Here is a 56,329-nt window from a genome sequence, read left to right on the forward strand (position 1 = left end):
GTGGATGTAGAGCGCGGCGGGGCTCATCCCGGCACGGCCCGCGATGTCCCGGGTCGTGGTGGCGTGGTAGCCGCGCTCGGCGAACGCCTCCACCGCGGCGACGAGCAGCCGCCGCGCCGCGTCGGGCGTGACCTCGCCCCACGCCGACATCTCGCCGTCGGCCGTCTCCTCCGCCGTACTCATCGCACGCCCCTCTCCACCGTCAGAACCCCCACCATACCGCCCATCCTGAGCGAGCGCTTAGCCTGCCCGTTCAGCGGGGCCGGCGAGGAGTCGCGGCGGGTGGGTGCGGCGGAACCGGCCGCGAGGAAGGACGCCCCGAACGCACCGGCGGCGCGGCCCGCTCACAGCTTCTCGAAGGGGTCGTGCTCCGCGAGGAGTTTTTCCAGGCGGGCCTGGTCGACGCGGCTGACGATCTGGCCGGCCTCCTGGCGGTCGCGGATGACCTTGGCGAGCGTGAAGGCGGAGGTGACGAGGTACAGGACGGCGATCGCGAGGAAGCCGCGCACCCAGGCGTCGGCGTTCAGGCGGAAGATGCCGACGGCCGTGGCGGCCATGGCCACGGCGAAGGAGGCGACGGCCTGGCCGTAGAAGGCGGCCGTGTTCTGCTGCTTGACCGGTGTGTCACTCATGGCCAGAGTCTCGGCCGTCCGTGACCCGGGCCACATCCGCTCAGGTACTCAGACGGTACTCAGAACGCCGACACCCCCGTCAATGCCCGCCCGATCACCAGCTTCTGGATCTGGCTCGTACCCTCGTAGAGGGTCATCACGCGGGCGTCCCGCAGCAGCTTGCCCGCCGGGTACTCGTCGATGTAGCCGTACCCCCCGAAGACCTGGAGGGCGTTGTTCGCGGCGCGTACGGCCGCCTCCGAGGCGAAGAGCTTGGCCTTGGAGGACTCGACGGCGAAGGGCTTCCCGCGGTCGATCAGGTCGGCGACCCGCCAGGTCAGCAGCCGGGCCGCGTCCACGTCGACGGCGATGTCACTGATCAGCTCCTGGACGAGCTGGTGCCCCGCGATCGGCTTGCCGAACTGCTCGCGCTCACCGGCGTACCGGACGGCCGCGTCCAGCGCGGCCTGGGCGATGCCCACGCACCCCGCCGCCACCGACATCCGCCCCTTGGCCAGCGCGGACATGGCGACGGAGAACCCCTTGCCCTCTTCACCGAGCATCGCGGAGGCGGGCACGCGGACGCCTTCGAGGACCAGTTCGGCGGTGGCCTGGCCGCGCAGGCCGAGCTTGCCGTGGATGGTCCGGCGGGTGAGGCCGGGAGTGTCCGTCGGCACGAGGAAGGCGGAGACGCCCTTGTGGCCGGGAGCATCCGTCGAGCGGGCGAACAGCAGCACCACATCGGCCCAGGTGCCGTTCGTGATGAACATCTTGGTGCCGTCGATGACGTAGTCGTCACCGTCCCGCACCGCACGCGTGGCGAGGCTGCCCGCGTCGGAGCCGGTGCCGGGCTCCGTGAGGCCGAAGCAGCCGACGTACTCGCCGGAGGTGAGCCCGGGAAGCCAGCGCCGCTTCTGCTCCTCGCTCCCCCACCCGGCGACCGTCTTGGCCACGAGCCCGAGGGAGACGGACACGATCCCGCGCACGGACGAGTCCCCCCGCCCCAGCTCCTCGGTGACCAGGCAGTACGCGAGATGGTCGCCGCCCGAGCCGCCGTACTCCTCGTCGATCGTGAGCCCGAGGAAGCCGACTTCTCCGAGCTTCTTGACGAGGGACCGGTCGACCTCCTCGGCGCGGTCCCAGGCGACGACATGAGGGGCGATCTCCCGGGTCACGAAGTCCCGCGCCAGCCGCTGGACGGCGGCCTGCTCCTCGCTGAGCCCCAGGTCGACCACGAGATCACCTCACTTGAGAAGGACACCTTTAAATTAGCACTGCTAGTTTACGTCGCGCAGCCCTACTATGTGCGCCATGGCCCGACCGCGCAAGCCCCTCCTCAGCACCGACCGGATCGTCGAGACGGCCCGCGCGCTCGTGGACGCGGAGGGCCTCGCCACGCTGTCCACGCGCCGGCTGGCGGCGGAACTCGGGGTCAGCGGCCCGTCCCTCTACAACCACTTCCGGACGAAGGACGAGATCCTGGAGGCGGTCGCCGACTCGGTGAGCGCCCAGGTCGACCTGTCGATGTTCGAGGACGGCCGGGCATGGCGGACCGCCCTGCACGACTGGGCCCTCTCCTACCGCACCGCCCTGCGCGACCACCCCAACATCGTCCCCGTCCTGGCCCAGGGCCCCGGCCGCCGCCCCGCAGGACTGCGCCTGGCCGACGCGGTCTACGGCGCGATGGTCGACGCGGGCTGGCCACCGGCGCAGGCGACGTCCATCGGCGCGCTGATGCGGTACTTCATCATGGGCTCCGCGCTCGGTTCGTTCGCCGGGGGATTCGTGGACGACGTGAGCGCGTACGACCCCGCGGACTATCCCCACCTCGGCCAGGCCCACCTGCTCGCGGAGCGGCAGGAGAAGATCGACGAGCGGGCTTTCGAGACGGGGCTGAGGGCCCTGCTGGACGGGCTTTCCCAGCAGTACGAGCAGGTCAGAGGCGTCGGGTAGCGATATTTCGGTGGGCGCCGAAGTGTCCCTGGGCCATGCTGAACCCATGACCGAGGACCCGCAGGCACCCCAGCTGGCGAGGCTCGCCGCCCTCATCGCCGACGAGACGCGTGCCGCCTGTCTCCTGGCCCTGCTCGACGGCCGGGCCTGGACGGCGGGCGAGCTGGCCCGCCACGCGGGGGTCGCCGCCTCGACCCTGAGCGAGCACCTGGGCAAGCTGGTCGCGGGCGGACTGCTCACGGAGGAGCGCCAGGGCCGCCACCGGTACGTGCGGCTGGCCGACGCGAGGGTGGCCCACCTGGTGGAGGACCTGGCGGCACAGATCGCTCCGGACACCGTCCAACGCCCGCGCACCCTGCGGGAATCGAGCGCCGGCTCGGCGATGGCCCGGGGACGCACGTGTTACGACCACCTGGCGGGCCGACTGGGCATCGCGGTGACGGACGCGCTGACGTCCCGTCGGCTGCTCACCCAGGACACGGGTTTCGCCCTCACGGACGCGGGCCTGGCATGGTTCGCGGCCACCGGCATCCCCCTCGACCGCAGGACCCGCCGCCCCCTGGCCCGACCCTGCCTGGACTGGACGGAACGCCGTCCGCATCTGGCGGGGGTGGCCGGAGCGGCCCTGTGCCGGCACGCCCTCGCCGAGGGCTGGTGCGTCCGCATCGGCTCGGAGCGGGCGGTGAAGGTGACGGCGGCCGGCGAGCGGGCGCTGGAGGAACTCCTGGGAATTCCTGGGCCGACGCTGCGATGAGCTCCTTCAGGGGCGCGGGGAACCGCGCGACCAGCACCCACACACAGACCCGCGGACGGCAACGCACCCGTCCGAAATCCACGAGCTTCCGAACCCCGCCCTCCCTAATCTCAGGAGCATGATGAACCCCCGCCGCACCGACCTCCTGGCCGCCGGCGCGGCCACCGTGACCGTCATCCTGTGGGCCTCAGCCTTCGTGTCGATCCGCAGCGCGGGCGAGGCCTATTCACCCGGCGCCCTGGCTCTCGGCCGCCTCCTCTCGGGCGCACTCGCCCTGGGCGTGATCTGCCTGATACGCCGGGAGGGCCTCCCCCCGCGCTCGGCGTGGCGCGGCATCGCGATCTCCGGCGTGCTGTGGTTCGGCTTCTACATGGTCGTCCTGAACTGGGGCGAACAGCAGGTGGACGCGGGCACTGCGGCCCTCGTCGTGAACATCGGCCCAATCCTGATCGCCCTGCTCGGCGTCCGGCTGCTCAAGGACGCGATGCCGCCGCGGCTGCTGGCCGGGATGGCGGTCTCCTTCGCGGGCGCGGTCACCGTGGGCCTGTCGATGTCGGACGACGGCGGCTCCTCGGTGCTCGGCGTGGTCCTGTGCCTGCTCGCGGCGATCGCCTACGCCGGCGGAGTGGTCGCACAGAAGCCGGCCCTGGGCTCGGCGACCCCGCTGCAGGTGACGACGTTCGGCTGCTTCACCGGCGCCGTCGTCTGTCTTCCGTTCGCGGGGCAGCTGGTCTCGGAGGCGGCCGACGCCCCCGCCTCGGCGACGCTCAACATGGTCTACCTGGGCGTGTTCCCGACCGCGCTGGCCTTCACCACCTGGGCCTACGCCCTGGCCCGTACGACCGCCAGCCGCATGGGCGCGACCACCTACGCGGTGCCCGCCCTGGTCGTCCTGATGTCGTGGCTGGCCCTCGGCGAGGTCCCGGGCCTGTTCACGCTCGCGGGAGGGGCGCTGTGCCTGGCCGGCGTGGCGGTGTCCCGCTCCCGCACGCGGACGGTCCCGCCCATGGCCGCGGCTCCGGTGACCGCACCGGAGCCGCGGCCCGAGAAGGCGTCGGACCCCGAGAGGGCCTCAGACTCCGCGTGACCGCGCCCTGCCCGCCAGCACCTTGATGCACAGCAACGCGATCACCGAGAGCGCGATGATGTACCCGGAGACCGCCATCGACGTCCCCGTGGCCTCCAGCAGCAGCACCATCAGGAAGGGCGCGAGCCCACCGCCGAGCACGGCGGCGATCTGGTAGCCGAGGGAGGCGCCCGTGTACCGCATCTCGGGCGTGAACAGCTCGGCGAACAGGGCGGCCTGGGGGCCGTACATGATGCTCAGGAAGCACCCGGCGACGAAGGTGCCGACAGCCAGCCACAGCAGCGACCCGGTGTCGATGAGCAGGAACATCGGTACGGCCCACAGGGCGATGCCGACCGCGCCGACGGCGTAGACGCGGATACGGCCGAGGCGGTCGGAGAGAGCGGCGGCGGCCGGGATCAGCACCAGCTGGGTCAGGCTGATGCAGAGCGAGACGGTGAGAACGGCACTGCGTTTCATGCCGAGTTCGCGGGTGGTGTAGTCGAGGACCCCGGTGATCAGGATGTAGAAGGTCGCGGTGTTCACGGCGAAGGACCCGCCCGCGAGCAGGACCGTGCCCAGGTGGTGGCGGAGGACCGTGCGCAGCGGGGAGTTCTGCTCCGTTTCCTCCTTCGCGGCCAACTCCTGCTCCGCCTGACGGAATTCGGGGGTCTCCTCGACCTTGGCGTGGATGTACCAGGCGAGCGCGAGGACGAACAGGCCGATGAGGAAGGGGATGCGCCAGCCCCAGGCCGCGAAGGCGGAGTCCGTGGTGAACGCCCCGGCCAGCAGGAAGACGGTGTTGGCCGTCACCACGCCGATGGGGACGCCGAGCTGGACGACGCTGCCGTAGAGGCCGCGCTTGCCCTCGGGGGCGTACTCGGTGGCCAGCAGCATCGCGCCGCCCCACTGCGCGCCGACCGCGACGCCCTGGACGACGCGGAGCAGGACGAGCAGGATCGGGGCGGCGACGCCGATCGTGGCGTACGTCGGCAGCAGGCCGATGCCGGTGGTGGCGAGGCCCATGAGGGTGAGCGCGAGGACCAGCATCGGCTTGCGGCCGCGCTTGTCGCCGAGTTGACCGGCGACGATGCCTCCGATCGGGCGGGCGAGGAAGCCGACCGCGAAGGTGGCGAAGGCGGCGAGGACGCCGGCGGTGGAGCTGCCCGCCGGGAAGTACAGGTCGCCGAGGACGAGGGCCGCGGCGATGCCGAAGACGAAGTAGTCGTACCACTCGACGGCGGAGGCGAGCGCGGCCGCGGTGGCGACGCGTCGGCGGTGGGGAGCCGCCGGCGCGGTGACGGAAGTGGGCTGAGCGGTAGGGGCCGTGTCCATGCAGTGCACACTCCGATGGGTGCGTGGGGACGTTGGCGGCTGAACATACTGACCGGACGGTATGGGGTCAACGGTTGTGCGGGAAGGTTGCCCGGAGCACCTGAGACGGGGCGCCGGGCAACCCCTGGTTCAGAACACCACCAAGGCCCTGCCGCCCTTGCCCGCCAGCATGTTCTCGAACGCGGCCGGGATGCCGTCCAGCGCGATCCGTTCCGTCACCAGGGCGCCGAGGTCGAGGCGGCCCGCCCGGACGTGCTCGGCGAGCACGGGCAGGTCCTCGGCGGGGTCGGAGTTGCCGTAGACACAGCCCGCGAGGGTGCGGCCCCAGTGGAAGATCTCCAGGGCGTTGAAGGTGACCTGCTGGTCCTTGCCGCCGATGCCGACGACGGTCGTACGGCCGCCGCGGCGGGTGGAGTCCCAGGCCGTGCGGATGGTCGAGGCGCGGCCCACGCACTCGACGACGACGTCGACGCCCTGCTTGCCGGTCAGCCCCCTGATCTCGCGGGCGGTGTTCTCGGAGGCGATCACGTAGTCCGTGGCTCCGGCCGCGCGCGCCAACTCCTCCTTCTCCGGGGAGACATCGACCGCGACGATCTTCGACGCCCCCGCGATCCGGGCTGCCTGGAGCGCGGCCAGGCCCACGCCTCCGACGCCGTACACCGCGACCGTCTCGCCCTGCCGGACCCGTGCCGAGTGGTGGACGGCGCCGTAGCCGGTGAGGACGGCACAGCCCAGCAGGGCCGCGTCCGTGAGCGGGATGCCGTCCGGGAGGGGCAGCAGACAGGACTGCGACACGACCGTCTCCTCGGCGAACGCGGCGACGTTCAGGCCGGGGTGGAGGTCGGTGCCGTCGGCGGTGCGGGCGTAGACCTCGGCGGCGCCGTTGAGGGCGTTGGCGCACAGCCAGACCTCGCCGAGCGTGCAGGCGTGGCACCTTCCGCAGGAGGGCGCCCAGTTGAGGACGACTCGGTCACCGGGCGCCACCCCGGTGACCCCCTCCCCCACGGCGACGACTGTGCCCGCGCCTTCGTGGCCGAGGACGGCCGGGACGGGGACGCGCATGGTGCCGTTGGACAGGGACAGGTCGGAGTGGCAGACCCCCGCGGCGGCGAGGCGGACCCGGACCTGGCCGGGGCCGGGGTCCGGGAGGTCGATGTCGGTGACCTCCAGCGGGGCGCCCACGGCGGGAAGGACGGCGGCACGAACCACGGGACGGCTCCTCAGAACTGGAGGGACTTGGTCTGGAGGTACTCGGCGAGACCGTGCGAGCCGAGCTCGCGGCCCACCCCGGACTGCTTGTAACCGCCGAACGGGGCAAGGGGGTTGAAGCGGCCGCCGTTGATGTCGACCTGCCCGGTGTCCATCCGGCGGGCGAAGGCCACCGCCTCCGGCTCGTCGCCGGCCCACACCGCGCCCGCGAGGCCGTAGACCGTGCCGTTGGCGATGCGCAGGGCGTCCTCCTCGTCCTCGTAGCGGAGGATGGACAGGACCGGGCCGAAGATCTCCTCCTGCGCGATCGTCATGTCGGGGGTCACGTCGGCGAAGACGGTCGGGGCGACGAAGTAGCCCTGCTCACGCGGGGATTCGGGGCCGCCGGCGACCAGGCGGGCTCCCTCGGCCACGCCCTTCTCGATGTAACCCCGCACGCGTGCCTGCTGCTTGGCGTTGACGACCGGGCCGATGCGCTCGCCGTACTTCGCGGCGGCGGTGGCGGCGAGCTCGACGGCGTCGTCGTACTGGTCGCTGTGTACGAGCATCCGGGTCCAGGCGCTGCACGTCTGGCCGGAGTTGGACATCACGTTGGCGACGCCGACGTTGACCGCCTTGGCGAGGTCGGCGCTCGGCAGGATGACGTTGGCGGACTTGCCGCCCAGCTCCAGCGCGACCTTCTTCAGCGCGGCACCGGCGGTCGCGCCGATCTGCCGGCCGACCGCGGAGGAGCCGGTGAAGGAGACCAGGTCGACGTCCGGGTGCTCGGCGAGCGCCTGCCCGGCGACCGGTCCGAGGCCGGTGACCAGGTTGAAGACACCGGCCGGGATGCCCGCCTCGTGGACCGCCTCGGCGAAGAGCTGGGCGACCAGGGGGGTGTCCTCGGCGGGCTTGAGCACGACCGTGCAGCCCGCGGCGAGGGCCGGGGCGACCTTGGCGACGATCTGGTGCAGCGGGTAGTTCCAGGGCGTGATCGCGGCGACCACGCCGACCGGCTCCTGGTGGACGGTGGAGTTGCCGACCTTCTCCTCGAAGGGGTGGGTGGCGGCGAGCTCGGCGTAGGAGGCGGCGACCGCGATGGGCACGGCGGCGTGGACGTTCTGCGAGAGCTTCAGCGGCGAGCCGAGCTCGGCGGTGACCGTCTCGGCGATCTCGTCCTTGCGGGCGGCCAGGACGTCCCGGAGGGCGGCCAGCCGGGCGGCCCGCTCGGCGGGGGCGGTCGCGGCCCAGGCCGGGAGGGCGGCGCGGGCGGCCCGTACGGCGAGGTCGACGTCCTCGGCGGTGCCGGCCGGAACCCGCGCGATGACCTGCTCGTCGGCCGGGTTCACGACCTCGATCACGTCCGGGCCGGTGGCCGGGCGCCACTCACCCTCGATGTACATGCCGTCGTGCGCCTTCATGGTGCGTCCTTCCGGGCTGGGCCGTGACGTGCGGTCGTCCTTGTCGTCCGGCTCATAAACTAGCGACGATAGTTTTCTCGCGCCAGAGCGGGACCGGACCGTCCGACGCCATCAGAAGTCGACACGGGCCCGCTCGTCCACCCGCCCTAGGGCCTCCCGCGCGAACGCCTTCTCGTACGCCGTCGGGCCGCTCCGTGCCGAAGGTGAGCTGAGGAGGGTCCTGCCTGGTGAGGTGCGTGTTCATGCACCCTGCCCAACGGGACGCCACCACCGAGCCCGGCTGCCGCCCCCTCGGTTCACTCCACCGGCCTCCCCGTCCTCACTCGTCCAGGTCCGGCAGGTGGTCCGGGGACGGGCAGATGCGCTCGCCGTGCTGGTCGAAGACGAAGAGGTGGGAGATGTCGACGAGGAGCGGGACCTGCATACCGCGGCGCAGGTCGATGTCCGGGGTGGTGCGGACCACGAGATCGCCGGGGAGACGGGGGTCGGCCGCGGGGGGTTCGGGGTCCGGTGGGTCCTCCAGGACCACCACCGGACCCGCGCGGCGGGAGACCGCGCGGTCCCTCAGGCGGTCCAGGACCGTGCCCTCGCGGCGGCGGCGCCGGGGTGGGCGGGATGCGGGGCGCGGGGCCTCCAGGTCGGGGACGAAGGCAGGGCTGGAACCGGTGTTGAAGTGGACGAGGACCTCGTGGCCCTGGAACTCCACGTGCTCCACCAGGCCGGTGATCGGCATCTCCCCGGGGCGGGCGGAGGTCCGTTTGGCGATGCGGATCGCCTCCGAGCGCAGGCCCACTATCACCTCGCGGCCCTGCTGCACGCGGAGCAACTGGTGGTCCAGGGAGAGGGGTTCGGGCAGCCGCAGGTACTGCTTGCCGAGGCTGATGGTCATCGCACCGTCCAGCGGGGCCCGGACCAGTCCGCGCAGGAGGTTGATGCGCGGGGTGCCGATGAAGGCGGCGACGAAGACGTTGCGGGGCAGCGCGTAGACCGAGCGCGGGCTGCCGACCTGCTGCAGGACTCCGCCGCGCAGGACTGCCACCCGGTCACCGAGCGACATGGCCTCCGCCTGGTCGTGGGTGACGTAGACCGTGGTGACGCCCAACTCCCGGGTGAGCGCGGCTATTTCGGCGCGCAGGTGGTTGCGGAGCTTGGCATCGAGGTTGGACAGCGGCTCGTCCATGAGGAAGGCGGAGGGGTGGCGGGAGATGGCCCGGCCCATCGCCACCCGCTGGCGTTCGCCGCCCGAGAGCTGGCCCGGGTAGCGGTCGAGGAGGTCCTCGATGCCCAGCATGCGGGCGGTGGCGTCCACGCGTGCGCGTGGGTCCTCGCCGGGCGCCTCGATGCGCAGCGGGAAGCCGATGTTCCCCCGGCTGGTCATGTTCGGGTAGAGGGCGAAGTTCTGGAACACCATCGCCATCCGCCGCTCGGCGGGCAGCAGGTCGTTGGCGTACTCGCCGTCGAGCCTGAGCTCGCCCTCGGTGATCTCCTCCAGCCCGGCGATCATCCTGAGCACAGTGGATTTTCCGCAGCCGGAGGGCCCGAGCAGGACGAGGAACTCGCCGGGCGCGATGTCCAGCGAGAGCCGGTCCACCACCCGGATTCCCCGGGTGTAGGTCTTGCTCACGTGGTGCAGAGATATGGCGCGTGTCATGACGGTGCCCCCGGGGGCTGGTTCAGGCGCTGGTGCTCCGCGGTCGAGAGACCCCGTGCGGGTCGTACGGGGCTGTGAGTCACGGAAGTTAACGGAATGCATGCGGCCGGGGGAAGAGACCGGGCGGGATCGGGCGCTCCGGTCCAGCCTGCGAGACGCCGGACGGCCGGATCGGCGCGCCCTCCCACTCTTCAGCGTGCCGTCACGCTCTTCGCCGGCCGCGGCTCGCGGGTCTGGGTGAGGTGGGCGAAGACGACGACGTTGCTGGTGTAGCCCGTCCGCCGGGTGAAGAGTCCGCCGCAGGTGATCACGCGGAGTTCCGGGCGCCGGGCCGAGCCGTAGACCTCCTTGTCGGGGAAGCCCGCCTTGTCGAAGACCTTCACCCGGTCCACCGTGTAGACGGCGGTACGGCCGTCCGCGCGTCCCGCCTCGATCTTCTTGCCGGGCTTCACCTGGGCGAGCGCGGCGAAGACGGCGGGGCCGGTCCGGGTGTCGCGGTGGCCCACGGCGATGGCCGTGCCGGACTCGCCGGGCGTGGCGCCGCCCTGGTACCAGCCGACGAGCTTCGGCTTGTCGACCGGCGGTGTCGCCAGCTCCCGGCTCTTGGCGAGCCGGAGGCCCGTGACCGGGGCGTCGATGCCCAGCGACGGGATGCGGAAGGTCGTCGGCCGGGACCGGGACAGTGGGCGGGGCGGGGGCGTGCGGGTGGGCGTGGGGCGGGCGGAGGGGGGCGGCTCACCGGCCGCCTCCGCCTCCGGGCCGGCGGCCGCCACGGTGTCCGGACCGCCGGGCCCGTCCGGCGCGGTCGGCTTGTCGTCACCCGTACACCGGACCCCCACCGTCACCAGGACGACCGTGAGCAGGGCCGTCCTGGTGAGGCGGTAGGCGCGGGTCCGGTACCAGGGCCTGCGTCTGCGCCTACGCGGCGCCATTGGGCCGACGGCGGTTCAGCCGGAAGTACGCGACACCGCCGACCGCCACCAGGCCGACGGCCCCCGCCGCGGTCACCGGGGCGAACGCGGCCGCGGTGTCGACGAGACCGCCGCCGCCCGCGTGCACGCCGCCCTTCGGGCCGCCGGAGTCGTTCTGACCCCAGCCCGCGCCGTCGCGCTGCTGGTCCTGGATCTGGTCGCCCGGCCGGCGCTCCGCGTCGCGCTTGCCGTCGTGGCAGTTGACGCGGAAGACCTTCTCCTTGGGGGCGCCCGCCACGATCCAGGTGAGCTTGTACTGCCCGTCCGCCACTCCCAGCGGGTCGGTGTGACCGGCGCCTCCGGCGAGCTGGATGGTGCCGGCGGTGGTGGCGGCGGTGGGCAGCGGAGGCTGGGGCGTGATGGTGTAGGCGATGGTGGTGAGGACGTCGAAGTTGACGGCATCCAGGTAGAACTTGCAGACCCGGGGATCGTCCTTGGAGACGCCGAAAGGCACGCCCACGTGGTGGATCCTGATGTCGCCGTTCTCGCCTGCGGCCGATGCGGTCGGCGTCGCCACCCACGAGGCGCCGGCCGCCGCGAGGGCGGTGAGGACGACCGAGGCGCCCGTGCGGACGCGGAAGGTACGTGGGAGTTTCAGGGTGGGCATGCGTGCTCCTCCGATTCAGACGATTTCCATACAAATCGCTCTTTCGGCAGCACTCTCCTTCATGCGCGCGACGGCCGGCCGCAGCGACGCCCGGCGCGCCGTCAGATATCGCTCGTGCGGCGCAATCCCGGGCGCTTCGGCCGTTTCCCCGCGGCCGGTTCGGTCCCTTCGGTCCGCCCCGGTGACCGCAGCGCCACCCCCGCCGACAGCAGCAGCAAGGTTCCGAGCATCACGAACGGTGCGGCCACCCCCGCCACGCCCGCGACCAGACCGGCCGTGGCCGGTGCGGCGACCTGGCCGAGGCGGTTCCCGGTCAGCCGCAGGGCGAGGGCGGTGGAGCGGGCGCCGTGGGGGGCCGCCTGGACGACCGTCGTCATGGACAGCGGCTGTCCGACGCCGAGGCAGAACCCGAGCAGGGCGAGGACGACGGCCAGCGCCCACACCGGGACCGGCAGCGCGATGCCCGCGCACAGCAGGGCCGCCAGCAGACACGTCACGGTGAGGAGCAGCGCGCGCCCCAGCAGCCGTAGCAGGGGAGTCAGTACCAGACGGCACGCGATCGTGGCTGCCGCGCGCAGGCTCAGCAGCAGGCCGATCACCGAGGGTGCGATGCCCCGGTGCTCGCCGACCACCGGAAGGTACGCGGTGAGGATGTCCGTGGCGGACAGCACGGACAGGCTCACGAAGATGCCCCCGGGCACGCCCCGGGTCCTGAGGATGCGTCCGACGGGGACCCGGTCGCCCTGCCCGGTACGGGAGTTGGCCGCCGCATCCCGATGCTCGATGCGCCACAGTGACGTGAACGCGACCGCCGCCCCGGCGCCCGAGACGAGCAGCGCGAGCGCACTCGTGCCCGCCATGTCGGAGCCGCCGATCATGGCGCCCGCCGCGACCGGGCCGACCAGCTGGCCGAGGGAGGCACCGATGGTGAAGTGGCCGAAGTTGCGGTCCTGTTCGTGCGGGGCGGACTGGCGGGCGACGAGGGACTGGGCGCCGATGACGAAGCAGAGGTGGCCGAGGCCCATCACCCCGCTCCAGACCGCCATGGTCGAGAGGGAGCCGGCGATCCCGCTCAGTGCGCACCCGCCGGAGATGAGCACGACTCCCACCGGCAGCAGCGGCGCGCACCGCCCGTGGTCCGTACGGCGGCCCAGCGGTACGGCGGCGAAGAGCGGCAGCAGCGCGTAGACACCGGCGATGACACCGATGGCCCGCTCGTCCGCACCCAGCGCGAGGGCCCGGTAGGAGACGGCGGGCCGGGCCATCGACACCGCCCCCTGCGCGAAGCTGAAGGCGATGACGAGGCGGAGCAGCCAGCCGCGGTTCCCACCGGGCGCCATGTGCGAATCCTCCGTGGAGAGAAGGTCAGATGATTCCGAAGACGATGCCCGCCCCGAGGATCAACAGGCAGGTGAGCGCGGCCCACTTGACCACGAACCTGGTGTGGTCGCCGAACTCCACCTTGGCCATGCCGACCAGGACGTACACGGCCGGGACGAGCGGGCTCGACATGTGCAGCGGCTGGCCGACGAGCGAGGCGCGGGCCATCTCCAGCGGGGTGACGCCGTGCGCCGCGCCGGCCTCGGCGAGGACCGGGAGGACACCGAAGTAGAAGCCGTCGTTGGACATGAAGTAGGTGAGCGGGAGGCTCAGGATGCCGGTGACCAGGGCCATGTGCGGGCCCATGCCCTCGGGGATGACGTCCACCATCCAGCGGGCCATGTGGTCGACCATGCCGGTGCCCTGGAGGACGCCGGTGAAGACCGCGGCGGCGAAGACCATGCCGGAGACGTTGAGGACGTTGTCGGCGTGGGCGGCGAGGCGGGCCTTCTGGTCGGGGATGTGCGGGAAGTTCACGGTGAGCGCGAGCGCGGCGCCGAGCAGGAACAGCACCGGGATCGGCAGCCACTCCATGATCATGGAGGTGAGGAGGGTGGCCGTGAGCAGCGCGTTGAACCAGTACAGCTTGGGGCGCAGGGTGGGGCGGTTCGGATCGAGGACCTGGAAGCGCTCCGCGTCGCCGGCCTCGTCGTCCTCGGCGTCCGTGCCGGAGCCGGACCCGCCGGTGGCCGCCGTGGCCTTGCCCGTACCGGAGGCACCGGAACCGGCGCCGACCAGGACGGTCTCGGTCTCCTCGACCTTCTCGTCCACCAGGACCTCGTTCAGTGTGAGCACGCCGAGCCGCTTGCGCTCGCGCATGCCGAGGACGTACGAGAGGACGAAGACGCCCAGGAGGCCGACGGCGAGGGCCGGGATCATCGGGACGAAGATGTCGCTGGCGTCGAGCTTCAGCGCGGTGGCCGCACGGGCCGTCGGGCCGCCCCAGGGCAGCGTGTTCATCACGCCGTTGGCCATGGCGGCGACGCCGGTCATCACGACCAGGCTCATCTTCAGGCGCTTGTACAGCGGGTACATCGCCGAGACGGTGATCATGAAGGTGGTCGAGCCGTCGCCGTCCAGCGAGACGATCGCGGCGAGGATCGCCGTACCGACGACGATCCGCATCGGGTCGGCCTTCGCGAACTTCAGGATCCCGCGCACGACCGGGTCGAAGAGGCCTACGTCGATCATCACGCCGAAGTAGACGATCGCGAACATGAGCATCGCCGCGGTGGGGGCGAGGCTGGTGACGCCGTCGATGACGTAGTCACCGAGCTTGGCGCCCTTCCCGACGAAGACACAGAACAGTGCCGGGATCAGCACGAGCGCCGCGATCGGCGACATCTTCTTCATCATGATCAGGACCAGGAAGGTCGCGATCATGGCGAAGCCGAGGATGGTCAGCATGAGTGGATACCTAACGTTCGCCCTTGAACTCCCACCGGAGTCGGCAGTGCGATGACGTTAGGTCCCGTCAAGCGGCGTTAACAAGACGTTGACATGCGAGCAATAAGCGCAAAACTGCTGGTCACAGCTTTGCACTGCTCACAGCGTCGCTACGGCGGCTGTTTTTCTGCTGGGGTCCGGGGGCCGCGCGGCGGTAGCCGCATATCGACTCAGCCCCCGGGGAAAAGCAGTACCGGTATGCCGTTGAGGACCGCGTTGCCCGAGAGCGGGTCGAGCAGGCTGCCGTCGAGGAGCTGGTTGACGTTGACGCCGGGGTCCTTGGCGGCGTGGCCGAGCCGGGTGCCGGGCCGGTCGTGACCCCAGCCGTGGGGCAGGCTGACCACGCCGGGGCGCATCGCGTCGGTGAGCTCGGCCTCGGTGACCACCTCTCCCCCGGCGCCCTTGACGCGCACCGCGGCGCCGTCCTTCAGGCCGAGCCGCTCGGCGTCCTCGGGGTGGATGTGCAGGGTGCAGCGGTTGGTGCCGCCGGTGAGGGCGGGGACGTTGTGCATCCAGCTGTTGTTGGAGCGCAGATGCCTTCGGCCGACGAGGACGAGCCCGTCGGCCTTGTGCCGCAGGGCCTCCCGCAGCCGGGGCAGGTCGTCCGCGAGCGGCGGCGGCAGCAGCTCGACCTTGCCGCTCCTGGTCTTCAACGGCTGCGGCAGCCGGGACTTCAGCGGTCCGAGGTCGATGCCGTGCGGATGCGCGAGCAGCTTCGCCAGGCTCAGCCCGTCCGGTCGTACGCCGAAGCCGTCGCCGTACGGGCCGAGGCGCAGCATCATGTCGAGCCGCCGCTCGGGGCCGGTGTCGCCGCCCAGTTCGGTGGCGAGGTCGCGGGGGTCGCGGCCGTGCACGGGAGAGTGGGGCTCCTTGACCGCCTTGCCGAGAGTCTGGCCGATGACCAGGTCGTCCACGGCGGACGGGTCGGCGCCGTGCATCCCGGTCACGGCGAGGATCAGCCGGGCGAGGATCTCCGTCTCCGCCATCCGGCCGGGCTCCAGCGGGACGGCGGGGCGGGTGTAGCGGACCTGGTTGCGCACGGCGAGGGTGTTGAAGGCGAAGTCGTGGTGCGGGCTCTGGGAGGGCGGGGGCGGCGGCAGCACGACGTGGGCGTGGCGCGAGGTCTCGTTCAGGTACGGGTCCACGCTGACCATGAAGTCGAGCGAGCCGAGGGCCTTGTCGAGCCGGTCGCCGTCGGGGGCGGACAGCACGGGGTTGGCGGCGACGGCGACGAGCGCCCGGATCGGCTCGCCCTCCGCGGTCGCGGTGTCGATCTCCTCCGCGAGTGCGGAGAGCGGCAACTCCCCCTTCGCTTCCGGGTGTCGGCTCACCCGGGAGTGCCAGCGCCCGAGGGCGAAGCCGTGGCTGGGGCCCGCCGGTCGGGGCGTCCGGTCGGTGGCCGCCTGCGGGAAGAGCGCGCCGCCGGGCCGGTCGAGGTTGCCGGTGAGGATGTTGAGCACGTCGACGAGCCAGCTCGCGAGGGTGCCGTGCGGGACCGTGCAGCTGCCGATGCGGCCGTATACGGCGGCAGTCGGGGCGGCGGCGAGTTCGCGGGCGAGGGTGCGGATGGCGGGGGCGTCGACGTCACAGGCGTCGGCGACGGAGTCCGGCGTGAAGTCCCGTACGGCTTCGCGGAGTTCGTCGAGTCCTTGGAGATGCGGTGTCAACTCCCCGGTGTCCACGAGCCCCTCCTCGAAGAGCACGTACGCCATCGCCGCGAGCAGCAACGCATCGGTACCCGGCCGGATGGCGATGTGCCGGTCGGCGAGCCGCGCGGTGCGGGTGCGGCGGGGGTCGATGACGGTGAGGGTGCCGCCGCGGGCCTTGAGCGCCTTGAGCTTGCCGGGGAAGTCGGGGGCGGTGCACAGACTCCCGTTGGACTCCAGGGGGTTGGCGCCGATGAGGAGCAGGTGGTCGGTGTGGTCGAGGTCGGGCACGGGGATGGCGTTGGCGTCGCCGAACAGCAGCCCGCTGGAGACGTGCTTGGGCATCTGGTCGACCGTGGACGCGGTGAAGACGCTGCGGGTGCCGAGGCCGGCGAGCAGGACCGGCGGGTAGAGGGCGCCGGCCATGGTGTGGACGTTGGGGTTGCCGAGGACGACACCGACGGAGTTCGCCCCGTGCCCCTCGACGACGGCCCGGATTCCGGCGGCGACCGCGTCGAACGCCTCCTCCCAGGTGGCCTCGCGCAGTTCCCCGTCGCGTCGCACGAGAGGCGTGCGCAGCCGGTCGGGGTCGCCGTCGACGGCGCCGAAGGAGGCCCCCTTCGGGCAGATGAACCCCTTGCTGAACACGTCGTCGCGGTCCCCGCGGGCGCCGGTGACCCGGGTGCCCTCGACGGTGAGCGTCAGACCACAGGTGGCCTCGCACAGGGGGCAGATACGCAGAGCGGTGCGGGACACGGGTCCTCCCGGGGCAGCGGTGCCTGTCCGGGCGAGCATACCGACCGGTAGGGATGGAGGGGAGTCCTTCACCGGCGAATTCCGGCGACGCGTCAGTCCAGGACCCTCGCCAGATAGGCCCGCAGCAGCTCCCGGGCCTCCTGGATGATCCGCTCGTCGCCTTCGGGCGCCATCCGGAAGGCCAGGTGGACCAGGGTGTCGGCGGTTTCCACGGCGACGAGGAAGGCGCGGCGCAGGTCGTCGTCCGGTTCACGGGAGAGGTAGCCGGAGAGGAGGTCGGTGAGGCGGTCGGCGACGCGGTGGTTGGGTTCGGCGTGACGGGCGCCGACGGGGATCTGGTTGCCGAAGTCGACGAGGGAGAAGCCGGGGGCGGTGCGCTTCATGGCGAGGTACTCGTCGAGGACGACGTCCATCGCGGTACGCCAGCCTCCTTCCTCGCCGGACTCCTTGAGGCGGTCGGTGACGCCGACCGTGAAACGCTCCAGGTTGCGCTGGGCCAGCGCGTCGGCCATCTGCCTCTTGTTGCCGAAGAAGCGGTACACGGAGCCGATGGGCACGCCGGCGCGCTGGGCGACCGCGCGGGTGCTCAGGGCGTCGTAGCCGACCTCGTCGAGCAGGTCGGCACAGGCGTCGAGGATTCTGGTCAGCCGTTCGGCACTGCGCCGCTGCACGGGGGCGCGGCGAAGCGAGGTCGCTTGGGGCACGGGCTTCATGATGCCTTTCCGCCGTCGTCCGGTGAACCCTGCCAGCTGGTACGGGGCCGGGAGCCTGTGGCACTCATCAGCCACCGCCGGTGCGTGCCGGGGGCCCGCCTTCCGAGATTGTGCCGCGGCGCTCGTGCCGGCCTGCGGGGCGGGGTCGCCACCGGTGCTCGCCGCGAGCCGCGCGTTCGAGACCGTGGCACCGGTGCTCGTGCCGACCTGCGGGCCCTGAATGCCGCCGCCCACCCTCACCGCGGGCTGCGCTCACAGGACACGGCCGCTCGTGCTCGTGGTGAGGGGCGAGCCCAAAGCTCCGCCGCCCATGCTCGCCGCCGACCCTGCATCCGTGACTGCGCCACCGGTGCGAGTGCCGGCCTGCGGGGCAGGGACGTCGCCGCCCGTGCGCGCCACGGACTGCGCTCACAGGACACCGCCGCTCGTGCTCGTGGTGAGAGGCAAGCCCAAGACGCCACCGACTGTGCTCGCCGTGAGCACCCCGTCCAAGACCGCGCCACGGGCGTCCGCGCCGGCCTGCGGGCCCGGGATGCCGCCACCCACCCTCACGGCGGGCCGCGCTCACCACACACCGCCACCCGCGCTCCTGGTGAGAGGCAAGCCCAAAACTCCACCACCCGGCGTCGCCGCGAGCCCCGCATCCGAGACCGCGCCACCGGTGCCCGCGCCGACCTGCGGACCCCGGATGCCGCCACCCACCCTCACCGCGGGCCGCGCCGCCGAGACACCCCCGCCGCACTCGCTCGCCCTGAGCCGCGAGCCCGTCGCACCAGTGGCCGTACTCGTGAAGGACGGCGAGCCCCACCCACCACCGGCCGTACTCGTGAAGGACGGCGAGCCCCACCCACCACCGGCCGTACTCGTGAAGGACCGCGAACTCGAAGCAACGTCCGCGCTCCCCACGGACGGCGCCCCCGACACACCGCCCCCCGGCGACCGCGCCTCCGACTCCGAACCGCCACCCCCCGTCGCCCGCGGCTCCGACGCCGTGACGTCTGCCGTGCTTTCCACCGGGGTGCCGTCGACGGCCCAGACGGTGCCGTCGTCGGCGTAGAGACGGGCGGTGAGCTTGTGGGTGCCCTGCGGGACGTACGCGGCCGGGAGGTGACAGGACGGGGCGCGCAGGGTGGTCACGGGACGGTCGTCCACGAAGAGGACGGCGACACCGCGGCCGGAGACCGCCTTCGCCTTCGTCGCCGCGGGCGAGAAGGTGAAGTTCTCGACGGTGAGGCGCACGGACCAGCTGTCGTCGGTGTCCGGCTGCACCACTATGCCGACGCCGGGGGCGTTCTCCTTGTCCACCTCCCGGTAGTGCCGCCCCTCGTGGTCGGTGTCGTCGAGGACCTTGCCCACCGGTGAGACCGACCGTCCGTCCTTCTGCTTCCGTGCCCCATCGGCGCCACAGCTCACGGATCCGGTCACCATCAGGACACAGACCGCGAGCAGGGCAAGGAGTCCCCGCGTCCACGACATGCCGGGGAGCGTAGAACACAGGTCCGACAACGCGAATCCCCCTGGGGTCTGGTTCTGGTCCTCCTCCCTGAGGAGGTCACGGGCGGGACATCGGTTCCGGGGAAAGCCCTCTTGCGCCGACCACACCGCAATCCTACGGTGTTCCATAGGAATCAGACCGCAAGGGAGCGATCATGAACGGGGACACAGCGATCACGCGCGCCGACGCACGCAAGACCGCCGAGGGCCTGGCCCACCTCTCCGGATTCGGCAACGAGCACGCCTCGGAGGCCGTCCCCGGCGCCCTCCCCGACGGCCGCAACGCCCCGCAGCGCGCCCCCCTCGGCCTGTACGCGGAACAGCTCAGCGGTACGGCGTTCACCGAGCCCCGCGCGCACAATCGCCGCTCCTGGCTGTACCGGATCCGCCCGTCCGCCGCGCACCCGCCGTTCACCCACACCCACAACGGCCGGATCCGTACGGCCCCCTTCACCGAGTCGGTCCCGGACCCGAACCGCCTGCGCTGGAACCCCCTCCCGGAGCCCGCCGAGGGCACCGACTTCCTCGCCGGCCTGTGGACCCTCGGCGGCAACGGCGACGTCACCCAGCGCACCGGCATGGCCGTGCACCTCTACCACGCCACCGACTCCATGGACCGCGTCTTCAGCGACGCCGACGGCGAGCTCCTGATCGTCCCGGAGCGCGGCGGACTGCTGCTGCACACGGAGTTCGGGCTGCTGCATGTGGAGCCGAGCCATGTGGCGCTGATCCCCCGTGGGGTGCGCTTCCGTGTGGAGCTGCTGGACACATCCGCCCGCGGTTATGTGTGCGAGAACTACGGGGCGCCGTTCCAGCTCCCCGACCTCGGCCCGATCGGCGCCAACGGCCTCGCCAACGCCCGCGACTTCCTCGCCCCCGTCGCCGCCTACGAGGACGTCGAGGGGCCGGTGGAGGTGGTCAACAAGTTCTGCGGCAACCTCTGGACGGCGACCTACGACCACTCCCCGCTCGACGTGGTCGCCTGGCACGGCAACCATGTGCCGTACGTCTACGACCTGCGCCGCTTCAACGTCATCGGCAGCATCTCCTACGACCACCCCGACCCGTCGATCTTCACCGTGCTGACGTCCCCGTCGGACACCCCGGGTCTGGCCGGAGTCGACTTCGTGGTCTTCGCGCCGCGCTGGCTGGTCGGCGAGGACACCTTCCGGCCGCCGTACTTCCACCGGAACGTGATGAGCGAGTACATGGGCCTGATCGAGGGGGCCTACGACGCGAAAGCGGAGGGTTTCGTGCCCGGCGGCGGCTCGCTGCACAACATGATGTCGGCGCACGGCCCCGACCGGGAGACGTTCGACCGGGCGAGCGCGGCCGAGCTGAAGCCGCAGAAGGTGGACGACGGGCTGGCGTTCATGTTCGAGACGCGCTGGCCGGTGACGCTCACCGCGCATGCGGCCCGGGCCGACCACCTCCAGTCGCACTACGACGACGTGTGGCGGGGCCTGGAACGTCACTTCCGCCCGTTGCACTGACCGAACCGCGGAAGGTACGGATAGCCCGTGACCTCCTTCGCCCCGGACTCGATCGTCCTGAACCGCAAGCTGCCGCTCTGGTACCAGGTGTCGCAGTCCCTGCGCGCCTCGATACTCGGCCGCTCACCCCAGGACCCGCTCCGTCTGCCCACCGAGGAACAGCTGGCGGGGCACTACGGCGTGAGCGTGCTGACCATGCGGCAGGCGCTGAAGGAGCTGGAGGACGAGGGGCTGATCACCCGTCACCGGCGCCGGGGCACCTTCATCGAGCCGGACGCCCGCCGGGGCAGCCCGGTCCGGCTGCTCGGCTCGGTGGACGCGATCGTGGCCCAGCAGTCCGGTATGACGACCGAACTGCTGGAGCACGGCAAGTCGCCGGTGCCGACCGAACTCGCCGAGTACTTCCCGGAGATGGACGAGGTGGCCGCGTACCACCGGCTGCGCAGCGACGAGAAGACCGGCGAGCCGACCAACCACGCCCGCAACTACGTCCGCCCCGAACTGGCCGCCCGTATCGACCCGTCCGACCTGGCGCGCTGGCCGATGACCAAGGTGCTGCGGGACGTCGTCGGGGCGGACATCGGCCGCATCACGGACACGGTGGAGGCGCGGCTCGCGGACCCGGAGACCGCCCGGCTGCTCCAGGTCCCGCTGCTCAGCCCGATCCTGCACTACACGGGGGTCACCTATGACACGGGCGGCCGGGTGCTCGACGCGGCGGTGATCCACTACCGGGGCGACCGGTTCTCCTTCACGGTGACCCTGGACGCCACGTGAGCCGACTGTCCCCGACTGCCTGTCGGCGGAAGGTCGTACGATGCCCAGCGTGACGCACGACGACGCTCCGCTGCTGGCGGACCTCATGCCGTGGTCCGTCGCACCGCCGCGGCTCGGCCGGGGGTGGCCGACGGGCCCCGACGCGGCAACCCTCAAAGCCCGCTGGGACGCCCTGCTGAAGGCCGAGGGCCCGGATCGGGAGGCGCTGTTCGAGCCCACCCGCTCCCGCACCCTGCGCTCGGCGGTCGGACAGCTGCCGGGGCGCACTGGCGGCACGGAGAGGCTCGCGCGCGCCACCGGCCCCTGCCCGGAGCCGGTACGGGTCCTGCACGCGCCCTTCGACGAACAGTGGCTGATCCCGGACCACCGGCTGATCGACGCGGCCCGTCCCGAGCTGTGGCGGGTGGCGGACGAGGGCCAGGTGTTCGTGGTGGAGACCCCCACGGAGGGTCGGGGCCCCCAGCTCCTGGCGACCTCGCTGCTCCCCCTGCTCCGCCCGGGCCGTGTCCGCCCGCTGTACCGCCGCCCGGGCGGCACCGAACCGAACCTGGCCCCGGGTCTCCTGGAGCACCTGCGCTCCCGGCTCGGGATCTCGGTGGAACCCCTGGACGTCCTCGCCTGGATCATGGCGGCGGTCCGCCCGGACCTGACCGTCCCGCTCACCGACGACCCCGAACTGTGGTCCCGTGGCGTCGAGTCGGGCCACCGCGTCCTGTGGCTGATGCGCCGCGACGGCGACCGCCCGAAGCTGCCCGGCGGCCGCCGCCCGTACGTCCGCGCCCCCCTGCCGTCCCGCCCCCTGACCCTGGACTACGACCGCGACGAGGAGGCCCTGCTGCTCGACGACGGCCGGGTCTCCCCGGTACCGCCCAAGGCCTGGGACTTCGAGGCGGGCGGGGTGCGGGTGCTGGAGCAGTGGTTCGCGGCGCGGGTCACGGAGCCGGAACCGGGCACCTTGTCCGCGATCCGCCCGGCGACCTGGCCGCAGACGTGGACGTCGGAACTCCTGGAGCTGATCACGGTGTTGGCGCTGCTGGCGGATCTCCAGCCCCTGGAGGACGAGTTGACCTCACAGAGCACGACGGCCGACCTGCGCGAGGCGGGGGTGTTGCCGGTGCCGGAGAGCGCGCGGAAGCCGGCGTCGGTCTTCGATCACCACGAGGAAGGCCCAGAAGGCCAGTTCGCGCTGCTGTAACCCTCTCAGGGGCGCGGGGAACTGCGCGACCAGCCACCACGGCGCCGCACCCGGCATGCAAACGCTCACCCCCGCGGCGCGAACCCGTCCAGCACCCGCCCCAGCATCCGCTCGAACACCGCGTCCAGATCGATCGGCCCCGCGTCCTCCGTGAACGACGCCGCCAGCCGCGGATACGCCCCGGACGCCACCTGACTTCCCAGGTACGCGATCCGGACCGCGTTCTCCTGCTCCTCGGACCACGGCAGCGACCGCACCCGCTCGGCCGTGGAGAGCTCGTTCGAGACGTACGTCGTCACGCACCCGTTGAGCATCGCGACCAGCTCGATCTTCGTGCCGTAGGGGGCGTCCAGCGGGTCCAGGCAGGCGAGGCAGTGCTCCAGGTAGCGCAGGGCGTTGGGGCTGAAGCCGTACACCCCTGACATCAGCCGCACCATCCAGGCGTGCCGGTGCATGAGCGCCTTGGTCTGGCGTGCGTTGCGCAGCATGTCGGCCCGCCAGTCCCCCGTCGGCTCGAACAGCTCGTGCTCCCCGCTGACCGCGTCCACCATCAGCTCGTACAGGTCCTCCTTACGGGGGACGTAGTTGTACAGCGACATCGTTCCGCAGCCCAGTTCGGTCGCGACATGCCGCATGGACACCGCGTCCAGACCGCCGGCATCGGCGAGCCGCACCGCCGCCGCCGCGATGTCCGCCCTGGTGAACGCGGGTCTCGGCCCACGTCCCGTCCGCTCAGGACGCGCCCAGATCACTTCGGGTACGGCCGCTCGGCCCGCCATCGATCATCACCTCGGCCACCATCCTAGTTACGTACAGCGTACGTAGTGCGCTATGGTCCTGCCATGACTTCTACGTACGCTGTACTTAGTGAAGGTCTGGAGAAGCGGTTCGGGGAGGTCCACGCCCTGCGCGGCCTCGATCTCGCCGTGGCGCCGGGCACGGTCTGCGGCATCCTCGGCCGCAACGGCGCGGGCAAGACCACGGCCGTACGGCTGCTGACCACACTGCTGCGGCCGGACGCCGGCTCCGCGCGGGTCGCCGGGCGCGACCTCGTCCGGGAGCCGGAGGCGGTGCGGCGCGCCATAGCCGTCACCGGGCAGTACGCGTCGGTCGACGGGGACCTCACCGGACGCCAGAACCTCCGGCTCTTCGCCCGGCTGCACCGGGTACGGGGGCCGGCCGAGCGGGCCGCCGAGCTGCTCGACCGCTTCGGGCTGGCGGAGGCCGCCGACCGGGCCGCGTCCACCTACTCGGGCGGGATGCGCCGCCGCCTGGACCTGGCGGCGAGCCTGATCCGCCGCCCCGAGATCCTGTTCCTCGACGAGCCGACGACCGGGCTCGACCCGGCCAGCCGCAACCTGATCTGGGACGCCGTGCGCGATCTGACGGCGGACGGTACGACCGTGCTGCTGACCACGCAGTACCTGGAGGAGGCCGACCAACTCGCCCACGACATCGCCCTGGTGGACCAGGGGCGGGTCGCACACACGGGCTCCCCGGCCCAGCTCAAGGCGTTGATCGGGGCGCACGTCGAGATCGTCGTAGCGGACGCGGACGTCCTGGTGAGGGCGGCCGGTGCGCTCGACCGACTCACCGGCGGGGAGCCGTCGTTCGACCACGAGCGGAACGCGGTCGGCGCGATCACCCGGGACACCACGCTCACCCTGCCCCGGCTGGTGCGCGAACTGGACGCGGCCGGCGTGCCGTTGCTCGACGCGAGCATCCGGCCGCCGACCCTCGACGACGTCTTCCTGCGACTCACCAAGGAGCTTGCGGTATGAGCACGTTGGCCTACGACGGCACCGCGATGCTGGGCCGTCAGCTGCGGCGGGTCCGGAACAACGCGGGGCTGCTGATCCTGACCCAGACCATGCCGATCACCATGCTGCTGTTCTTCGGCTACGTCTTCGGCAGCGCGCTGGCGATGCCGGGCGCGGAGTACCGGTCCTTCCTGGTGCCGGGGCTGCTGGTGGCGACCGCGGCGAACGGCATCATGACCGGGCTGTTCCAGGCGGCCCAGGACGTCCACCGGGGCGTGACGGACCGGCTGCGCACCCTGCCGATCAGCCGGGCGGCCGTGCCGCTGGGACAGTCGGTCGCGGACGTGGTGGTCACCGCGGCCGGCACGGTGCCGTTCCTGCTGGTGGGGCTGGCGGTGGGCTGGCGCGTCGAGGGGTCCGCGCTGTCGGCGGTCGGCGCCGTCGCGTTGTTGCTGCTGTTCCGGTTCGCGACCACCTGGATCGGTATCTTCCTCGGCATGCTCACCCGCAACGAGGAGGCCGCCGGTCAGCTGGGCGGCGCGACGTTCATCCTGCCGCTGCTGTCCAACGCGTACATCCCGACCGAGGGGCTGCCCGGGTGGCTGCGCACCCTCGCCGAGTGGAATCCGATCAGCGCGGTGACCACCGCCCTGCGGGACCTGTTCGGCAACACCCCGGTACCGGAGGGCGCGGCCTGGCCGGTCGCACATCCGATCGCCGGGTCACTGCTGTGGTGTGCGGTACTGCTCGCGGTCTTCGCGCCCCTCGCCGTGCGGAGGTACGCACACGGCGAGGGCTGAACGCCTCTTGCCGGGAGGGGAGTTCGGGCCCTGCCGGGCGCCCGGTCCGACCTCGGAGGCGTGCATGCCAAAGGTGTCGCGTACGGGAGGACTCACCTGGATCGTGCTGCACGCCGTGGGGATGACGGACGGGATCGCAGCACGATACCGGGCGGCGAGGGCTCAGTGCCCGCCGAACAGCGAACGGCGCAGTCGACGCAGCGGCGCGAACAGCGAGACACGGCGGACCCGCGCACCCCTGTCACTGCGCTCCTGCTTGGTGGTGTCACGCGCGGTCAGCTCCAGCATCAGCGACGTCGCCTCGGCCGTCTCCCGCTGGGGGACCGCAGGCCCCGACAGCACCGAGAGATGGCGGTCGAGGCGCGAACTGGTCGCGCTGCTCCCGCAGGTGATCGCAGGAACCCTCGCCCTGCGCACTGTTATCTGTTCCATGTCACTCCCCACCCGTACGAGTCCACCCGGCCCGGGCAGGGTAACCCTATCGCCCCGTCGGAGCACACGTGTATCGGCGTCACAGGATTCACCTTCCCCGCAAGGGCGTTGACGACCCCTCCATGATTACTCTCCGAATCCGACAGATTTCAGGGCGAGTTGGACAACCGGCTGCGTGGTGGGCTGTGGTGACCCTCCGTCGGGTTCGACCGTCACAGCCAGTGACGTCGCGGACTTGTCGAGTCCGCTCGCGACCAAAGGCGTGTCGGCGGCGAAGAGCCCGAGGGAGCGCGGTTGCCCGTTGGGGCGCATGGCCCACAGTTGGCGCACGCGGCCGCTCGGGGGCGCGCTGTACCCGCTCAGGGTGACGACCGCACGCCCCTCCGATGCGGAAGCGATCACTCCGATCGTCCGGCCCTGTGCGTCCTGGCCCCGGGTCGCGAGCGCGTCCGCGGCCTGCAGAACGTGGGCGATCTCACTGGCCTGGGCCTTCTGCGCGTCCAGTTCGTCCTGGGTCCGGTTGGCCTGGACGGCGAACAGCGAGGCGACGGCGAGCGCGGCGGCGGCGGTGGCCGTCGCGAAGGGCACGAACAGGGGACGCCGCCGCTGCCTGGGCAGTGGCTGGGTTCCCCATACATGGGCGGGCAACTGCGACTTGCGGGCGCGTCCCGGTCCGCGCTGCCGTGCGGGCCCCCGGTGCCGGTCGGACTCGCGCTGCCGCACCGGCTCCCACTGCCGGTCGGACCCGTGGTGCGGGGCCGGCTCCCGAAGCGAGACGGGGTCCTGCGGAGTCGCGCGCACGGCGGCCAGTACCCGGTCGCGCATCGCGGGCGGCGCCGGGGCCGCCGCGGACCAGGCGAGCCGCACCGCGTCCTCGGACAGCGCCCGCACCTCGGCGGGACAGCTGTCGCAGCCTGCCAGATGCCGCTCGAAGCGAATCCGCTCGGCGGGCTCCAGCGCGTCGAGCGCGTAAGGAGCCGCCAGGGAATGGAGGTCCTCGCTGCGGAACCGGTCACTCAGACTCATGCGACACCTCCCAGGCACTCGCGCAGCCGGGTCAGCCCGTCGCGCATCCGCGTCTTCACCGTACCCAGCGGCAAGGAGAGCCGCTCGGCCACTTCACGGTACGTGTAGCCGTCGTAGTAGGCGAGGGTGACGGACTGTCGCTGGAGTTCGGTGAGCCGCTCCAGGCACCGGCGCACCCACTCGCGTTCGAGGCCCGCCTCGACCTCCTCGGTCACGTGGTCGAAGGCAGGGGGGTGGGCCCGGTTCGCCTCCCGCTGCTCGCGCTCTCCCGCCGCACGGGCGCTGCGCACCCGGTCGACGGCGCGGCGGTGCGCGAGGGTGAGGATCCAGGACATCGCGCTGCCCTTGGCGGGGTCGAACCGCGCGGCGGACCGCCAGAGTTCGAGCAGCACTTCCTGTGACACCTCTTCGGACTGCGCCTGGTCACGCACCACTCGGCGTACGAGCCCGAACACCGGTCCGGCCACGACCCCGTAGAGCTCCTCGAACGCCCTCTGGTCCCCGCCCGCCACGAGCACCAGAAGCTCGTCAGCCTCCAACTCGTCGCCCCCTCCCGCAAAGCCGCACCTGGGCCGTCCCGCCCCACGTGGTATTCGCAACGAACACACCTCCGGATGGGGTTACGGATGAGAAGGCCGAAAGTGCGGGTCGAGCAGCAGAAAAGAAGTTTTGAGATTCGACCAATCCGGCCCGCCCACCGCTCCGAATCACCGAGCGTCAGGCAAGTTGGACTGAGGACGGACGGCATGACACCTATCTCCAGGAGTGGCTCGCGACGCAGGAGCCTTGCGACCCTCGTATGTGGCGCGCTGGCCGCCGGCGGGCTCGCAGCCGCCGGTGTGGCCACGCTGGAACCGGGGGCGGCTTCCGCCTCCAGTCACCGGGAGGCCCCGCTGATCTCGGGCGACCCCCAGTACGACAACACCGACGTGTACGCGTTCGTCAGCCCCGACAAGCCGGACTCGACGACGATCGTCGCCAACTGGATCCCCTTCGAGGAGCCCGGGGGCGGGCCGAACTTCTACCAGTTCGCCGAGGACGCGCAGTACGACCTCCACATCGACAACAACGGTGACGGACAGGGCGATCTGCTGTACCGCTTCACGTTCAAGACGCACGTCAAGAACAAGAAGTCGTTCCTGTACAACACGGGCGTGGTCGACAGCCTCGACGACCCGGACCTGAACGTCACGCAGACGTACGACATCGAGCTCTTCCGGCTGAAGTACGGGAAGGTCGAGTACAAGACGAAGGTCGCCGACGACATCCCGGTGGCTCCGTCGAACGTCGGCAAGGCGTCCATGCCGAACTACGAGAAGCTGCGCGACCAGGCGGTCTACAAGCTTCCCGGTGACGCGACCGCCTTCGCCGGCCAGGCCGACGACCCGTTCTTCGCCGACCTGCGCGTCTTCGACCTGCTGTACGGCGGGAACCTCAGCGAGGTCGGCAACGACACGCTCAAGGGCTACAACGTCAACTCGATCGCCCTGCAGGTCCCGACGGAGATGATCGCCGAGTCCTCGCACCAGCCGGTCGTGGGTATCTGGTCGACGACCCAGCGCAGGAACGCGCAGGGCTACTACTCCCAGGTCTCGCGTCTCGGCAACCCGTTGGTCAACGAGGTCGTCAACCCGCTCAAGGACAAGGACAAGTTCAACGCGTCGCAGCCGTACTACGACGCGCAGTTCCTGAAGAACGTGACCAACCCCGAACTGCCGAAGCTCATCGAGGCGATCTACAAGATCCCCGCCCCGAAGGAGCCGCGCAACGACCTCGTGGACGTCTTCCTCAAGGGTGTGAAGGGGCTGAACCAGCCGCCCCACGTCCGCCCCGCGGAGGAACTGCGCCTCAACACGTCCATCAAGCCCACCGATTCTCCGAAGCGGCTCGGTGTGCTTGATGGCGACAACGCCGGATTCCCGAACGGTCGCCGGCTCACCGACGACGTGATCGACGCCTCGCTCCAGGTCGTCGAGGGCGAGCTGGTCGGGTCCAAGAACGACCTCGGTGACGCGGTCGACAAGAACGACAAGGACTTCGAGAAGTCGTTCCCGTACGTGGCGCTGCCCACGGAGGGTTCGCGGGGTCCGCTCGCCAAGGGCACGTCCGGTGGGAACGACGTCCGTAACCAGCTCGGGGACGCGCTGTCCCCGGCGGGGTCCTCCGGGTCGGACAACATGGGTCTGATCGCCGGGTCCGCGGGTGCGGGGGCCGCGGGTATCGCGCTCATCGGGGCGGCGCTGATGTGGTGGCGTCGAGTGCGGGGGCGTGCCTACTAAGGCAGACAGTGCCTACTGGGGTGCCTCGGTCCGTCGTCTGGCGGCCGCGGGTGTGGGGGGCTGGTCGCGCCCCGCGGCGGAGCCGCAGATCGACACAGCCCCGCGCCCCTGACAGCCCTCGTCTCACCCCCCTTTCACTGGCGCGGCCCGCACAACTCATCCCCCACGGTGCGGGCCGCGCCGCAGTACACGATCGATAACGAACGAATCAGGAGAGGGCATGTCCGGGTCTACGACCGACAGCGCACCCGAGGACGAGCAGAGCGGTTCGCCGGAGGCCGTGGAGCCCTCTGCTCAGGCCGATGACGAGAAGGCCGCCGCCGTGCGGCGGGTCTCCGAGGCCGGGCGGCGCTGGCGGGCCGCTCAACTCGCCGGGTGCGCGGCACTGTTGGCCGTCGCGCTGACGGGTGGGTCGATCGCCTTCGGGGCGCTGCGGGACGGCGGCGGCACCGCCACGGTCGCCAGTTCCTCGTCGGCGGTGTCGCCCGGACTCATGGCTGCCGGGGATCTCGACGCGAGCATCCGCGCGCTCCAGGCCCATCTCCGCAGTCAGCCCAAGGACTTCGGCGGCTGGGCCGGCCTCGGGCTCGCCTACGTCGAACAGGCGCGGACGAAGGGCGACCCGTCGCGGTACCGGCAGGCCGAGCAAGTGCTGCAGAAGTCCATGAAGTTGTCGCCGGACAACGAACAGGCAGTCACCGGTCTCGCCGCACTCGCCGCCGCCCGGCACGACTTCAAGGACGCCCTCGCCTACGCCGACAAGACCCTGAAGGAAAACCCCTACAGCGAGCGGGCCCTCTCCTCCCGGATCGACGCCCTCGTCGAACTCGGCCGCTACGACGACGCCTCGAAGGCCGCCGACCTGGCGGACGAACGGCGGCCCGGCATCCCGGTGTTCACCCGCTACGCCTACGTCCACGAACTCCGCGGTGACGTCCGTACCGCCCGCACCGTCCTGGAGCGGGCCCTGGCCACCGCGACCACCCCGGGCGACATCGCCTACGTGGCCTCGGCGCTGGGCCAACTCGCCTGGAACCAGGGCGACTACGACACGGCCCTGACCGACTACGCCCGCGCGCTGGCCGCCGACGACGCCTACCTCCCCGCTCTGGAGGGCAGGGCCCGCGCCCAGGCCGCGAGCGGGGACCGTGCCGCCGCGATCAAGGGCATGGAGGCCGTCGTGGCCCGCTACCCGCTGCCCGGGCCTCTCGTCGCCCTCGGGGAGCTGTACGAGGACCGCGGCGCCGACGGCGACAAGGCGAAGGCCCAGGACCAGTACGCGCTCGTGGACGCCTGGACGGCGCTCGCCCGCGCCAACGGCGTCAACGCCGATCTCGACACCGCGATGGCCGCCGCCGACCACGGTGACAAGGCCGCCGCGCTGAAGGCCGCCCGCGCCGAGTGGGCCCGCCGGCACACCGTGCACACCGCGGACGCCCTCGCCTGGGCCCTGCACGTGAACGGCCGTGACAAGGAGGCCCTGCCGTACGCCCGGCAGGCCACCGCCACCGGCTACCGCAACGCCTCCTTCCTCTACCACCGCGGGATCGTCGAACTCGCCGCGGGCGACCAGAAGGAAGGCCGGAGCCACCTCCGCTCCGCCCTGAAGCTCAACCCCGGTTTCTCCCCCCTCGGCGCCCGCGAGGCCCGCAAGGCTCTCAAGGAGGCGTCCAAGTGAAGCCCCGCCGTCTGTTCGCGTCCCTCACGGCCGTCCTGACGGCGGCTTGTGCGCTCGCGCTGCTCCCTTCCAGCAGCGCGAGCGCCCACCCCCTCGGCAACTTCACCGTCAACCGCTACGACGGTCTCGTCGCCACCCCCGGTCTGCTCCGCGTCGACCACGTCGAGGACCTCGCCGAGATCCCGGCCACCCAGGCCAAGCCGGACCTCGAGAAGCTCGGCATGACCGAGTGGGCCGCCCAGCGCTGCGAAAAGGCGGCGACGGGCGGCAAGGTCAGCGTCGACGGCCGTACGGTCGCCCTGAGCGTGCGGTCCAGCCACGCGCGTCTGCGTCCCGGTCAGGCCGGCCTGAACACCCTGCGCGTGGAGTGCCGGCTGACCGCCCCGATGCCCGAGGACGCCACCGTCACGCTCGGCTTCCACAGCGCGGGCACCGACTCCGGCCCCGGCTGGCGCGAGATCACCGCGCGCGGCGACCGCATGACGCTCACGAGGTCGGACGTCCCCACGAAGTCGGTCTCGGACGAACTGACCACGTATCCGCAGGAGTTGCTCTCCTCCCCCGCCGACACCGTGACCGCCTCCCTGCACGTGCGGCCCGGCGGTGCCGCCCTCGCCGAGGAACGCTCGAACGCCCCCGCCGCCTCCGTGCTGCCCCGTGGCGCCGACCGCTGGACGCGGGCCCTGGACTCATTGGTCGCCCGGCACGACCTCACCATCGGCTTCGCCGCGCTCGCCCTGCTCATCGCGGTCGTCCTCGGCGCGATGCACGCGCTGGCCCCGGGTCACGGCAAGACCCTGATGGCCGCGGTGGCCGCGGCCCGCGGCGGCAAGGCCCGAATGAAGGACGTCCTGCCGCTGGCCGCCTCCGTGACCGTCACCCACACCCTGGGCGTGGTCGCCCTGGGCCTCCTCGTCACGGCCGGTTCGGCGGCCGCTCCCTCCGTGATCGCCTGGCTGGGCATCGCGAGCGGGGTGATGGTGACCGCGGCGGGCGTCACCCTCCTGCGCCGGGCCCTGCGCACGCGCGCGCACCAGCACGGACACGACCACGCGCACGGCCACGCGCACGAGGCGGAAAAGCCCGAGGAACGCTCACTGGTCCTGGTCGCCGCCCACACGGAGGCGGCCCCGGCGACGGCGGAGACGCACGCGCCCGGGCACACCCACGACCACGCGCCCCACGCCGAAAAAGCCGAGAAACGCTCGCTGGCCCTGGTCGCCGCGCACGCGGAGACCGCCCCGGCGACGGAGGTGAAGCACGCGCACGGACACACGCCCGGACACAGCCACGATCACGGGCACAGTCACACCCACGATCACGGGCACAGCCACGATCACCCGCACCCGCACGACCACCCCCACGCCCTCGAACACTCGCACGGCGGCTTCACCCACACCCACGCCGTCGCCCCGACCGTGCGCGGCACGATCCTGCTCGGCTTCGCCGGCGGTCTCGTGCCCAGTCCCTCCGCCGTCGTCGTGCTCGTCGGAGCCGCCGCGCTGGGACAGGCATGGTTCGGTCTGCTGCTCGTCGTGGCGTACGGCGTCGGGCTCGCCCTGACCCTGACCGCGGCCGGATTCGCCGTCGTCAGGCTGGGAAGTGGAGTCACACGGCTGCTGGACAGGCGCCCCCGCCTGGCCGCGAGCCCGATGACCGCTCTGGTGCGCAGGACCGCGCCCCTGATGTCGGCGTTCGTCGTGGTGGCTCTCGGGGCAGGATTGGTGCTCAAGGGGGCGGCATCCGCACTCGGCTGAGCTACTTTTGTACAGAATTCACGTGCGACATCACGCGGAGTGGAGATTTCGCCCGGATGCGAATGGGGGACGCCCGTGTCCGAAGAACCGGGCAGTGAACGAGTGATCGCGGGCCGCTACCGCCTCCTGTCCCCGCTCGGCGAGGGCGGCATGGGGACCGTGTGGCGCGCCCGTGACGAGGTGCTGCACCGCGAGGTCGCCGTCAAGGAGGTGCGCGCGCCGCACGGACTGGCGACCCACGAGGTCGAGCGGTTGTACGCCCGCCTCGAGCGCGAGGCGTGGGCCGCGGCGCGGGTCGCCAACCGCAATGTGGTGACGGTGTACGACGTGGCCACCGAGGACGGCCGCCCGTGGATCGTCATGGAGCTGGTGCGCGGCATCTCGCTCGCCGAACTCCTGGACGCCGAGGGCCCCTTGAGCCCCCAGCGGGCTGCGCACATCGGCGCCGAGGTGCTCTCCGCGCTGCGGGCCGCGCACGAGGCCGGGGTGCTGCACCGGGACGTGAAGCCCGCCAACGTGCTGCTGTCGAACGACGGCCGCGTGGTGCTCACCGACTTCGGCATCGCCCAGGTCGAGGGCAGTTCGGCGCTGACGATGACGGGCGAGGTCATCGGCTCCCCCGAGTTCCTGGCCCCGGAGCGCGCGCTCGGCCGCACCCCGGGCCCGGAGTCCGACCTGTGGTCGCTGGGTGTGCTGCTGTACGCATCCGTCGAGGGCAACTCCCCCTTCCGGCAGAACACCCCGCTCAGCACCCTGCGCGCGATCGTGGACGAGGAGCTGCCGCCGCCGTACCGGGCCGGTCCGCTGGCCCCGGTGATCGAGGGGCTGCTGCGCAAGGATCCGGCGCAGCGGCTGCCGGCCGACCGGGCCGAGCAGGAGCTGCGGATCATCGGGGCGGGCGGCACGCCCCGGGCGGACGCGGTGCAGGCGGGGCCGTACGCCCCGACCGTCGCGGCTCCCTTCCCCCAGGAGCCGCCGACGGCCCCGTACCGGGCCGCGCCCACCCCGACCTCCACTCCTGTCACCACGCACTCAAGAGCACCGGAGCGCAACCGCCGCGCCGGTGTCGTCCTGGTCGTGGGCGTGCTGGCCGTCGCGCTGGCGATCGCGGGGCTGACGTACGCGCTGCTGAACCACGACAACGGCGACAAGGACGGGGAGACCGCCAAGGACACCACTCCGGCGGTGAGTTCGCCCGCGCAGACCGCGACGGACCAGACCGGTGAGGACACCCCCTCCCCGAGTCCGAGCAAGAGCACCACGAGCGCGCCTCCGCCGCAGTCGGTGGACGTGTCGCTGGCGGGCTCGAACACCGACTACACGGGCTCGTGTCCGCCGGACAGGTCCGCGGCGCCCACCTTCACGGTCAGGCTGACGGTCGGACGGCTCCCGGCGACGGTGACGTACCGCTGGGTCTCGAAGAACGGCTCGGTGAACGGCAACTGGAAGACGCTCTCCTTCCCGGCCGGGGGCGGAAGGACCCAGGAGGACAGGCGGTTCGTCACCACGCAGGACGACAGCGGGACGTTCCAGGACACCGTCAGCGTGGAGGTCCGCGACCCCGTCGAGGAGACGTCCAACCCGGTCCCCTTCTCGCTGACCTGCGTGGCGGAGACCCCGACCGGCACCGGCGAGGCCTCCCCCACTGCGTCCCCGTGAGAGGGGATCAGGCCGCGCTGTTCAGGGCCGGGAGATAGCCGCCGGACTGGCCGGCCGCGGTCGGGTGGTAGGACTCGCCGATGTTGAGCAGGTTGAGGCTGTGCAGCCAGGCGCTGCCGGAGCAGAGTTCGTGGCCGGTGAAGGCGGAGCGGACGTCGCCCCAGGCGAAGCCGTGGTTCGCGGCCCGCTTGGCGATCGCGGTGTCGAGGTAGTCGGCGGCGTCGTTGATGGCCTTCCGCTTGGTCTCGGAGAGGCCGAGGCAGGTGGTGCCGAGCTTGTAGAAGCGGGGGTAGCCGAGGACGACCACGTGGGCGTTGGGGGCCCGGCCGCTGATCTGCGAGTAGACGGTGTCCAGTTGGCCCGGGAGCGTCGAGTCGACGTACGCCTTCGCGGTGTTGATCCGGGAGAGGCAGGAGCTGTCGGACTGGAGCACACAGGTCGTCATGACGTCGGAGAAACCGGCGTCGTTGCCTCCGATGCTGATGGAGACGAGGGCGGTGGCGGAGCTGAGCGGGGTCAGCTGGTTCGCCAGAACATCACCCGTACGGGCGCCCGAGCATGCGGCGAACGTGAACGACGAGGGTGAGTGGGCGGCCGCCCAGAGGTAGGGGTAGGCCTTCGTGCTGCGCTTGCAGTCGCCGCTCGAACTGATGTAGCTGCCCGCGCCGACACCCGAGGAATAGGAGTCTCCCAGGGCCACATAAGGGCCCTGGGTGGCGTGCGCGGTGCCTGTCCCGGTGAGGACTGCGGCGAGGGCTAGGAGGAGCGAGCCGACGTACGCGGCAAATCGGGAACGTCTCATGGAACCTCCCTTTAGCAGGATCTCTGCCGTATCCGTCGTAGCAACGACACGCACCGACGGGAAGTGTCCATGCCAAAATCGGTGCGGTCGCCATGGACCGCGGCATTGCGCGCTCTTGACGGTCCCCCAGGCACTGCGCGACATTGAAGCCCGGCATCCGGCGCTTTCTGGGGGGAAACGTCGCCCATGCAGACCACACATACCGAAACGTCTTCGGGTACGTCGGGCAGAGACCTGACGCCCCTGCTCGCCGGCGCCGCGACCGCTGTGGCGGGATGCGGCGCACTGCTCGCGCTCATCGGCTCCGACTCACCGCTGCGCGCCCCGCTCACGCTCTTCTTCCTGCTCGCGGCACCCGCCGCCGGTATCGCCGCCGCGCTGCGCGGCTTCGATCCGTTCGCCCGCGTGCTGGCCTCACTGGCCGGCTCGGTCGTCCTCGACATGCTGGTGGCCCAGGGCATGCTGGCCACGCACCGCTGGTCGGCGCGCGGCGGCGTCCTGGCGGTGACCGTGATCAGTGTCCTCGTCCTCCTGCTGGTGCTGATGCGGCGGCGCCGCGCGGCGAAGGGGCAGGACCTCTGACGTGGACATCAGCGTGTACCGCCCCGGCGAGCTGAGCACGGCCGACCGGGTGGCGTGGACCGCCCTGCAGTCCAAGGCCCATCTCCAGGGCTCACCAGAGCTCGCGAACCCCTTCCTGTCCCCCGAGTTCGCGCTCGCGGTGGGCCGGTGCAGACGGGGCGTGCGGATCGCCGTCGTACGGGAGCGGGGCGAGCCCGCCGCGTTCCTCCCCTTCCAGCGGACCGCCGCGGGTGTCGGCCGGGCTGTCGGCCTGGGCATCTCGGACGCCCAGGGAGTGGTGCACCGGCCCGGATTCACCTGGGACGCGCGGGAGTTGCTGCGCGCCTGCGGGCTCGCCGTCTGGGAGTTCGATCATCTGGTGGAGGGCCAGGGGCCGTTCGAGGCGGAGGCCTCCGCCAGGTTCCCCTCTCCGGTCATGGACGTCGACCAGGGGTACGAGACGTATTTGGCCGGGCTGCGGGAGCGCTCCCCGAAGTTCACCCGCACCACACTCGCCAAGGAGCGCCGGCTGGCCCGCGCGGCGAGCGAGGTGCGCTACGTCCACGACGAGCGCGACCCGGCCGCCCTGCGCACCCTGATGGGCTGGAAGTCCGCCCAGTACCGCAGGACCGGCCGCAGCGACCGCTTCGCGCACGAGTGGATCGCCCGGCTGGTGGAGCAGCTGTTCCACACCCGCTCCGAGCCGTTCGCCGGGATCCTCTCGGTGCTGTACGCCGACGGGAAGCCGGTCGCCGCCCACTTCGGGCTGCGCACCGAACGCGTCCTGGCCTGCTGGTTCCCGGCGTACGACCCGCAGTACGCGAAGTATTCCCCGGGCCTGGTCCTGCATCTGCGCATGGCCGAGGCGGCCGCCGCCGACGGCGTCGCGTACCTCGATCTGGGCCGGGGTCAGAAGGAGTACAAGGACTCCCTGAAGACACGGGAACTGACCGTGTCGGAGGGGTGGGTGACCCGTCGTCACCCGGTCGCGGTCGGACACCGCGTCCGCCGGGTGCCGGTGCGGGCACTGCGCAACGCCGTGGTGGCGCGGCCGGAGCTGTTCGAACCCGCCGACAGAATGTTGAAGAAAGTGGGAAAGATCCGCTCCGGTGCGACTGTAACGGTCAAACCAACAAAAACGTGAGGCCTCGTTTCAGGTCTTGCCATACAGGTCCAAACGTCAATACCGTCATACATCACACCCGCACCGTCCCGTCATCGAGCGGCTCTAGGGGAGGGCTCAAGGACCGCGACGGGGGCGCGGGGCGCGGTAGGGGGGTGCCGTGCTCGGTGACCGCACTTTGTGACCGAGTCGTGCCGCGCGACCGGCTGTCGTTTCTCTGAACAAGCACAGCACGACGGCGGTCGGCCAGCTTTGCCAGCTCACCCGGCGCGTACGGAGATTCCTTCCGGCATGCCGTGAGTGAGAACCCCCCTTTCGAACCGGAGCAAAAAGCCGGACCGCCCAGGGGCGGGCGGTCCACCGGACGAGAGGGAACCAGACTCATGAGTTCAGTTCTGCGCCCGGCGGCTGCGGGCCAGGATGTGCCGACAGCCAGCCAGTACCGGCCCATCTCCACTCACCTGGCCATCACGCCACCGGTGAGTGTCGTCATACCCGCCATGAACGAGGCGGAGAACCTTCCGTACGTCTTCAAGACGCTGCCCGACTGGATCCACGAAGTGGTGCTGGTGGACGGCAACTCCACGGACGACACCGTCGCGGTGGCCCGCGAGCTGTGGCCCGAGGTGAAGGTCGTCAAGCAGCACGGCAAGGGCAAGGGGGACGCCCTGATCACCGGGTTCGAGGCCTGCACCGGTGACATCGTCGTCATGATCGACGCGGACGGCTCGGCCGACGGCAACGAGATCGTCTCCTACGTCTCCGCCCTCGTCTCGGGCGCGGACTTCGCCAAGGGGTCCCGCTTCGCCAACGGCGGCGGCACCGACGACATGACCTTCATCCGCAAGCTCGGCAACTGGGCGCTGTGCACCATCGTCAACCGCAAGTTCGGCGCCCGCTACACGGATCTCTGCTACGGGTACAACGCCTTCTGGCGGCACTGCCTCGACAAGATCGACCTCGACTGCACGGGCTTCGAGGTGGAGACCCTGATGAACATCCGGGTCGTCAAGGCGGGGCTCAAGGTGCAGGAGATTCCGAGCTACGAGTACCTCCGCATCCACGGCGCGAGCAATCTGCGGGCCGTCCGGGACGGGTTCCGGGTGCTCAACGTGATCCTCGGGGAGCGGTCCAACCGGCGTGCGCTGCGCCGCCGCGCCCATCGCTCGCCGATGCTCGACTCGGTCCGGGGAGAGGTGTCTTGAGCGATCCCGACATCTCCGTCGTGATCTGCGTGTACACCGAGGACCGCTGGGAGGACATCCTCGCGGCGGTCGCCTCGGTGCGGACGCAGTCGTACCCCGCCCTGGAGACGCTGCTGGTCGTCGACCACAATCCGGCGCTCCTGGACCGGCTGACCAAGGAGTACAAGGAGGTCGGGGAGGTCCGCGTGTTCGCCAACGCGGGCCCCCGTGGCCTGTCCGCGGGCCGCAACACCGGGATCGCCGCCTCGCGCGGCGAGGTGATCGCCTTCCTGGACGACGACGCGGTCGCCGAGCAGGACTGGCTGCGCCACTTCGCCTCGGGATACGCGGACCCGCACGTCATGGCGGTCGGCGGCCGTACGGTGCCGATCTGGGCGTCGGGACGCCGGCCCGCCTGGTTCCCGGAGGAGTTCGACTGGGTGGTCGGCTGCACCTACAAGGGCATCCCGTCCGGCCTGGTCCGGGTGCGCAACGTCCTCGGCGGCAACGCCTCCTTCCGCCGCAGCGCCTTCGACGCGGCGGGCGGCTTCGCCACCGGCATCGGGCGGGACGGCGACAAGCGCCCGCTGGGCTGCGAGGAGACGGAGCTGTGCATCCGGCTGAGCCGGGCCAGAGCGGACGCGGTCCTGCTGATCGACGACCGGGCGGTGATCCACCACCGGGTGCCCGAGGCGCGCGAGCACTTCGGGTACTTCCGCACGCGTGCGTACGCGGAGGGCCTGTCCAAGGCTCTGGTGGCCCGAAGTGTGGGTGCGGACAAGGGACTTGAGTCGGAGCGCCGGTACGCCACCAGGGTGTTGCCGTCCGGGGTGGTACGCGGGCTGCGGGACGCCGCGCTGTCCCGGCCGGGCGGCGCGGGCCGGGCGGGCGCGATCGTCGCCGGGGTGCTCACCGCGGCCGGCGGGTATGTGGTCGGCACCCTCCGGGCGCGGCGGGGCGGAGCCACGTTCTCGGTCGTGGAGATACAGGGGGAGAGAGATGGCTGAGCCGCCCGTACCGATCCTCATGTACCACGCGGTCGCCACCGACCCGAACGACGCCACCCGGGTGCTGTCGGTGTCCCCCGAGTCCTTCGCCCAGCAGATGGAGCTCGTCGGAGAGTTGGGACTCACGCCGGTCAAGACGGCTGATCTCGCGGCGCGTTGGCGCGACGGCCGGTCGCTGCCCGAACGGCCCGTCCTGATCACCTTCGACGACGGCTACGAGGGCGTCCACCGGCACGCCCTGCCCGTGCTCGCCAAGCACGGCTTCACGGCCACGGTGTTCGTCTCCACGGGCTGGATCCGGGGGCCGTACGACATGGGCGGCGGACTGGACACCATGCTGGACTGGGACCAGGTCCGCGAACTCGCCACGGCGGACGTCGAGATCGGCGGCCACACCCACACGCACCCGCAGCTCGACCAGCTCGACGACACCGCGCTGCGCCACGAGCTGATCCACTCCAGGGAGATCGTCACCGACGAACTCGGCACCGCGCCGGCTTCGCTCGCCTATCCGTACGGCTATTCCAGCCGCCGGGTCCGCGAGGCGGTGCGCGAGACGGGGTACGGCCAGGCGCTCGCCGTGAACAACGGCCTCGCACGGCGCCGCCAGGGGCCGTACGCGCTCACCCGCCTCACCGTGCGGCGCGGCACCACGGCCGAGGAGTTCGAGCGGCTCGTCCAGGGCCGGGCGATCGCCCGGGACTTCGCCAGGGACCGTGCCCTCACCAAGGGGTACGCGTTGGTCCGAAGAGCACGACAGGTCCGCCGGAAGGTCTCCCGTTCCCGTGTCTGACACGACGACCACGACCGAGCCCGAGTCGACCGCGGCGAAGGCGCCCGAGCAGTCGGGGCGCCGTCTTCGGCTGCCCGGACTGGGCAGGGGTGCGGGCGGCGGCAACCAGCTGTTCCGCAACGCCTACGCGCTGATGCTCAACACCGGTATCTCCGCGGTGCTGGGCCTCGGCTTCTGGCTGGCGGCCGCCCGCTACTACTCCGAGTCGGCGGTCGGCCAGGGTTCCGCCGCGATCGCCGCGATGAAACTCCTCGCGGGACTGACCGCGGTGACCCTGACCGGGGCGCTGGCCCGCTTCATACCGGTCGCGGGCCGGGCCACCGGGCGTCTCATCGCCCGCACGTACGCGGGCAGTTCGGTGCTCGTGGCCATCGCCGCGGTCGCCTTCCTGCTCACCCTGGACGCGTGGGGGCCGTCGTACCGCTTCCTGCACGGACCGGTGAACGGCCTCGGCTTCATCGCGGCAGTCGTCGCCTGGAATGTGCTCACGCTCCAGGACGGCGTGCTGACCGGGCTGCGCAGCGCGCTGTGGGTGCCGGTCGGCAACACCGTGTTCTCCGCGGTGAAGCTGGGGCTGCTGGTCGCGTTCGCGGTGGCGATCCCGACGGCCGGTGTCTTCGTGTCGTGGGTCGCTGCGATCGCGGTCTCCGTGCTGCCGCTGGGCTGGATGGTGTTCCGGCGCCTGGCACCGCGCCATGTGAAGGCGACCGAGGACCACGCGAAGCCGCCCTCCCTCAGGGAGATCGGGCGCTTCCTCGCGGGCGACTACACCGGCTCGCTGTTCTCGCTCGCCGTGGTCTATCTGGTCCCGGTGATCGTGGCCTCGCAGGTCAGCTCCCAGGACAACGCGTACTTCTACATCACCACGACGATCGGCGGCACCTGCAACCTGCTCGCCATCAACATGGGCGCCTCCCTGACCGTCGAGGGCTCGCACGACCCGGGGCGCCTGGCCGCCAACACCCGTGCCGCGCTGAAGCGGATGGCGCGGATCATGCTGCCGGTGGCCGGCATCCTGTTCTTCGGGGCGCCCTGGATCCTCGGTGTGTTCGGATCGGGCTACGCGGACGCGGCCACCCCGCTGCTGCGCTGGTTCGCCGTCGGCGCGGTGCTGCGGGTCGTCATGGAGACGTACTTCGCGGTGCTGCGCGCGCAGAGCCGCACCTCCGGACTCGCCTGGCTGCAGGGCCTGTTGTGTGTGCTGGTGCTCGGTCTGACGCTGCTGCTCCTGCCCCGCATGGGGCTGACCGGAGCGGGTGTCGCCGAGATCTCCTCGCTCGCGGTGATCGTCTCGATCGCGGCGCCCAAGCTGTACCGGACGATCCGGCTCGCACCGGCCCCCGAGCTGCCGGCGAGCGCGGCTCCCGACGGCGACCTCGCCGACCTCGGGGCGCGCGAGGTACCGGCCGCGGGCCGCACCCGCCGACCCGGCTGGGCGCTCGACCAGGACACCCTCGCGCTGGGTATCCACGTCGACTTCGACCACCAGGAACGCCGTCCCGACGTACGCCCGGGCCCCGGCACTCCGCCCACCGGCACCCCGGTGCCCGGTGTGCCGCGCGACCGGCCGACGTGGGCGCTGCAGAAGCTGCCCGAACTCGGGCTGCCCGTGGAAGAGCGGGAACCAGGGTCCGATTCCTCGGTGGGTCCGTCCGAGACCGAGGTGGACGCGCCGTTCGAGGTGTCCTTCGACGCGGGCAAGGAGGTCGACGTACCGGAGGAGCCCGCCGTACCGGAGGAGGTGCCACGGTCCGCGGAGCCGCCGCGGCCCCTCTCCTTGCGGGAACGACTGCAGCCCACCTGGCTCGGGGTGTTCCTCGGCTGCCTGCTGGGCGTCGCACTGCTCCTGTACTGGGTGCCGGCGCTCAGCCTGGGCGAGGCCGACCTGGACCGGATGGGCGGGCTCGGGCTGATCTCGGTCCTGCCGCTGCCCACACTGGCCGGGGCGGCCCTGCTGGTCGTGGTCTTCGCCTCGCTGCTCTGGCTGGGCCGCGAGCACAAGGCACTGCTGCTGGTCACGCTGGTGGCGACCGTGTTCTCGCTGCACGCGCTGCCGGGGGTGATCGAGGCGGAGCCGCGGTTCGCGACGGCCTGGCAGCACCTCGGGTTCATCGACTACATCGACCGGACCGGCTCCGCCGTGCCCGACCTGGATGCCCGCTGGAGCTGGCCGGGCTTCTTCGCGGCGGCCGCGTTCGTCGCGCAGGCCTGCGGGGTCACGGACTTCACCGAGATCATCCGCTGGTGGCCGACGGCGATCCAACTCGCCTACCTGGTACCGATGTTCCTGCTCGTGAGGCACATGCGGGCGAGCTGGCGGGCCAAGTGGACCGGCATCTGGATCTTCGTGCTCAGCGGCTGGGTCGGCCAGGACTACTTCTCCCCGCAGGGCTTCACCTATCTGCTGTACCTGGTGTTCGTGGCGATCTTGCTCGTCTGGTTCCGCGCCCCGCGCGTGATCTGGACGAAGAGGCGGCCCGGCGAGGCGGAGGTCGAGCCGACCAACCGCCGCCAACGCGCCCTTCTGCTCGCGGTGTTGATCGGGCTGTTCGCGACGAGCGTGCCCGCCCACCAACTCACCCCGTTCGTGATGCTCGGCGTGCTGGCGGTGCTCGTCCTGATCGGCCGCAGCGAACTGCGCGGTCTGCCCGTCCTGTTCGCCGTCATGGTCGCCGCCTGGATCGGCTGGATGGCCGAGCCGTACTGGTCGGGACACTTCGACGACCTGTTCGGCGGGGTCGGCGGCGTCGGCGGCAACGTCTCCTCGTCGGTCTCCGGCCGTATCGAGGGCGGCAGTTCGACCCACAAGCTGGTCCTGTACGTACGCGTGCTGCTGGCCGGCGGGGTCATGGCGCTGGCCTGCTACGGCTGGTGGCGCCGCCGCGACCACAAGTACCGGGAAGCCGCCCTGCTCGTCCTGACCTTCGTGCCGTTCCTCGGCTTCGGCATGCAGTCCTACGGCGGCGAGATGGCGCTGCGGGTCTTCATGTTCGCCCTGCCGGGCGCCGGCCTGCTCGCCGCGCTGGCGCTCTTCCCGCGTACCGGGGTCACCGCGAAGGAGCGCGAGAAGGACCGGGTCAGCCTCGCCCCGGTGGCCGCGCTCATGGCGGGTCTGCTGCTCGTCGGCGGCTTCCTGGTGGCCCGGTGGGGCAACGAGCCGTTCGAGCGGATCCAGCCCGGCGAGGTCGCCGCCATGGAATACGTGTACGCCCACGACGATCCGACGGTCCGGCTGCTGTGGCTGTCCAACGACACGTTGAACAACGTGACGCCGGCGATGCCGTGGGGCGCGCAGGACATGGAGAAGGTGTCGTACGTGCCGACGCTGGCGCCGACCGACCCGGTGCTGGTGTCCGGGCTGGTCAAGGCGCTGAAGGACGCGGGCCCGAACTCGTATCTGATGGTCAACGTCAGTCAGGTCACGTATCTGCGCCTCGACGTGGGCTATTCGGGGACGTGGGAGCCGCGGCTGCTCGACAACCTCGACAGCCGCAAGGAGCTCAAGCGGGTCCTCACCAACGACGACGTCATCATGTACGCCCTGCGGGACCAGCCCGCCGGGAAGGTCCCGAAGGCCGATCCGGGGCCGATCGGGCCGCAGATCACCTGGACACCCTGGTCGGTGGTGGGGGCGCTGGCCGCGCTGGCGCTGATCCTGCTGCTCTCGGCTCGTGAGGTGGTGCGGGTCGCGGTGCGGCCGGGGGTGCGGCAGCTGCGGTGGCTGCAGAGCAGCTTCTGGTTCGCGCTGCCGCTGCTCGCGGTGTTCCTGGCGGCGCTGGTGCAGCGGTTCCTGACGATGAAGTAGGCGCCGATAGGCTCGGGACGTGGACCTCAGCAGTCAGCGGCCGGACGAGGTGTTCGCCGGTGAGGTCCGGGGCGAGCTGTCGCCCCGGACGGCCCGGAGGCTGTGGCGGGGGTCGGCCGGGACGGTGCTCGCCGTCCTCGGCACCTCGGTGCTCGTCGCCGGCACGGACCACGGGCGGCGGCTGCCCTTCGCCGTGGCCCTGGTCCTGGCCCAGGTGTGGGCCCTGCGGTGGCAGGCACGGGCCCCGGCACGCGTACTGGCCGTGAACGCGGTGACGGGGCTCGCGGTGTGGGGGCTGCTGGCCGAAGTGACCTTGACGGGGGCATTGCTCGCGGCGCAGATCTCGTTGTGCGTGCTGTCGGCCATCAGGCCGCGACGGGTGTCGGCGTGGGCGCTCGCGGCGATGTGCCTGCCCGCACCACTGGCGTTCGGTGCGGGCGGGCCCGCGGGACTGGCGGTGTATCTGCTGACCGTGGCCCTGGCGTGGACCGCGGGTCAGTGGCGCCGGGCGCAGCGGGAGCGGACGCGGGCGGAGATGCGCCGGGCGGTGGTGGAGGAGCGGGCGCGGATCGCGCGCGAAGTGCACGACGTCGTGGCGCACACCCTGTCGGTGATGGTCGTCCAGGCGGGCGCCGCCGACGACGTGTTCACCGACCGGCCCGAACAGGCGCGTGCGGCACTGCGGGCCATCGAGACGGGTGCCCGCTCGGCACTCGGCGAACTGCGCCTGCTGCTGCGGGCGTTCCGCCCCGAGGCGGAGGTGGAGGCGGGTGAGCCCGGCGAGCGACGGGATCCGGGGCCCTCGCTCGCGCGCCTCGACGAGCTGGCCGACAGCGTGCGCGCTACCGGGATGACCGTGCACGTGCACCGCGAGGGCGTCACCGGCGGACTGCCGGCCGCGGTGGACCTGGCGGGGTACCGGATCGTCCAGGAGGCCCTCACCAACGCGCTGCGGCACGCGGCCGGCGCCGACGAGGTGCGGGTGCGCGTGATGGCCGAGGAGGACTGCGTGAGGGTCACGGTGACCGACAACGGGCGTGAGGTGCAGGGCGGTTCGGCGCCGGGGGCGGGACGGGGCCTGCTGGGGATGAAGGAGCGCGCACGGCTCGTGGGCGGCAGTCTGCGCGCCGGTCCGCTGGCCGGGGGCGGCTTCGAGGTGGCGGCACGGCTGCCGGTGGAGCGGGTGTCATGACCCTGCGGGTGGTGGTGGCCGACGACCAGGCCCTGGTGCGTACCGGGTTCCGCATGATCATCGATGCCCGGGACGGCCTGGAGGTGGTCGGTGAGGCCTGCGACGGCCTGGAGGCGGTGCGGCTGACGCGGGAACTGGCGCCCGACGTGGTGCTGATGGACGTACGCATGCCCGTCGTGGACGGTATCGAGGCGACCCGGCGGATCGCGGAGTCGGGCAGTGCCGCCCGGGTGCTCGTGCTCACCACGTGGGACGTGGACGCGCATGTGGTCGACGCCCTGCGGGCCGGGGCGAGCGGCTTCCTGCTGAAGGACATCCGTCCCGCCGAGCTCGTCGACGCGATCCGGGTCACCGCGCGCGGCGACGCGCTGCTGGCGCCGTCCGTGCTCGGCCGCGTCCTCGACCGTTTCCTGCGCACCACGCCCGACCCGGCGCCGCCGCCCTCCCTGACCGGCCTCTCCGGCCGTGAGCGGGAGGTGCTCACCCTGATCGGGCAGGCGTTGTCGAACGCGGAGATCGCCGGGCGGCTGCGGCTGTCGGAGGCCACTGTCAAGAACCACGTCACCGCGGTGCTGCGCAAACTCGGTCTGCGCGACCGCGTCCAGGCCGTCGTCGCCGCCTACGACCACGGCCTCGTGCGCCCGCGCCGCCCCTGACACCGTCCTCCTCCTCAGGGAGGAGACCGGGCGGCGGTCCTCCTGTGTTCCCAGTGCCGGACCCTTCGTGCGGCCGATCCGCGGCCCGGGCGGCCGACCCTACCGTCGAGATGTGATCGACGACCTGGCGTGCCTCATGTATCTGCTCGCCCACGACGACACGGCCGAAGGCCCCTTCGACCGTTCCCGCACGGAGCTGCTGGTCCGTGCCGCCGCTCTGGCCGACCTCGCGATGCGCGGCCGGCTCGCGGAGGCGGACGGCGAGGTCATCGTGTCCGGCACGGAACCGGCCGGCGATCCCGTCCTGGACGGCGTCCTGCGCGACGCGGCCGGCGGGCACGGCTGGAAGCACTTGGTGCGCCGCCATCGCAAGCGGACCCTGACCGAGGTGGAGGACCGACTCGCCGCGGCGGGGCTCCTCACCGTGAAGCCGCCGCGCACCCGCTTCGGCACCCGGCGGCTGACCGTGCCGGACCGCGCCCTGCCGGCCTCGCTGCACGCCCGCGTGTCCACGGCGCTGCACGGGAACGCTCCCGTGCTGGAGATTCCGGCCGCCGACGCCGTCCTGCTGGCGCTGGCCGCGACCGGCGGGGTCCGCTCGGTCGTGTCACGGCGGGACCGGAAGATCTTCCGGTCCCGTATCGACGCCTGCACGAGGACCCTCGGCGCCCTCGCGCCCGGCCTGGAGAAGGCCGTACGAAACCTGCCGACGACCATGATCGCCGCACAGGGCGGCATGGGCGGCGGCTGACCGAACGGGGAGACCATGACCACACACCGCGTCCTGACGACCCTCCTGGGCTGCGCCCTGACGGCCACGCTCACGACAGCCGTCTCGACCTCGACCTCGACCTCGCCTTCGCCTTCGCCTTCGACGACCGTGCACACCCGCGACGGGCTGGTGCGTGGGGCCGTCCACGACGGCTACCGCACCTTCGACGGCATCCCCTACGCGGTACCCCCGGTCGGCCGGCTGCGCTGGACCCCGCCCCACCGTCCGGCCCCCTGGTCCGGGGGACGGGACGCGACCCGGCCCGCGAGCGCCTGCCCGCAACCGGCCGGTGAGGTGCCCGGGGGCAGCACCGACGAGGACTGTCTCCACCTCGGCGTCACGACGCCCGACGGCGCCCGACCGGCCCGCCCGCGGCCGGTGATCGTATGGCTGCACGGCGGCGGCCTCACCACCGGAGCGGGCAGCTCGTACGACGCCCACCGCATGGCCACCCGTGGCGACGTCGTGGTCGTCACCGTCGACTACCGCCTCGGCGCCCTGGGCTTCCTCGCACACGACGGGCTGCCCGGCTCCGGCACCTTCGGCCTGGCCGACCAGCAGGCGGCACTGCGCTGGGTCCGCTCCGAGATCGGCGCCTTCGGCGGCGACGCGCGCAACGTGACGCTGGCCGGCGAGTCGGCGGGCGGCTACAGCGTCTGCGCCCAGCTCGCCTCACCCGCCGCCGCGGGGCTCTTCGACCGAGCGATCATCCAGAGCGGTCCGTGCACCGGTCGTCAGGACCGGCCGTTCGCCCCGTCCTCCGTACCCCTGTCCACGGCACGGGCTGCGGGCGCCGGTCTCGCGGCGGAGGTCGGCTGCGGCTCCGCCCGCGATGTCCTGGCGTGTCTGCGTCACGTGCGCGTCTCGCGGCTGCTCGCGGCCCAGGCCGTCGACCAACAGCCCGCCTACGCGACCCCGTTGCTGCCCGCCGACCCCGCGGCGGCGATCGCCACCGGCCGCTTCCACCACGTCCCCGTCCTGATCGGCGACAACCACGACGAGGGCAACGGCTGGGCCGCCGGGATCGTCCAGGCCGGCAACCCCGTGACTCCCGACACCTGGCCCGACATCGTGAGCGCCTTCTTCCCCTCTCCCGGGCAGGCGAGGGCGATCGTCCGCGAGTACCCAGTGGACCGGACCGACGGGGGCCCGGTGTTCGGCGCGGTCATCGGCGACGGCGACTTCGCCTGCCCGACGGCGGCCACCGGCGACCTGCTCGCCACCCATGTGCCCGTCTGGCGGTACGAGTTCGCCGACGAGCACGCTCCGCCGCTCACCCCGGGCACCCCGCCGTTCCCGCTCGGCGCCTCGCACGCGAGCGAACTGCCGTACCTCTTCGACCTGGGCGGCCGGCCCGGCGACCTGACCGCGGCACAGCACCGCCTCGCCGACACCATGATCGGCTACTGGACCCGCTTCGCCCGCACCGGCGACCCCGGCGGTCCGTCGTCACCCCGCTGGCCCCTGCGGACGGTGTTGTCCCTGGCACCGGACCACGTCGTCCCGACGCGCACGGAGCGGCTGCGCCATCACTGCGGGTTCTGGGACACCGTCAGCGGCTGAGCCACTTGACCTCGTACGCCTGCATGTCGAACCGCTTCCCGTCGATCTGTGCGCTGATCCTCCGGTCGAGGGTGTTGACCACCAGGACGGTCCTGTCGGTGGCGAGGACGCGGACGTTGGGCACGTCGTCGGCGGCGACGGAGACGGTCCGGTACGTGGTTCCCGGCGGGAAGGCCTTGCCGAACCGGCTGACGAGGTCGAACATGGGCAGCTCCCGCCCGCCGCCGCTGCCCCTGGTCGGCGTCCACAGACAGCCCGCGCAGGCCGTGCCCTTCTCGTTCTCCGGGTTCCAGTAGAGCGCGGACGTGGTGCCGCCCCTGGCCAGCGCGATCATCCCGGCGGCCTGCACCGCGACCCTGCGGTTCTCGGACCAGCCCTCGCGTTCGTCCTTGCTGTCGGCGGGCTCGACGTAGTACTCGGCCCACCACAGCGGCAGGTTGCCGGTCCGCTGCCGCACCCACCGGCTCACCGCGGTGAACTTGTCGGTGGCGGCGAACTCGTTCGGCAGCAGTTCGTCGTCGTTGGTGTAGCTGGAGCCGTCCACGACCACGAAGTCGGCGCCGGCCTTGTTCCTGTTCCAGTAGTCGAAGGCGTCCAGGATCCGCTGGTCCATCGCGCCCCAAGCCCCCTTGAAGGTGGCGGAGGCGTCCTCGGAGCGCGGGTCGACGCTGTCCATCACGAGATACGGGCCGCCCACCATGATCTTGGGGTCGACCTTCTTGAGCGCCTTGTAGACCAGGTTGTAGAGCCGGGTGTAACCCTCGTAGTCCCAGCGGGACCTGGCGTTGTTCCAGAAGCCCTTGAACTCGTTCCAGACGATGAAGTGGCGTACGTCCGGGTACCGCTTGGCGACGGTCGCGGCGAGCGCGGCGTAGTCCTCGAAGTGCGCGGGATCCGGGGCGGTCTCCAGGGCCGCCTTGCTCCAGTCGGTGTTGCCGACGCCCGCCTCGCCGCCCTTCATCCAGTCCGGCGCGCAGCACAGGGTGATGATCGGTGTGGAGCCGGAGGCGCGGACGAAGTCGATGCGCCGGTCCAGGTCCTCGAAGTCGTAACGGCCCTTGACCGGCTCGGGGTTGTCGGCGCCCCAGCCCATGATGTGCTGGTTCTGCGGGAGTCCGCCCACGCCCTCGATCCGTTGCGCGACCCGCTCGGTGGCCTCGGAGTTGCCCTCGTCGGCGCTGAACTGGGTGTGGGTGAAGCCCCAGCCGACCTCCGGCGTGTCCGCGTCCGGTGTGGTCGTCGGGGTGCCGTGGACCTTGTCGCCGTTGCGCGAGGTGCCGTCGGTGCCCGCGCCGCTGCCCGGAAGCGTGTTGAGGAGGGTCACGATCAGTGCCAGAGCCGCCGCGCCCACACCGAGCAGAGCGGTGAGCCGCCACCGCCGTGCCCCCGTATACCACCCATGACGTCCCATCGAGGGCAACGGTATCCGCGAACACACCTGTGGGGGCAGATGTCGGAGATGCACAGCTCTGTAACAGGAGGTAGAGGACAGACCGGGAACACGGGACAGGAGCGACACAACCGACGCACCGCAGAAACCGGGTGCGTACGGGGGTGCCGTGCCGGATCATGGGCGGCATGTCTGCGAACCCACACGACGCGCTGCCGATCCGGCTCACCGTCGACGACAGCGACTCGCCGTCCGACGTCGTCGACGCGCTGTTCCTCGGCCGCTTCGCGACGGGCGAGCAGCCCTACTCCCACGCGGCCAACATCGACCGGGTCCGCACCGGGGCCACACTCCTGCCGCCGGGCGCCCGGGTGCTGCGCGTCGCCCGCGACGACGACCGCAGCGCGACGCTCGCCGAGGGCGACGGCTGGACCGTGCTGATCTCCCGCTGGAACCGCGGCGCCGACGTCACCGTCACGGCGACCGACGCCGAGCTGGCCAAGAAGGTCCTCGACCAGGCGACCGACGGCGCGGCGGACGAGCCCGAACCCCAGCCGGAGAACGTGACGATGGGCTTCTGGTACGTCTCTCCCAGGCGCGGCCCGCACCGCACGACCCGGCAGATCTCCGCGGGCACCTGGGACGAGGTCCGGCAGAACTACACGGCGCCGGTCGCGGACGCGATGAACGGCCTGATGAAGACGACCCCGGAGGACATCGCGGGCCGTCTGCTCCTGCTGCACGGCCCGCCGGGCACCGGCAAGACCTCCGCCCTGCGCACGCTGGCCCGTTCCTGGCGGGACTGGTGCCAGGTGGACTGCGTGCTGGACCCGGAGCGGCTGTTCAACGACGTCGGCTACCTCATGGACATCGCGATCGGCGAGGACGATTCGACGGGCAAGGGCCGCTGGCGGCTGCTGCTCCTGGAGGACTGCGACGAGTTGATCCGCGGCGAGGCCAAGCACACGGCGGGCCAGGCCCTGTCGCGGCTGCTGAACCTGACCGACGGTCTGCTGGGCCAGGGACGCAACGTTCTGGTGGGCGTCACGACCAACGAGGACCTGGAGCGCCTGCACCCCGCCGTGGTCCGCCCCGGCCGCTGCCTGGCCCGCATCGAGGTGGGCCCGCTGACCCGCCGGGAGGCGGTGAGCTGGCTCGGCACCGAGGAGGGCGTGGGCCGCGAGGGGGCGACGCTGGCGGAGCTGTACGCGCTGCGCCGGGGGACCTCACCGACGGCGGTGCCGGAGCCGCGGCCCGGGGCGGACGCGGGGCTGTACCTGTAGTGCTTTGATGGGTGTATGACCTTGTTCGTCGGCACGTCGGGGTGGCAGTACAAGGACTGGCGAGGGGTCCTCTACCCCGACGGCGTCCCCGTGCGGCTCTGGCTGGAGGAGTACACGGCGCACTTCCCGACGGTCGAGATCAACAACGCGTTCTACCGGCTGCCGACGCGAGAGACCTTCGAGGCGTGGCGGGAGCGGGTGCCGGGGGACTTCGTGGTGGCGGTGAAGGCGAGCCGGTACCTGACCCACATCAAGCGGCTGAAGGACCCGCAGGAGCCGGTGCACCGTCTGATGAGCCATGCGGAGGGGCTGGGCCCCCGGCTGGGCCCGGTGCTCGTCCAGCTCCCCCCGACCCTGCGCGCCGACCCGGGCCTGCTGGACGCCTGCCTGGCCTGCTTCCCCTCGTCGGCCCGGGTCGCGGTGGAACCCCGTCACGTGTCCTGGTGGACGCCTCAGACCCGCAAGGTGCTGGAGACCCGCGGCGCGGCCCTGTGCTGGGCCGACGTCCGCGCCCGCCCGGTGACCCCGCTCTGGCGCACCACCGACTGGGGGTACGTCCGCCTCCACGAGGGCCGGGCACAGGCATGGCCGCACTACGGCAGACGGTCCCTTGAGACCTGGGCCGAGCGGATCCGGGAGACCTGGGCCGGGGACGAGGACGTGTACGTGTACTTCAACAACGACCCGAACGGTGCCGCCGTGCGCAACGCGAAGACGTTCGCCTCCCTTTCTCAGCCCTCCCCGTAAGCCGCCCGCAGCGCATCCCGTACGGCCGCCAAGGCGTCGTTCTCCGTGAGGCCCAGTCGCCGGGCCCGCTCGACATACGCCTGCGCGGCCGACGCCAGTTCCCGTTCCGCGGCCGAGCCCGCGGCGGCCACGAACGTGCCGTTGCGGCCCCGCGTCTCGATCACTCCGTCGCTCTCGAGCGCCCGGTACGCCTTGGCGACGGTGTTCGCGGCGAGCCCGAGCGACTCGGCGAGCCCCCGCACGGTCGGCAGCCGGTATCCCACCGGCAGCACCCCCGCCCGCGCCTGCTCGGAGATCTGCACCCGCACCTGCTCGTACGGCGGTGCGCTGTCGTCGATGTGGATCTTCAAGGTCACGAGCCGATTGTCCCGCACGCGCCGGAAAATGAGAGGCACGGGTGCGCAGGCCCCACGTAACGTGCGCCCTCATGACCGTGATCGTGCGCGACCTGCGCCCACAGGACCCCGCCGACGTCGAGAGCTTCGCCCACGTCCGCCATCTGGCCCTCCCGTTCGTGCTGTGGACCCCGGCCGGTGTGCTGCACCGCCTCGTCCACACCCCTCCGGAAGCGCACTACCGCTCCCTCGCGGCCGAGGAGGACGGCGAGGTGATCGGCACGGCGCAGCTCGGCCTCGCCCACGACAGCCCGGAGCCGGGTCAGGGCTATCTCAACATCTACGTACGCCCGGACCGCACCCGGCGCGGCGCCGGCGCCCTCCTCGTGCGCACCGCCGAGGAGCACCTGGCGGCGCACGGGGCGACCAGGCTGTTCTCCTGGGTCCTGGACGAACCGCAGAACCGCGTGTTCGCCGAGCGGCACGGCTACCGGGCCAGCCGGGCCGCGCACTTCCTGCGCCTGGACCTGACGAACGGCACGCTGCCCCCGCTCCAGCCCCTTCCCCCGGGCGTCGAACTGCGCACCGCCGCCGACCTCGCGGACGACCCGCGCCCCTTCTTCGAACTGGACGCGGAGACCACGGGGGACGAACCGAGTGACGTGGACACCGAGTTCACGGACTACGACGCCTGGATCGAGGAGAACTGGAAGCACCCCCTCCTCGACCACGCCCTGACCACGATCGCCTTCGTCGACGGCCGCCCTGCCGCCTTCAGCGCCGCCCACACCGACGGCGCCGGCCGCTACGCCACCGCGATGACGGGCACGGCCCGCGCCTTCCGGGGGCGCGGTCTCGCCAAGCTCACCAAGAACGCCTCCCTGCACCGCGCCCGCGCCGCCGGCGTCACGGAGGCCCTGACGGGCAACGACGCCGCCAACGAACCCATGCTCGCGATCAACAAGTGGTTCGGATACGAGATCTGCGCCACGGAGGTACGCCATGTCCGCGAACTCACGTGAGCCCCTGCCGCGGGTGGACGTCGTCCTGCTCAAGGCGGGCCGCACGAAGATCCGTTACGGGGCCGAGCTCCTCACCGACGACGGCACCCGCGTCACGGTCCGCGCTCCCTGGGCGGGAGAGGGCGTCCGCGACTTCGGCTTCGTCCGCTTCGAGCTGGGCGACGTCTTCACCGAGCACTACTGGCGGGACCGCTGGTACGCCGTCAAGGAGGTCCGCTCCTCGGACGGCACCCTGAAGGGCTGGTACTGCGACATCACCCGCCCGGCGACGCTGGACGGCGCCGAGTTGGTCGTAGAGGACCTGGACCTGGACCTGTGGGTCTCGGCGGACGGCACGGAGGTGCTGCGCCTGGACGAGGACGAGTTCGAGGAGAGCGGCCTGGCACAGAGGGACCCGGAGGCGGCGTCGGCGGCAACGGCAGCCCTGGACGAGCTGGAGGCACTGGCTCACCGCTTCAGGGGTGCGACCAGCCACGACGCACCCGCAGCCGACACACCGCCCTGGCTCCCGAGCTCCTAGTCGCCCCTCACCACCACCACGTACCGCTCGTCATCCACGTCCTTCCCCCACAACAGGGAATCCCCGGAGAGCCGCTCCACGCGCACACGCCCCCCGAGCGGCTCCACCAACCCGGTCACCACCTCGGCCGGTATACCGGCCTCCCCCCACACCCCCTCCACCAGCACCAGCCGCCCACCCGGCCGCAACAACCCCCACCACCGCCGCAGCGCCGGCCCGGCATCCGGCAGCGCCCACAGCACATGCCGCACCAGGACGACATCGAACCGCTGCTCCCCCACCGGCGGCGCCGCGGCGTCACCGACGAGGAACACCGCGTCACGCCCGGCGAGTTTCGCGCGGGCGAGCTCCACCATGGCCGGGGAAAGGTCCACCCCGGTCACCCGGTGTCCCTGCTCGGCCGCGAGGAGCGACAGGCTTCCGGTCCCGCACCCGAGATCGAGGGCGTCGGACGCCCTCCCCGGCAGCCACTCCCGCAGCCGCTCGGCCCAGGCCCTCCGCACCTCGGGGTCCCGCAACCCGTGGTCCGGCTCCTCGTCGAAGGACCCCGCCTCGGCGTCCCAGTCCACGTCAGCCGCCCCGCCCCTGCCGTCGCCGTTCTCCGTCATGCACCCAAGAGTGACACCCGCCACTGACAGTCGAATCGTGACAGCCGCCACTGACAGACCGGTGAGCGATGAGGAACTCTCCCCGAAAGGGTCTACCTCCGTGAGAACGCGGAACTCGGTAGGTCTTGAAGGAGGCAGCCATGCGCCGTACCACCGTGCAGAAGCCCCTGAAGAGGACTGACGCCCGGCGACTCCCCGAGGAGGCCGACGAGCGCCCCGCGGGACGACCCGAGGTCCGCAAGGACATCGCGCGGACCTGGTGGCCCGACGGCTGACGGCGGCAGGCAATGCTGCTCCGTGTCAGACCAGTCGCTTGCGGTAGTGGACGCGGTCGTAGGGCCCGTCCACTCGCCGTTCCACGACCTCATAACCGAACTTCGGATAGATCTCCTGGTTCTCCCACATCAACGCGTTCGTGAAGAGCCTGACCTCGGGCAGTCCCAGCGCACGCGCGTGTGCCTCGACGAACCGCAGCAGCCGCCCGCCCACGCCCTGTCTCTGGGCGTCGGGGCGGACGGCGATGTTGTCGAGGTACAGATGGTCCGGGTACTCCTCGACCACCACGAGCCCGATCACGGGGTCGCCCGTGACGAACACCCGCCCCGCGGCGACGTTGGCCGCGTGGTCCCGTTCCATGGGCCGCGGCACCTGCCCGATGCGCTCGATGTAGTGCTCGTACGCCGCGTCGGTCACGGCCTTGACGGTCGGTACGTCGGCCGCTCCGGCGCGTCGGATCTCCTCGTTCGTCATGTCCGCACGCTACCTACCTGATCTCCGTCTCAGCACTCCCTTAAGAGGGCCATAAAGATCGCCACCGGCCGTCACAGGCTGGGGTTTTCGCGGTTTCTTTGATCCGGCGCCCATACGAAGGCGTAGTCAGTACCGGTTCCGAGGAGCTCCTTCATGCCCGAACGCCGCAAGGCCACGGCCGTCGTCGCCGTCGGCCTGGCCCCGCTCGCCCTGTCCGCGATGGCCGCCGTGCCCGCGGCCGCGCACGGCTCGATGGGCGACCCGGTCAGCCGGGTCTCGCAGTGCTACGCGGAGGGTCCCGAGAGTCCGAGGTCCGACGCGTGCAGGGCGGCGGTCGCGGCTGGGGGTACCCCCTCTGGGGGAGGCACCCAGGCGCTCTACGACTGGAACGGCATCCGCATCGGCGACGCGAACGGGCGGCACCAGGAGCTGATCCCGGACGGCAGGCTGTGCAGCGCGAACAACGACGAGTTCAAGGGGCTCGACCTGGCCCGCGCCGACTGGCCCGCGACGAACGTGAGCAGTGGGCCGTACACCTTCAGGTACCGCGTGACCGCCCCGCACAAGGGCACCTTCAGGGTGTACCTCACCAAGCCGGGCTACGACCCGGCGCAGCCGCCGGCCTGGAACGACCTGGATCTGTCGAACCCGGTCGCGACGGCCACCGACCCGGTCGCCTCGGGCGGCTTCTACACGTTCTCCGGCACGCTTCCCGAGCGCTCCGGCAGGCAGCTCCTGTACGCCGTCTGGCAGCGCTCGGACAGTCCGGAGGCGTTCTACTCCTGCTCGGACGTGACGTTCGGGGGCGGGAGCGGCTCCGGTGGGACGGCGAGCGGTTCGACGCCCGCACCGAGCGCCTCCGCACCCTCCGAGGAGCAGATCGAGGACGGCTCCGGCAGGTCGACGGTCGAGCACCACGGGCACGGTGACGACGACGCCGCCACGTCGGCGGAGCCGGTTGCCGCGACGGCGAGCGTTCCGGCCGGCGCCGTGCGGGTGGCGGGCGCTTCGCAGAGCCTCGCCGAGACGGGCGGCGACAGCGGCACGTCGTATCTCGCGATGGGCGGCGCCGCCACGCTCACGGTCGGCGCGGCGGTCCTGTTCGGTTCCATGCGTCGGCGCGCGGCGAACGGCGGTGGACGGCACGGCCGTTGACCGAATGATCTCCGGGGCCTGACCGGCGGCTCAGGCCGGACAGGACCCGGCTGCGCTCAACTCAGGGCCGCCGCGCAGGTGGTGGCGGTGGCGTGGGCGGGGTCTAGGGCGTTGGCCACCTCGTGGAAGGCGATCCGGTCGAACAGCCCGATGGCGACGTGCTCGGAGAGGTCGAGCGGGCACAGGTCCTGCAGCAGGACGTTGTGGACGCCGGACCCGCTGAGGAACTGGCTCCGGTACGGCGTGACGACCTCGTCGTACTTGGTGGCGAGGACCGTGTACTTGACGCCGGGGACGGTGTCGCCGCCCTCGTTGAGCTTGGTGAGGAAGGGGGAGCCGACGACCTGGTCGGCGAGGCCGGGGGTGTCGGTGGTGAGCAGGTCCTGGATGCCCGGGAAGTACGGCAGCAGGTTGGTGATGCCGGACAGGGTGGTGCCGTGGTTGTCGGGGGCGATGCCGACGAGGGCGTTCACCTTGGCGGCTCCGCCGAGGAACCTCAGGTAGTAGCGGGGCATCAGGCCGCCCTGCGAGTGACCGACGAGGTCGGTCTCGGGGGCGCCGGTGGCGGCGAGCACCTTGTCGACGAAGGTCTTCAGCTGCTCCGCCGACTTGTCGATGGGGCCGAGGCCGTAGAAGAGCGGCACGCCGGAGAGCTGGCCGTAGTCGAAGGAGAAGACGCAGTAGTCGCGGCTCTCCAGGTACGGCGCGAGGGCCAGCCAGTTGTCGACGGAGTTGGCGAAGGTGCCGTGGACGAGGACGACGGGGCGGGGGTGGGCGGCGGAGGGTTTGCAGGAGTAGTCGTTCCAGCCGCGGGTGGGGGCGGTCGCCGCCTGGGCGGCTCCGGCGGCGGGGACGACGGCGACGGCGGCGGTCAGGAGCAGGGCGGCGAGGGGTCTGAGGGCTCGTTTCCAGGGCAGCATCGTGTGATCTCCTTGCGGCTCAAGGGAGTTGCGATGGCCGTACGCCCTGTGACCCGGATCACGAGGATGCTGTTCAATTCGAAAGTTACGGACGAGTAGTGCACTTGTGAAGTTACGCGTCAGTAAAAACTTCCAGTGGTAACCGCGCCGCATGCATCCGTTGATGAACCGTCACCAGGTGGGCCTGATGGGACCATAGGGAGCAATGCGCGCCAATCGCTCACGCAACGCGCGCACTTCACTCTTACCGAGTACGTCGGTCCACGCCTGCACGGCCTCCGCCGCGGCCTCCT

53 protein-coding genes (2 of these 53 running past the window's edge) are annotated in these 56,329 nt (G+C 71.6%); 28 read left to right on the forward strand and 25 right to left on the reverse strand.

Annotated features, from left to right (window positions below):
• The 3 genes from ABZT06_RS25075 to ABZT06_RS25085 all read right to left on the reverse strand — a co-directional run.
• Positions 1-183, reverse strand: partial view of a TetR/AcrR family transcriptional regulator gene (locus tag ABZT06_RS25075; RefSeq protein ID WP_355744929.1) — the beginning only. Its footprint begins 444 nt before the window's first position; only the first 183 of its 627 coding nucleotides appear in the window; its start codon is at positions 181-183; its stop codon lies beyond the left edge, outside the window.
• Positions 184-344: 161 nt separating this feature from the next.
• Positions 345-632, reverse strand: coding sequence for a YiaA/YiaB family inner membrane protein (locus ABZT06_RS25080; protein ID WP_020117785.1), 288 nt, complete (start codon positions 630-632; stop codon positions 345-347).
• 59 nt (positions 633-691) lie between these two features.
• The gene (locus tag ABZT06_RS25085; protein WP_355744934.1) at positions 692-1,846 is read right to left on the reverse strand and encodes an acyl-CoA dehydrogenase family protein; all 1,155 of its coding nucleotides are present in this window, start codon (positions 1,844-1,846) and stop codon (positions 692-694) included.
• A gap of 76 nt (positions 1,847-1,922) precedes the next feature.
• Between ABZT06_RS25085 and ABZT06_RS25090 the strand changes: the two genes are divergently transcribed.
• The 3 genes from ABZT06_RS25090 (at position 1,923) to ABZT06_RS25100 (ending at position 4,405) form a co-directional block, all read left to right on the forward strand.
• On the forward strand, positions 1,923-2,564 hold the full coding sequence (locus tag ABZT06_RS25090; protein ID WP_355744937.1) for a TetR/AcrR family transcriptional regulator: 642 nt from the start codon (positions 1,923-1,925) through the stop codon (positions 2,562-2,564).
• 46 nt (positions 2,565-2,610) lie between these two features.
• A complete protein-coding gene (locus tag ABZT06_RS25095) occupies positions 2,611-3,318 on the forward strand; it encodes a winged helix-turn-helix domain-containing protein (RefSeq protein WP_355744940.1) in 708 nt (235 codons plus the stop codon).
• Positions 3,319-3,439: 121 nt separating this feature from the next.
• Positions 3,440-4,405, forward strand: coding sequence for a DMT family transporter (locus ABZT06_RS25100; protein ID WP_355745332.1), 966 nt, complete (start codon positions 3,440-3,442; stop codon positions 4,403-4,405).
• Here the strand turns inward: ABZT06_RS25100 and ABZT06_RS25105 are convergent.
• From ABZT06_RS25105 to ABZT06_RS25155, 11 genes are all read right to left on the reverse strand, one after another.
• The gene (locus ABZT06_RS25105; RefSeq protein ID WP_355744943.1) at positions 4,391-5,719 is read right to left on the reverse strand and encodes an MFS transporter; all 1,329 of its coding nucleotides are present in this window, start codon (positions 5,717-5,719) and stop codon (positions 4,391-4,393) included. The genes ABZT06_RS25100 and ABZT06_RS25105 overlap by 15 nt on opposite strands.
• 129 nt (positions 5,720-5,848) lie before the next feature.
• Positions 5,849-6,928, reverse strand: a complete 1,080-nt coding sequence (locus ABZT06_RS25110; RefSeq protein WP_355744946.1) for a Zn-dependent alcohol dehydrogenase — start codon at positions 6,926-6,928, stop codon at positions 5,849-5,851.
• Between the two features lie 11 nt (positions 6,929-6,939).
• Positions 6,940-8,328 carry an aldehyde dehydrogenase family protein gene (locus tag ABZT06_RS25115; protein WP_355744948.1) on the reverse strand — a complete coding sequence of 463 codons (1,389 nt, stop codon included), beginning with the start codon at positions 8,326-8,328 and terminating at the stop codon, positions 6,940-6,942.
• Positions 8,329-8,647: 319 nt separating this feature from the next.
• Positions 8,648-9,979, reverse strand: a complete 1,332-nt coding sequence (locus tag ABZT06_RS25120) for an ABC transporter ATP-binding protein (RefSeq protein ID WP_355744951.1) — start codon at positions 9,977-9,979, stop codon at positions 8,648-8,650.
• Positions 9,980-10,170: 191 nt separating this feature from the next.
• The gene (locus ABZT06_RS25125; RefSeq protein WP_355744954.1) at positions 10,171-10,911 is read right to left on the reverse strand and encodes a class F sortase; all 741 of its coding nucleotides are present in this window, start codon (positions 10,909-10,911) and stop codon (positions 10,171-10,173) included.
• On the reverse strand, positions 10,898-11,557 hold the full coding sequence (locus ABZT06_RS25130; protein ID WP_355744957.1) for a hypothetical protein: 660 nt from the start codon (positions 11,555-11,557) through the stop codon (positions 10,898-10,900). The genes ABZT06_RS25125 and ABZT06_RS25130 overlap by 14 nt, the downstream gene beginning before the upstream one ends.
• Before the next feature lie 101 nt (positions 11,558-11,658).
• Positions 11,659-12,897 (reverse strand): MFS transporter, encoded by a 1,239-nt coding sequence (locus tag ABZT06_RS25135; protein WP_355744960.1) that lies wholly within the window; start codon positions 12,895-12,897, stop codon positions 11,659-11,661.
• Positions 12,898-12,922: 25 nt separating this feature from the next.
• Positions 12,923-14,344, reverse strand: coding sequence for a citrate:proton symporter (locus ABZT06_RS25140; protein WP_355744962.1), 1,422 nt, complete (start codon positions 14,342-14,344; stop codon positions 12,923-12,925).
• Positions 14,345-14,553: 209 nt separating this feature from the next.
• Positions 14,554-16,785: a molybdopterin oxidoreductase family protein gene (locus ABZT06_RS25145; RefSeq protein WP_355744965.1), complete on the reverse strand. Its 2,232-nt coding sequence runs from the start codon at positions 16,783-16,785 to the stop codon at positions 14,554-14,556.
• 92 nt (positions 16,786-16,877) lie between these two features.
• A complete protein-coding gene (locus tag ABZT06_RS25150; RefSeq protein WP_355744968.1) occupies positions 16,878-17,498 on the reverse strand; it encodes a TetR/AcrR family transcriptional regulator in 621 nt (206 codons plus the stop codon).
• A gap of 564 nt (positions 17,499-18,062) precedes the next feature.
• Positions 18,063-18,974: a hypothetical protein gene (locus tag ABZT06_RS25155; protein ID WP_355744970.1), complete on the reverse strand. Its 912-nt coding sequence runs from the start codon at positions 18,972-18,974 to the stop codon at positions 18,063-18,065.
• A gap of 173 nt (positions 18,975-19,147) precedes the next feature.
• Between ABZT06_RS25155 and hmgA the strand changes: the two genes are divergently transcribed.
• Genes hmgA through ABZT06_RS25170 form a run of 3 tightly spaced genes read left to right on the forward strand, consistent with a single transcriptional unit; the run spans position 19,148 to position 22,457 of the window.
• A complete protein-coding gene (hmgA, locus tag ABZT06_RS25160; protein WP_355744973.1) occupies positions 19,148-20,485 on the forward strand; it encodes a homogentisate 1,2-dioxygenase in 1,338 nt (445 codons plus the stop codon).
• A gap of 27 nt (positions 20,486-20,512) precedes the next feature.
• On the forward strand, positions 20,513-21,262 hold the full coding sequence (locus ABZT06_RS25165; protein ID WP_355744975.1) for a GntR family transcriptional regulator: 750 nt from the start codon (positions 20,513-20,515) through the stop codon (positions 21,260-21,262).
• Positions 21,263-21,302: 40 nt separating this feature from the next.
• Positions 21,303-22,457 (forward strand): type ISP restriction/modification enzyme, encoded by a 1,155-nt coding sequence (locus ABZT06_RS25170; RefSeq protein WP_355744978.1) that lies wholly within the window; start codon positions 21,303-21,305, stop codon positions 22,455-22,457.
• Between the two features lie 65 nt (positions 22,458-22,522).
• Here ABZT06_RS25170 and ABZT06_RS25175 read toward each other — a convergent pair whose 3' ends face one another.
• Positions 22,523-23,236: a TetR/AcrR family transcriptional regulator gene (locus tag ABZT06_RS25175; RefSeq protein WP_355744981.1), complete on the reverse strand. Its 714-nt coding sequence runs from the start codon at positions 23,234-23,236 to the stop codon at positions 22,523-22,525.
• 63 nt (positions 23,237-23,299) lie between these two features.
• Between ABZT06_RS25175 and ABZT06_RS25180 the strand changes: the two genes are divergently transcribed.
• Both ABZT06_RS25180 and ABZT06_RS25185 read left to right on the forward strand, forming a co-directional pair.
• Positions 23,300-24,238, forward strand: a complete 939-nt coding sequence (locus tag ABZT06_RS25180; RefSeq protein WP_355744984.1) for an ATP-binding cassette domain-containing protein — start codon at positions 23,300-23,302, stop codon at positions 24,236-24,238.
• Positions 24,235-25,017: an ABC transporter permease gene (locus ABZT06_RS25185; RefSeq protein WP_355744987.1), complete on the forward strand. Its 783-nt coding sequence runs from the start codon at positions 24,235-24,237 to the stop codon at positions 25,015-25,017. Before ABZT06_RS25180 ends, ABZT06_RS25185 begins: the two co-directional genes overlap by 4 nt.
• Positions 25,018-25,179: 162 nt before the next feature.
• Here ABZT06_RS25185 and ABZT06_RS25190 read toward each other — a convergent pair whose 3' ends face one another.
• The 3 genes from ABZT06_RS25190 to ABZT06_RS25200 all read right to left on the reverse strand — a co-directional run bounded on the left by ABZT06_RS25190 (position 25,180) and on the right by ABZT06_RS25200 (position 27,014).
• Positions 25,180-25,449, reverse strand: coding sequence for a hypothetical protein (locus ABZT06_RS25190; RefSeq protein ID WP_355744990.1), 270 nt, complete (start codon positions 25,447-25,449; stop codon positions 25,180-25,182).
• Positions 25,450-25,575: 126 nt separating this feature from the next.
• On the reverse strand, positions 25,576-26,475 hold the full coding sequence (locus tag ABZT06_RS25195) for an anti-sigma factor (RefSeq protein ID WP_355744993.1): 900 nt from the start codon (positions 26,473-26,475) through the stop codon (positions 25,576-25,578).
• A complete protein-coding gene (locus tag ABZT06_RS25200; RefSeq protein WP_355744996.1) occupies positions 26,472-27,014 on the reverse strand; it encodes a sigma-70 family RNA polymerase sigma factor in 543 nt (180 codons plus the stop codon). The genes ABZT06_RS25195 and ABZT06_RS25200 overlap by 4 nt, the downstream gene beginning before the upstream one ends.
• A 207-nt stretch (positions 27,015-27,221) precedes the next feature.
• Between ABZT06_RS25200 and ABZT06_RS25205 the strand changes: the two genes are divergently transcribed.
• The 4 genes from ABZT06_RS25205 to ABZT06_RS25220 all read left to right on the forward strand — a co-directional run bounded on the left by ABZT06_RS25205 (position 27,222) and on the right by ABZT06_RS25220 (position 33,848).
• Entirely contained in the window at positions 27,222-28,754 is a 1,533-nt protein-coding gene (locus tag ABZT06_RS25205) for a DUF4331 domain-containing protein (RefSeq protein ID WP_355744999.1), read from the forward strand.
• Positions 28,755-28,974: 220 nt separating this feature from the next.
• The gene (locus tag ABZT06_RS25210) at positions 28,975-30,432 is read left to right on the forward strand and encodes a tetratricopeptide repeat protein (RefSeq protein WP_355745002.1); all 1,458 of its coding nucleotides are present in this window, start codon (positions 28,975-28,977) and stop codon (positions 30,430-30,432) included.
• A complete protein-coding gene (locus ABZT06_RS25215) occupies positions 30,429-32,189 on the forward strand; it encodes a sulfite exporter TauE/SafE family protein (protein WP_355745005.1) in 1,761 nt (586 codons plus the stop codon). Before ABZT06_RS25210 ends, ABZT06_RS25215 begins: the two co-directional genes overlap by 4 nt.
• A gap of 75 nt (positions 32,190-32,264) precedes the next feature.
• Positions 32,265-33,848, forward strand: coding sequence for a serine/threonine-protein kinase (locus tag ABZT06_RS25220; RefSeq protein ID WP_355745008.1), 1,584 nt, complete (start codon positions 32,265-32,267; stop codon positions 33,846-33,848).
• A gap of 7 nt (positions 33,849-33,855) precedes the next feature.
• Here the strand turns inward: ABZT06_RS25220 and ABZT06_RS25225 are convergent, their stop codons facing one another.
• Positions 33,856-34,650, reverse strand: a complete 795-nt coding sequence (locus tag ABZT06_RS25225) for an SGNH/GDSL hydrolase family protein (protein ID WP_355745011.1) — start codon at positions 34,648-34,650, stop codon at positions 33,856-33,858.
• A gap of 186 nt (positions 34,651-34,836) precedes the next feature.
• Here ABZT06_RS25225 and ABZT06_RS25230 point away from each other — a divergent pair, with 186 nt between their 5' ends.
• From ABZT06_RS25230 to ABZT06_RS25275, 10 genes are all read left to right on the forward strand, one after another.
• Complete coding sequence (locus ABZT06_RS25230; protein ID WP_355745013.1) at positions 34,837-35,232, forward strand: hypothetical protein; 396 nt, start codon at positions 34,837-34,839, stop codon at positions 35,230-35,232.
• A gap of 1 nt (position 35,233) precedes the next feature.
• Positions 35,234-36,355: a GNAT family N-acetyltransferase gene (locus ABZT06_RS25235; RefSeq protein WP_355745016.1), complete on the forward strand. Its 1,122-nt coding sequence runs from the start codon at positions 35,234-35,236 to the stop codon at positions 36,353-36,355.
• A 362-nt stretch (positions 36,356-36,717) separates the two neighbouring features.
• Positions 36,718-37,539: a glycosyltransferase family 2 protein gene (locus tag ABZT06_RS25240; protein WP_355745017.1), complete on the forward strand. Its 822-nt coding sequence runs from the start codon at positions 36,718-36,720 to the stop codon at positions 37,537-37,539.
• Positions 37,536-38,525 (forward strand): glycosyltransferase family 2 protein, encoded by a 990-nt coding sequence (locus tag ABZT06_RS25245; RefSeq protein WP_355745020.1) that lies wholly within the window; start codon positions 37,536-37,538, stop codon positions 38,523-38,525. The genes ABZT06_RS25240 and ABZT06_RS25245 overlap by 4 nt, the downstream gene beginning before the upstream one ends.
• Positions 38,518-39,318: a polysaccharide deacetylase family protein gene (locus ABZT06_RS25250; protein ID WP_355745022.1), complete on the forward strand. Its 801-nt coding sequence runs from the start codon at positions 38,518-38,520 to the stop codon at positions 39,316-39,318. Before ABZT06_RS25245 ends, ABZT06_RS25250 begins: the two co-directional genes overlap by 8 nt.
• Positions 39,311-43,123 (forward strand): polysaccharide biosynthesis C-terminal domain-containing protein, encoded by a 3,813-nt coding sequence (locus tag ABZT06_RS25255; RefSeq protein ID WP_355745025.1) that lies wholly within the window; start codon positions 39,311-39,313, stop codon positions 43,121-43,123. The genes ABZT06_RS25250 and ABZT06_RS25255 overlap by 8 nt, the downstream gene beginning before the upstream one ends.
• A gap of 19 nt (positions 43,124-43,142) precedes the next feature.
• Positions 43,143-44,315: a sensor histidine kinase gene (locus ABZT06_RS25260; RefSeq protein ID WP_355745028.1), complete on the forward strand. Its 1,173-nt coding sequence runs from the start codon at positions 43,143-43,145 to the stop codon at positions 44,313-44,315.
• Positions 44,312-44,971 carry a response regulator transcription factor gene (locus tag ABZT06_RS25265; protein ID WP_355745031.1) on the forward strand — a complete coding sequence of 220 codons (660 nt, stop codon included), beginning with the start codon at positions 44,312-44,314 and terminating at the stop codon, positions 44,969-44,971. The genes ABZT06_RS25260 and ABZT06_RS25265 overlap by 4 nt, the downstream gene beginning before the upstream one ends.
• Before the next feature lie 112 nt (positions 44,972-45,083).
• The gene (locus ABZT06_RS25270; protein ID WP_355745034.1) at positions 45,084-45,722 is read left to right on the forward strand and encodes a GPP34 family phosphoprotein; all 639 of its coding nucleotides are present in this window, start codon (positions 45,084-45,086) and stop codon (positions 45,720-45,722) included.
• A 15-nt stretch (positions 45,723-45,737) separates the two neighbouring features.
• Positions 45,738-47,306, forward strand: coding sequence for a carboxylesterase family protein (locus ABZT06_RS25275; protein ID WP_355745037.1), 1,569 nt, complete (start codon positions 45,738-45,740; stop codon positions 47,304-47,306).
• On the opposite strand, the gene ABZT06_RS25280 is transcribed toward ABZT06_RS25275, so the two are convergent.
• Entirely contained in the window at positions 47,296-48,717 is a 1,422-nt protein-coding gene (locus tag ABZT06_RS25280) for a xylan 1,4-beta-xylosidase (RefSeq protein WP_355745040.1), read from the reverse strand. The genes ABZT06_RS25275 and ABZT06_RS25280 overlap by 11 nt on opposite strands.
• 167 nt (positions 48,718-48,884) lie before the next feature.
• On the opposite strand from ABZT06_RS25280, the gene ABZT06_RS25285 reads away from it, so the two are divergent.
• Entirely contained in the window at positions 48,885-49,979 is a 1,095-nt protein-coding gene (locus ABZT06_RS25285) for a DUF5925 domain-containing protein (protein ID WP_355745043.1), read from the forward strand.
• Positions 49,980-49,994: 15 nt separating this feature from the next.
• On the forward strand, positions 49,995-50,726 hold the full coding sequence (locus ABZT06_RS25290) for a DUF72 domain-containing protein (RefSeq protein ID WP_355745046.1): 732 nt from the start codon (positions 49,995-49,997) through the stop codon (positions 50,724-50,726).
• Here ABZT06_RS25290 and ABZT06_RS25295 read toward each other — a convergent pair.
• Complete coding sequence (locus tag ABZT06_RS25295; protein WP_355745049.1) at positions 50,711-51,082, reverse strand: GntR family transcriptional regulator; 372 nt, start codon at positions 51,080-51,082, stop codon at positions 50,711-50,713. The two genes, ABZT06_RS25290 and ABZT06_RS25295, sit on opposite strands and share 16 nt — an antisense overlap.
• 71 nt (positions 51,083-51,153) lie before the next feature.
• Here ABZT06_RS25295 and ABZT06_RS25300 point away from each other — a divergent pair, with 71 nt between their 5' ends.
• Together ABZT06_RS25300 and ABZT06_RS25305 are read left to right on the forward strand one after the other, a co-directional pair.
• Positions 51,154-52,083: a GNAT family N-acetyltransferase gene (locus ABZT06_RS25300; RefSeq protein ID WP_355745052.1), complete on the forward strand. Its 930-nt coding sequence runs from the start codon at positions 51,154-51,156 to the stop codon at positions 52,081-52,083.
• Positions 52,064-52,603 (forward strand): DUF402 domain-containing protein, encoded by a 540-nt coding sequence (locus ABZT06_RS25305; protein WP_355745056.1) that lies wholly within the window; start codon positions 52,064-52,066, stop codon positions 52,601-52,603. Before ABZT06_RS25300 ends, ABZT06_RS25305 begins: the two co-directional genes overlap by 20 nt.
• On the opposite strand, the gene ABZT06_RS25310 is transcribed toward ABZT06_RS25305, so the two are convergent.
• Positions 52,600-53,211: a class I SAM-dependent methyltransferase gene (locus ABZT06_RS25310; protein WP_355745059.1), complete on the reverse strand. Its 612-nt coding sequence runs from the start codon at positions 53,209-53,211 to the stop codon at positions 52,600-52,602. The genes ABZT06_RS25305 and ABZT06_RS25310 overlap by 4 nt on opposite strands.
• Before the next feature lie 140 nt (positions 53,212-53,351).
• Here ABZT06_RS25310 and ABZT06_RS25315 point away from each other — a divergent pair, with 140 nt between their 5' ends.
• Positions 53,352-53,486, forward strand: a complete 135-nt coding sequence (locus tag ABZT06_RS25315; RefSeq protein ID WP_020117828.1) for a hypothetical protein — start codon at positions 53,352-53,354, stop codon at positions 53,484-53,486.
• A gap of 25 nt (positions 53,487-53,511) precedes the next feature.
• Here ABZT06_RS25315 and ABZT06_RS25320 read toward each other — a convergent pair whose 3' ends face one another.
• Complete coding sequence (locus ABZT06_RS25320) at positions 53,512-53,961, reverse strand: GNAT family N-acetyltransferase (RefSeq protein WP_355745063.1); 450 nt, start codon at positions 53,959-53,961, stop codon at positions 53,512-53,514.
• A 153-nt stretch (positions 53,962-54,114) separates the two neighbouring features.
• Here ABZT06_RS25320 and ABZT06_RS25325 point away from each other — a divergent pair, with 153 nt between their 5' ends.
• Positions 54,115-55,116, forward strand: a complete 1,002-nt coding sequence (locus ABZT06_RS25325; RefSeq protein ID WP_355745066.1) for a lytic polysaccharide monooxygenase — start codon at positions 54,115-54,117, stop codon at positions 55,114-55,116.
• A 56-nt stretch (positions 55,117-55,172) separates the two neighbouring features.
• On the opposite strand, the gene ABZT06_RS25330 is transcribed toward ABZT06_RS25325, so the two are convergent.
• A complete protein-coding gene (locus ABZT06_RS25330; protein WP_355745069.1) occupies positions 55,173-56,036 on the reverse strand; it encodes an alpha/beta fold hydrolase in 864 nt (287 codons plus the stop codon).
• Positions 56,037-56,207: 171 nt separating this feature from the next.
• Positions 56,208-56,329: the 3' end of a MarR family winged helix-turn-helix transcriptional regulator gene (locus tag ABZT06_RS25335; RefSeq protein ID WP_355745072.1), read on the reverse strand. The gene runs 322 nt beyond the window's last position; the window shows 122 of its 444 coding nt (coding positions 323-444); its start codon lies beyond the right edge, outside the window; its stop codon occupies positions 56,208-56,210.

This window comes from Streptomyces sp. NPDC005483 (genome assembly GCF_040606035.1).
Taxonomy (GTDB): Bacteria; Actinomycetota; Actinomycetes; order Streptomycetales; family Streptomycetaceae; genus Streptomyces.

Coding starts and splice junctions, on each gene's coding strand:
- ABZT06_RS25080 (WP_020117785.1), bottom strand. CDS start 632: ATGAGTGACACACCGGTCAAGCAGCAGAACACGGCCGCCTTCTACGGC.
- ABZT06_RS25090 (WP_355744937.1), top strand. CDS start 1,923: ATGGCCCGACCGCGCAAGCCCCTCCTCAGCACCGACCGGATCGTCGAG.
- ABZT06_RS25095 (WP_355744940.1), top strand. CDS start 2,611: ATGACCGAGGACCCGCAGGCACCCCAGCTGGCGAGGCTCGCCGCCCTC.
- ABZT06_RS25100 (WP_355745332.1), top strand. CDS start 3,440: ATGAACCCCCGCCGCACCGACCTCCTGGCCGCCGGCGCGGCCACCGTG.
- ABZT06_RS25105 (WP_355744943.1), bottom strand. CDS start 5,719: ATGGACACGGCCCCTACCGCTCAGCCCACTTCCGTCACCGCGCCGGCG.
- ABZT06_RS25115 (WP_355744948.1), bottom strand. CDS start 8,328: ATGAAGGCGCACGACGGCATGTACATCGAGGGTGAGTGGCGCCCGGCC.
- ABZT06_RS25120 (WP_355744951.1), bottom strand. CDS start 9,979: ATGACACGCGCCATATCTCTGCACCACGTGAGCAAGACCTACACCCGG.
- ABZT06_RS25125 (WP_355744954.1), bottom strand. CDS start 10,911: ATGGCGCCGCGTAGGCGCAGACGCAGGCCCTGGTACCGGACCCGCGCC.
- ABZT06_RS25130 (WP_355744957.1), bottom strand. CDS start 11,557: ATGCCCACCCTGAAACTCCCACGTACCTTCCGCGTCCGCACGGGCGCC.
- ABZT06_RS25135 (WP_355744960.1), bottom strand. CDS start 12,897: ATGGCGCCCGGTGGGAACCGCGGCTGGCTGCTCCGCCTCGTCATCGCC.
- ABZT06_RS25140 (WP_355744962.1), bottom strand. CDS start 14,344: ATGCTGACCATCCTCGGCTTCGCCATGATCGCGACCTTCCTGGTCCTG.
- ABZT06_RS25150 (WP_355744968.1), bottom strand. CDS start 17,498: ATGAAGCCCGTGCCCCAAGCGACCTCGCTTCGCCGCGCCCCCGTGCAG.
- ABZT06_RS25155 (WP_355744970.1), bottom strand. CDS start 18,974: ATGTCGTGGACGCGGGGACTCCTTGCCCTGCTCGCGGTCTGTGTCCTG.
- hmgA (WP_355744973.1), top strand. CDS start 19,148: ATGAACGGGGACACAGCGATCACGCGCGCCGACGCACGCAAGACCGCC.
- ABZT06_RS25170 (WP_355744978.1), top strand. CDS start 21,303: ATGCCCAGCGTGACGCACGACGACGCTCCGCTGCTGGCGGACCTCATG.
- ABZT06_RS25175 (WP_355744981.1), bottom strand. CDS start 23,236: ATGGCGGGCCGAGCGGCCGTACCCGAAGTGATCTGGGCGCGTCCTGAG.
- ABZT06_RS25180 (WP_355744984.1), top strand. CDS start 23,300: ATGACTTCTACGTACGCTGTACTTAGTGAAGGTCTGGAGAAGCGGTTC.
- ABZT06_RS25185 (WP_355744987.1), top strand. CDS start 24,235: ATGAGCACGTTGGCCTACGACGGCACCGCGATGCTGGGCCGTCAGCTG.
- ABZT06_RS25190 (WP_355744990.1), bottom strand. CDS start 25,449: ATGGAACAGATAACAGTGCGCAGGGCGAGGGTTCCTGCGATCACCTGC.
- ABZT06_RS25195 (WP_355744993.1), bottom strand. CDS start 26,475: ATGAGTCTGAGTGACCGGTTCCGCAGCGAGGACCTCCATTCCCTGGCG.
- ABZT06_RS25205 (WP_355744999.1), top strand. CDS start 27,222: ATGACACCTATCTCCAGGAGTGGCTCGCGACGCAGGAGCCTTGCGACC.
- ABZT06_RS25210 (WP_355745002.1), top strand. CDS start 28,975: ATGTCCGGGTCTACGACCGACAGCGCACCCGAGGACGAGCAGAGCGGT.
- ABZT06_RS25225 (WP_355745011.1), bottom strand. CDS start 34,650: ATGAGACGTTCCCGATTTGCCGCGTACGTCGGCTCGCTCCTCCTAGCC.
- ABZT06_RS25230 (WP_355745013.1), top strand. CDS start 34,837: ATGCAGACCACACATACCGAAACGTCTTCGGGTACGTCGGGCAGAGAC.
- ABZT06_RS25240 (WP_355745017.1), top strand. CDS start 36,718: ATGAGTTCAGTTCTGCGCCCGGCGGCTGCGGGCCAGGATGTGCCGACA.
- ABZT06_RS25250 (WP_355745022.1), top strand. CDS start 38,518: ATGGCTGAGCCGCCCGTACCGATCCTCATGTACCACGCGGTCGCCACC.
- ABZT06_RS25265 (WP_355745031.1), top strand. CDS start 44,312: ATGACCCTGCGGGTGGTGGTGGCCGACGACCAGGCCCTGGTGCGTACC.
- ABZT06_RS25275 (WP_355745037.1), top strand. CDS start 45,738: ATGACCACACACCGCGTCCTGACGACCCTCCTGGGCTGCGCCCTGACG.
- ABZT06_RS25280 (WP_355745040.1), bottom strand. CDS start 48,717: ATGGGACGTCATGGGTGGTATACGGGGGCACGGCGGTGGCGGCTCACC.
- ABZT06_RS25285 (WP_355745043.1), top strand. CDS start 48,885: ATGTCTGCGAACCCACACGACGCGCTGCCGATCCGGCTCACCGTCGAC.
- ABZT06_RS25290 (WP_355745046.1), top strand. CDS start 49,995: ATGACCTTGTTCGTCGGCACGTCGGGGTGGCAGTACAAGGACTGGCGA.
- ABZT06_RS25300 (WP_355745052.1), top strand. CDS start 51,154: ATGACCGTGATCGTGCGCGACCTGCGCCCACAGGACCCCGCCGACGTC.
- ABZT06_RS25305 (WP_355745056.1), top strand. CDS start 52,064: ATGTCCGCGAACTCACGTGAGCCCCTGCCGCGGGTGGACGTCGTCCTG.
- ABZT06_RS25310 (WP_355745059.1), bottom strand. CDS start 53,211: ATGACGGAGAACGGCGACGGCAGGGGCGGGGCGGCTGACGTGGACTGG.
- ABZT06_RS25315 (WP_020117828.1), top strand. CDS start 53,352: ATGCGCCGTACCACCGTGCAGAAGCCCCTGAAGAGGACTGACGCCCGG.
- ABZT06_RS25320 (WP_355745063.1), bottom strand. CDS start 53,961: ATGACGAACGAGGAGATCCGACGCGCCGGAGCGGCCGACGTACCGACC.
- ABZT06_RS25325 (WP_355745066.1), top strand. CDS start 54,115: ATGCCCGAACGCCGCAAGGCCACGGCCGTCGTCGCCGTCGGCCTGGCC.
- ABZT06_RS25330 (WP_355745069.1), bottom strand. CDS start 56,036: ATGCTGCCCTGGAAACGAGCCCTCAGACCCCTCGCCGCCCTGCTCCTG.